Raw genomic sequence first — 57,671 nt, forward strand, 5'->3', positions numbered from 1 at the left:
TAAGGCTCGACCAACTGCCCTCAAAAAGTTGAATTGAGCAAATTCTTGTTTGGCAGTTTCTTGAAAGCCTGCTGGAAAAGGAATGCCTCCATTGACTGGGCCTAGCATAAAAGGAGTGTTTTGGCAGGCTCTGACTACCTTAAACGGATACCGCGCCATTATCGGGGTAATTGCATGAACTATGTCATAATCTCCCTTGAGAATTTTTGAGTTAAAATTTTGATATACTTGCTGATTAAATTCTTCATAAATTGGGTAGGTCAAAGCATTATACAGTGGCCAATTTATTTTACCGTTCGCGGTAATTTTTTCTACTACTTTATAATATTGCGCTGTAATTTGTTTTTCTTCAATATAAAAAACTTTTTCGTGTTCAGGGTATTTTTGAAGAGCGGATTTATTTCTAGCATGGGTGACAAGTGTTGCATCTACTAGCTTGCTAATTTGTTGAACATAATTGTACCCTTCCAAAGGTACAGAGGCCCATTCAGGATTGCACTGCTCTACAATTAGTAAAACTTTTAATTTTTGGTCGTTCATTGGTTAGATTCCTTTGTTGACGATCGATATCTTGAAGTTGAGTTTTGAATAAATTAATCGATATGAAGCGTTTTTTTTGATGCGAGAGTTTGCTGTAGAGGTTGATGGAAAAATCCGCCTCTACATCAACACCCGACTTGCAATTACAGGGGAGAACTTGCAGAAAAAACAAGCTAAGTTGATGGTAACTGACCTACTTAGTAGACTTAGCGCTCATTGTAACTTTCTCAATTGATGGGTTTGATGTCTTGTATTCGATCAAGTTGCTGCGCTGTCTGAGCAACCGGCGCTGGTGAAACATCATCTGACCCTGCAATTGAGGAAAACTCCCGAGCACGCAAGATATCGCGTAAAGCGCAGCATCCTTGGCTGGCAAATTCTGCTGCTGCATCCGGTGGTAAATGCGGTAGGCAAGTACCGGGTAACCGATGAGTAACAGCAAGCTCCAGCCGCGTGTGAACCACGCTGTGCACAATGCTAGCACGGGCAAAACAAATCCCCAAAACCAGATGCTGAGGGTGTTTTTAATCCAGTGGCGTTCGGGGGTGTTTCCGTGCAACCAGGAACCTTCGGCGTAGGCATGACCTGCTCTTTGACAGCGCTTCCACCACTGGTCAAAACGAGTCATTTGGGCGTCGTGCAAGGTCATTTCTGCATCTAATCGCTCGATTTTCCAACCATTTTGGCGCAGTCGCACGCAGAGTTCCGGTTCTTCGCCGGCGATCAGTGTGGGGTTGAAACCGCTGACTTGCTCGAAGGCTGATGCCCGCATCATGGAGTCGCCCCCGCAGGCTTTGGCTTCGCCGATCGGGCTGTCCCACTCTATGTCGCAGAGTCGGTTGTACGGTGTGGCATCGGGGTACCGCTCGCGGCGGCGCCCGCACACTACAGCTAATTCGGGTTGGGCTGCGAGTTTTTGCTGGGCAAATTCGAGCCATCCATCAACTATGGAGCAGTCGCCGTCTACGAATTGGACAAATTCGATGTCTGGAGCTGCTTGTCGCAGGCGGGCAAATCCTTCATTTCTGGCGCGTGCTGCTGTAAAGGGTGTAGATAAGTCGAGTTCTACTGTATCAGCTCCGAGCGATCGCGCTAATTCCAAGCTGCCGTCTGTTGAGCCGGAATCGACATAAACCACCCAGGCTACGAAGCCGATCGCCGACAGCAAGCACGCTCTTAGGCGATCGCCTTCATTCCGCCCAATAGCAACCAATCCAACTTGTTTCAAAGCTTACCTCTGCAATTCCACTTGCGATCTGTTATTTTAATATTTTAGTAAAAGTCAAGCTAATTTCACAATATCTTGATTCCACAACTTTGAGCGAATGGCTGTAGTAGGCGTCCCTGCCCGTTTAGCTTATTATATATTAAGTCACATCCGATCTAGCATTTTGAATTGAGAAGAGTCAACCATGCTAAATATCAGCTCTTTGTTCACCTTTTACTGTAGCGATGAAGGAATTAGCCATACATTTTTGTCACTTTGTCAGTGGAATTACCCAGACTTTAAAACCCGCATGGTTGTTCCCAGTTGCACACCGTCATGTCGCGGGAATAATATGGTCGAAAGCATACCCCGATATTTGAGAAGGGTATACTACAAGCTCGGAAATTTAGCGCAATCTTCGGCTGAAAAGCGTTTTCTGAGAGATCTGAAGGATTTTGATGCAGTTTACTTGTGGCCTCGCACTTCAATCGAAACTGTTAGAAAGGTAAAGCAGCAGGGGCAAACACTTTTTTTTGAGCGTATTAACTGCTCTACTAAAAAGGCAAAATATATTCTTGACGATGCTTACGGTCGCTTGGGCATCGCTCCCCAACATGGAATTACAGATGCGATGATTCAGCAAGAAGATGAAGAAATGAGGTTGGCTGATTTCATTTTTTCTCCTAGTCCGGAGGTAAAAAAATCTTTTCTCGAAATAGGAGTTCCCGAATACAAACTGATTTCAAGCAGTTACGGGTGGTGTCCCAAGCGGTTCCCGAATATTTCGCCCAAAAAACAGCCATCAGATACCGTTACTGTGCTCTTTGTGGGTACCATCTGCGTCAGAAAAGGAGCTCACTTGCTCTTGCAAGCCTGGGAAAAAGCCGGCATTAAAGGCAAACTGGTGCTTTGCGGAAACATGGAGCCTGCAATTGCCGAAAGTTGCAGCGATATTTTAGGACGATCGGATGTAATTTATATAGATTACACGCTCAATGTTGAGGCGGTATATGGCGAAGCTGACATTTTTGCCTTTCCGAGTCTGGAAGATGGCGGCCCGATGGTTACTTATGAAGCTATGGCTTACGGGTTGCCAGTTCTCACCTCACCTATGGGAGCGGGTGCCATTGCTCGGGACGGCAAAGATGGGATAGTCGTGGATCCCTACGATTCTGAGGCTTTGGTTGAAGGCTTGCGAAAGCTTGCTTTGTCCCCGGAGTTGAGAGCTCAGATGGGTTGTAATGCTCGCCAGCAAGCCGAGGAATTTACCTGGGAAAAAGTAGCACGCCGCCGGAAAGATTTGATGCAGGAAAAATTGAAAGTTTAGGAAATAGGAGAATTATCTGAAAGAATCCTTGCTCTGCAACTTCCTTTTTCCTGCGAATATTTCTAGGACTGCATTTTCAGGCTTAGGATTTTTTGGGGAGAATTTTTGCTGGTATTCCGACTGCGGTTGCGCCCGGTGGTACGTCGCAAATCACCACTGCATTGGCGCCTATCAAAGCATGATCGCCGATGGTTACGGAGCGAATAATTTTTGCTCCTGCACCGATATCGACGTGACCGCCAATTTGGACATCAGAAACAATTGTGACCTGTTGAAAAATCAGACAGTTCGGGCCAATAGATGCCTCTGGATGAATGACTATGCCATTAGGATGAAGCATAATTAGTCCCCCTCCTATCTGGCAGTTCAAGGGGATGTCAGTTCCAGCTACAATGCTCCAGAATATATGCTGGATTATGTTGAACCGGGATAAAAAATACCCTAAAATTCCACCTTGCTGCTTCCGTTTTTGATAGTTGCGGATAGATTTTAGAAGTTGGCGACTGGGATCCCAAAACTGGCGAGGTTGTTCGCGGCTCCAATCTGGCTCTGTGGCAGAAACTACAGGTGCAGTTATTGATTCAACCATTATTTATGCAATAGAAAAGATAAGATATACTGACAATCATGCGATCCTCGATTATCAGTATACGATCGCTGGTTGGTGATTGACAATATTTTTGGAAATTATCTGACAATCCTATTTGAGTTGTAAGGTTTTTGTATGTTGCCAGGTTTTCCTGGTAAGCACGGGGATACTCAACCTACAAATTCTTCACAATTAATACAAGATTGCTAGATGGTCAACTTATAATTATTTAGTTAACCGAGTTGATGTCTACCACCAAGCAGTTGCGATCGCACCCTGCGTGCAAGAATCACAATTGCCAGAGAACTCGACGATTTCGTACAAGCATCTATAGCTAAATGATTCAGTAGGGGTAGTGCCCCCGTGCCTACCCTTATCTATCGGGTTCTTCACGAGGGGGAAGAGCCCCTACAAGAATTATGCAAATGATTTAGGATTGCTATATCACTATAGGGACGGTAGATCTCTAGTTTATTTAATTGACACTCCCCGACTTAAAAGTACGGGGATTCTTGGTTCGCAGACATACCTTAAAACTACCTATCCTTTCGGCAATATTTAAACCAAATACCCGTTCGATAGAACCAAGCATCAAGTCTAACTTAAATAGCCCGCTTGGGGCGCATCTCCCCAAGCTTTCGGAGATTTCTCTCCTTGTTTCCGTGTGCCCCACGGTACGTTTAGTATTTAAGATTTTAGTTTTCTGGTCTGGGTTACGTTAGTTACCTTAGCTATGTTTATTCGTGGTTTTCGCCACCCACTAACCATTATTATTTTCCGACCAGTCGTTTGAGCTTGGTGTCTCCTGTGTATCGGCGGTTATGCTACCTGTAGTATTACTTTAATATAGCATAACAAGAACTGATTCCTGAAAACCTCGAAGCACAAATCTGGATAATTAAAACCGTCCTAAAAGGAGGGGGCTTTAGACCCAGTTTTCTGGTAACACAAGAGACAGGTCACTTGTTCTGGTACTAATTTAAGGATTGTTTTCCACAGGGCGGGATTTGAGAATTTTGGCAGGGATGCCAACGGCAGTTTGACCAGCAGGAATGTCTGATAAAACGACAGCATTTGCACCGATATTTACGTCGTCTCCCAGGTTGACCTTGCCGAGAATTTTTGCTCCGGCGCCGACGTTCACCCGATCGCCCAATTGAGGCGATTCTAGGGGTTTTTCCAAGTAGCGGTTCCCCAGGGTAACGCCTTGGCGGATAATGCAGTCGTCACCAAGAGTGCAGTGTCCGTGAACGATGATACAGCCTTCGTGTTCAATGATGACTCGGCGGCCGAGCTTGACTGTGTAGGGCAAATCTATGCCGTAGGTGTTGCGGACTTTTCGGTAGAGCGATCGATAGAGAATGCTCAAGGGAGCCCGCAGCAGTTTTGGTTCTACCTGCATTCTCCAGACACCGAATCTTTGGACTGCTACGGCGCGAAAACCCGGTTTTGTCCAATCGCGACCGTGAGCAATCCAGTCTTCTTTAATCTGCTGCCACAATCCCAGTGCAGGGGTTTCTACTTGATTTTCAGTTGCTATTAAATTTGACTCTGTTACCATAAGCTGTACTCAACACTCTGTCTTGTTTAAGTTGTTATTAGATGCCCCTGATATTAAGCTATTTCTCGGGTTTTTCAGGTATAATGCACCTGGTTTATTCAATCAAAAACACCAAGTGCTGCGGTGAATTACGCAAGGTTTTGTTGACCATGATTAACCGGGTTTCTCTGGCTTTGATTTATTTACAAATACCCTTTAAAAGTTTTTGGAATCTTCAATCTTACCTCCCTTAAAAAATACACTATTCTTGACAAAATCTGTGAGCATTTTTGGCGGATCTCCGTCCGGCTTACCTTGAAGTACGCGGCGCACCCTCCAGGCTGCAAAGCCCGAAGCCCAGGTGACATCGGTTAACGCTGTGTAAACCAAGCCGTAGTTTTTGAGAAAGTACCTGCGCCGGGAATCAAACCAATACTGTGGCAGTCGCTTAGGGGGCTTTTTGGTGTCAGTAACACCTGAGCTTTGACCTACTAGGTGAACCACGCGACTTTCAGGTACATACCAGCAACTCCAGCCAGCTTTGTTAGCTTGCAGACAAAAGTCCATTTCTTCGCAATACATGAAATAAGCTTCATCCATCAAGCCAATCTTTTCAAATACTTCGCGACGGACGATCATGCTGGCTCCAGCTACCCAATCAGTTTGACAGATTTCTTGGGAAATAGGAGGCGCTACATTCCAGTTTGCCAATAATTTGGATAAAAAGCGCGTCCGCCAACCAAAATCGAGTTCGGTTAAGAAATCGTGAAACCGGAAAGCTGAATGCTGCGGTGTTCCGTCGGGGTCTTCCAAGCGGCTGCCGGCGATGCCGGCGTCGGGATGAGTCTCCATGAAATCGACGAGGGCTTTTAAGGCACCTGGGCGAACTACGGTGTCGGGGTTGAGCAGCAGGAAGTAGGGGGGGGGATTGGTGGATTGCAGGACAGGACGGATCAGGGCGTTATTCCCGTAGGCAAATCCGCCGTTGCAGTCTAGGGGAACGAAGGATGCCCATTCGCTCCAGCCTTCTGCTGCGATCGCGGCTGCTATTTGTTCGCTAGAATTGTCGCCTGATGCGTTGTCGGCAACTGCAACTCGCATACCTCTGAGCGATCGCACTTCGGTAACTAGAGAGCGCAAGCAGTCAATGGTTAAACCAGGGGTTCGGTAGTTAACAATGACAACCAGCAGTGGATACGGGTGATTGGGCTCGCTGGCTTTGGACATAAGTGCAGTTGTTGGTTTAACAACTTTTTAGCTTAAGTTGTACCCCTATGGCAAGCTGGCGCGATCGCCTGCGGGGCCTGTATCGCCTAATTTTTGGATTCATCTAACATTTTTAACAAAAGCTGCCACCGCTGCCGGTGTATTTCTTGGTGAGTCAGGCTGTGAGCTTTTTTCAGAGCAGCGATTCCCATATTTTGGAGTAGGTTCAAGTTTTCTGCCGACTGTTTGAGGAAGTTTGCTAAAGCAATGGGGTCATTGCAATTAGCGATCGAGCCTGTGATACCGTTTTCGATACAGTCCCGGAGTCCGGCTGTGTTGTTTGCCAGTACAGGCAACGCTTGAGAATAGGCATCGTATACAATTCTGGGCTGTTCGTCTGAGATGCTCGGAACCACAATAGCATGATATTGTTGCAGTAAATCGAAGAATTTTGGGCCATAAGGAATTGTTCCCAAAATATTTATCTTCGCCGATTTTTGCATCTGGTTGCTAGCTGCTTTGCAGTTGCTTAAAAGTTCACCTTCTCCTAGTATATCCAACTCGACCGTCATGTTTTCGTTGTCCAATATTTTCATTGCTTCTAGGAGAATCAACACCCCTTTACTCGGATGCAACCTGCCCGCAAATAAAAATTTTATTTTTTGGGGGGATTGAGACCTTTTTTCCTGCCATATTTGTGTGGCACCGGCTTCGGAAATAATATTTTCTTTATCTATCCACGAAGCATTAATTATGTAACTTTTTTTGTGTTTTTTTGTTAATAAACTCTCCTGGTATTCTGCCTGGGTAAAGATTGTCAAGTCGGCCCTGTTGATGCACCAGCGATTTAATCTTTCGTATATTTGAGCTATAATTCTGGCTTTAATATTGGGAGTTGTTCCCGGTTGTAGCCTCCACGGTGCCGACTCAACAACGATCGCGTGTTTTTTTCGCTGTATAATGGCTATTGGCGTCACTAACCATCCCATCGGAATCGGCCAGCCTGCTACGGCGCTGTGTACGATATCCGTTCTGGCGATCGCGCCCCAAAGTTGAGCCACCGTCGCCGGCAGCATTAATATTGCTTGGGCGTAGCTATTTGGCGAGGGAAGGTCAATAAATTTAGCATCGGCAAATGATGTTTCCGAATCCACCTTGATTGTATTTTCCGGGGGGATTTCTAGCCTCTGCGGAGCTGCGAGTGTAAAGTTTTTCAAATACTTGAAGTGTTCGATCAAGTCTTTTGCCCACATTGGATCGAGATACCTGCTGCCTTGGGAGTCGCAGGAGGACTGGATGTTGATGACGAGCAAGTAGCGTTGGTCGATCGGCGTCAAAGGCAGTTCTTTGATCCCATCTTCTCTGGTATTTAACGAGTTGGAGTTGATGCTATAATTCATGGTGATTGAAAGCTATCGAGCTAAATGGGAATTTATAGTTTTTTTTATTATAAAATACTCTCAACACTAATTATATCGCGAAACAATACTTAAGCTAATCTGCAATCTCGCTGCTCTGTATCAAAGTCGATATTGCCTGTAGGCTTGACTTGCGGCTCGGTGCAGCAACGAATGCCGGTAAACTAATCCCTTTGTGTCATCGGCATAGCCGCCGCCAATCACGCAGGCAACGGGATAGCCACCAGCCAAACACGCCATCAAAACTTGCATTTCCCGGCGAAATAAGCCCGTATCAGTCAAAGCTAATTTTCCTAATTTGTCCCCCTGATGGGGGTCTACTCCGGCATCGTACAAAACTAAATCTGGCTTGACAGTTGACAGCAAATCGGGTAAAAATCGATCTAAGGTTTGTAAATATTCGTCGTCCTCCATACCGACAGGCAAGGGTACATCTAAATCGCTCTTTTGTTTTGTTCCGGGAAAATTCACCTCGCAGTGCATCGAAAAAGTAAAAACGCTGCTGTCATCTTGGAAAATTACCGCAGTTCCGTCTCCTTGGTGTACGTCTAAATCGACAATTAAAACTTTGCGAACTAAACCAATTTTTTGCAAGACGCGACAGGCGATCGCCAAATCATTAAAAATACAAAAACCAGACCCAAAAGCAGGGAAGGCGTGATGAGTTCCGCCCGCAGTATTGCAAGCCAAACCGCACTCCAAAGCGAGCTTGGCAGTTAGTACCGTCCCTGCAACCGCAGTGCAAGTGCGGTTGACAAGGGCCGGACTCCAAGGCAGACCAATTCGCCGCATCGCTTTGGCATCGAGCGTCCCGTTGCAGTAAGCTTGAACGTAGCCGTAGTCGTGGACTAATTCAATCCATTCTGGAGGGGGAAGTTCGGGAGCGTGAAATTGCGATTTATCTGCTACCCCCTCCGCCAGCAGCATCTGGTAAAGCATCCGGAACTTTGCCATCGGGAAGCGGTGATCCGGCGGCAGGGGTGCAACGTAATCTTCGTGGTAGATAATTGGTAAGTCCATGCCGATTATTGTAGAACGATTAAATCTCCCATTGAAAGCCTGCAATCTCAAATTAAAATTCGCTGGAGAACCTGTATATGCAACTAAAAACAGTCTGGCATTCCGGCAGCAACGACCCCGAAAATGCTAACAACCTCGATAATATCAGTCAGTGGTGGCGAAACCTCAACGGTAAACAAATTAGCTGGGTAGAGCGACTGATTCCGCAAATCGGCGGATTGAACGAAATTCACTGGCAAGCCCAGCGTTTTGACGAAACATTTGTGATAGTCAATCCCGAAATTCGCGAGGATACTCTCTATTGGTACAAACCCAATTCTCCTGTAGAACGCAATAACACAGTTGACAAACTAGAACTCGACAACCTGCAACAGCAATTGTACCTCTATCCTCAGTTGGAGTCGGAACTCGTAATTCGCATAGGTATTCCCGAAGTTAAATATCAAACACTTGAATTGAACAATCCTGAAATTGCCTTGGGAGAAGATAATACTCTGCTGCTTTGGGAGGCTGACCAAGAACTTGAAATTAAAATCTCCCTCAGCCATGAAAATATTGCTAAACTTAAGGAATTGCTGGCTTAGGAAAGAGGGAGAATAGAGTTGATACGGCGGGCATTAGGGTGCGGGCCAGTCAATCTATACTGTTACTTGGCTGTCTCGGTGGTGGATTTAAATCGTAGATTTCGAGAATTCATCAAAAATCGTCAAATCCGATCCGCATCGGCCCCTCAATCACCACAGACCATCTTTCTGGCGTAACAACTGATGAATATCTTAAAACTTAGGCGCGGGTGCGTCTCAACTGGTTTTTTTCAAGCGTAGAGTTCGTTGTAGCGCGGGCCAGAGTAAAAAACCTGGTTTCTTTGCGTCGGGTTGCGATCGCACCTGTATCTCTGCTAAAACCTTTTTAAGGTGGCATTAAAATCTCAAGAAGCTTGCGTCATCCTCCTAGGAGTGTTAAGCCTAAAGTCCACCGAAAAAAAAATCCCGGGCGCATCAACCGGGTTAGATGTACGAAAAGATGCGTCGCAGCCCTAGAACAGAGTTAAAAACTAAGGTTTGAAAATCTGGAGTGCCTAATCAATGATTTTGTTTGGGGAAATTTAATATTTTCCGGGAATAATTGGATTTGTTTTTACGATAAAATATGGCAATAATCCGGTTAATAGGAGTTGGCCATCTAATATCGGGATAAAAAAATAACTAGGAAAAGGCACGTCAGTCAATGGAGTTATCTAGAAAAATCTCTGTCTGCTTAGTTTGAAAACGCTTGATAAGTAATTTAATTTTCAGGATAATTAATTGCTCGCTTCATTAAATAATTGACATGCTAACAATAGACCAGGAAAAATGGCTCTAGAAAAAATGGTAATTGACAAAGAAAGTATTCATATTTTAGTTATTGACGACCAGCCTAACAACCTTCGGTTTATCTCAAATATATTGACTAAAGAAGGGTATAAAGTTCAGCGGGCGATTTCGGGAGAAATGGTTGTAAATGCTAAATTTACCGTTCTACCAGACTTGATTTTGCTAGATATTGCCATGCCTCGAATGAATGGCTACGAAGTGTGCGAAAAACTGAAGGCAAACGAAAAAACTCGGGAAATTCCGGTGATTTTTTTGAGCATTTTTAATGAAGTCTTTCACAAGGTAAAAGCTTTTGAAATTGGCGGTGTTGACTACATTTCTAAGCCTTTTCAAGTAGAAGAAGTTTTAGCGCGCATCGAAAGTCAATTGACTATCCAGCAGCTATCAAAACAATTAAAACAGCAGAATGTCCAACTGCAACAAGAGGTAGAATTTCGGAAGCGGACAGAACAAGCACTCCGGGAAAGCAAAGCGCGGTTGCAGAAATTGGCTGTCAATATACCGGGAGTTATTTATCAATTAGTTAAAAGTTTTGAGGGAAGTTCTAAATTTGAATATATCAGTTATGCTTGTCGGGATATTTACGAATTAGAGAGTGAGGAGTTATTAAAAAATGCTGATTTTGCCTGCGCTCAAAATCATCCAGATGACCGGCAATATGTGATAGACCAAATTGCAGAAAGCGCTCGAAGTTTAGAACCTTTTGCTCTGGAATGGCGGATTGTTACGCCGTCGGGCAAACTCAAATGGCTGCAATCTAATTCTCGACCCGAAATGCGCGATAATGGCGATATTGTATGGTATGGCGTACTTTTTGATGTCAGCGATCGCAAGCAAGCAGAAATAGAAACTGCCGCAGCTAAAGCTGCTTTAGAACGGCAAGTTCAGCGAGAGTTGCTGATTGCCAAAATAACTCAAGAAATTCGATCGAGCTTGCATCCAGAACAAATATTTCAAACAGCCGCAACTCAAATCGGTCAGGCATTCTGCGTCAATCGCTGTTTGATTCATACTTACATTACTACTCCCCAAGTCGATATTCCTCTGGCGGCGGAGTATCTCGAATCGGAGTGCGAATCTATTTGGAACGTACCCATTCCTATTTGGGGAAATCCTCACATCGTACAAATGATGATACAAGATCGGCCGATCGCCTCCAACAATGTTTACTCAGATTCTCTTTTGCAAGCTGTGAGACCGATATGCCGCGAAATTGGGTTGAAATCGATGCTGGCAATTCGCACTTCCTATCAAGGCAGGGCAAATGGCGCTATCTGCTTGCACCAGTGCGATCGCTACCGAGAATGGACGAAAGATGAAATCGACTTGTTAGAAGCGGTGGCGGCTCAACTAGGGATAGCGCTGGCTCAAGTTCAACTGATCGATCGAGAAAAAAACCGGCTCGGGCAGCTCGATCGGCAAAACAAACAGTTGCAAGCAGAAATTCGCACCCGCATCCTCGCCGAGCAAGCTTTGCAAGAGTCAGAAGCAGAATTGCGGACTATTTTTGCGGCCATGACTGACATAGTTTTAGTGAGAAATATAGAAGGGCGCTGCATCAAAATCGCCCCGACATCAGCGACGAATTTGGTGAAACCTGCCAGCGAAATGATTAACCGAACCGCCCATGAAGTCTTGCCGGAATCTGTGGCCGATTTGGTATTAAATGCCATCCAACAAGTTCTCAAAACGAAGCAAAGCATCAATGTTGAATATAGCTATACAGTCGGAGATCGCGAAGTTTGGCTAGATGCTAAAGTTTCTGTGCTTTCACAAGACTCAGTGATTATGGTAGCGCGAGATATTACCGATCGAAAACTTGCAGAATCTGCACTCCGAGAAAGCCAGCACTTCATTCAGGCGATCGCCGATGCCAATCCCAACCTATTGTACGTTTACGATTTAATTGAACAGCGGAATGTCTACAGCAACCGCCAAATGGCGGCGATGCTGGGCTACAGCGCCGGAGAAATACAAGATATGGGTACAGCAATGATGCCAACTCTGATGCACCCCGAGGATGTGTCGCCTTTCTTTGAACACATCCAAAAGTTCGATCGAACCCAAGGCGGCGACATCATCGAATTTCAATACCGGATGAGGCACAGAAACGGCGAATGGCGGTGGATGCACAGTTGGGATACCGTATTTCTCAGAACAAATGACGGTAAACCCAAACAACTTCTCGGCACGGCTAATGATATCACAGACCGCAAAGAGGCCGAAGAAAAACTGCTAGCGTCGCAGCAAAGAATCTCATTTTTATTGCAGCAAACGCCGATCGCAGTGATCGAGTTAAACCTGAATTTAGAAATTATCACTTGGAATCCGGCGGCGGAAGCTATTTTTGGCTACAGCGAGGCCCAAGCGAAAGGGAGAGTCGCCACCGATTTGATCGTACCTGAAAGCTGCCGCCAACAAGCATCTAAGATTTTCGATCGCGGCTTGAGTGCCAAATCTAGCGAGACTTCCGAAAATCTGACCAAAGATGGCAGAATTATCATCTGCGAGTGGTACAATACTCAGCTAATTGACGAAAACGGCAAAGCGATCGGTACCGCTTCAATGGCTGTAGATATTACCGAACGCAAGCAAGCAGAAACCGAACTGCAAGAAAGTGCTTTGCGGCAAAGAGCGATCGCCCGCATTATTGAAAGAATGCGGCAGACTTTAGATATCCGAGAGATTTTTCAGGCGACAACCCGAGAATTGCGCCAAACCATGAAATGCGATCGAGTTGCCCTTTACCGTTTCAATCCTGACTGGAGCGGCGAATTTGTAGCCGAATCTGTTGACAGCAAGTGGGTTTCTTTCATCCAAGCACAACAAATAGACCCCAACTTCACAGAAGACGCTTTAGAAAGCGAAAATTGCCTAGTCCAAAAATTCGATAGCAGCTCACAAGAAGTCCACGATACCTATTTGCAAGAAACCGAAGGCGGAGCTTACAGCCGAGGTACAACTTATCTTTGTGTCCCAGACATTTACAAGCAAGGATTCCACCCTTGTTACATCCAATTGCTAGAAAGATTTCAAGCCAAATCCTACATTACTGTGCCAATTTTCTGCGGCGAAAAGCTCTGGGGATTGCTAGCATCCTATCAAAATTCAGCTCCCCGCCAGTGGAGCGAAGCTGAAATCAACGTTGCAGTTCATGTAGGCACTCAGCTAGGAGTAGCATTGCAGCAAGCCGAATTGCTCGCCCGCACCCAAAGGCAGTCAATGGAACTGATTAAATCCAAAGAAAACGCCGAAGTTGCCAACCGTGCTAAAAGCCAATTTCTCGCTTCCATGAGTCACGAACTCCGCACACCTCTCAACGCCATTCTCGGTTTTTCTCAAGTCATGGCTCGCAATATTTCTATCACTGCCGAACAAAAAGAATACATAGAAATTATCAACCGCAGCGGCGAACATTTGCTGGAACTCATCAATGATGTTTTGTCAATGTCCAAAATAGAAGCAGGTCAAATTACCATTAATGAAAGTCGCTTCAACCTTTACAACATTCTCAACAGCCTCAGAGAAATGCTGCAACTAAAAGCCAACTCCAAAGGCTTGCAGCTAATCTTTGAAAATCTTGGCAATTTGCCAAAATACATTCAAACAGACGAAGCTAAATTGCGGCAAGTTTTAATTAACCTGCTGGGCAATGCAATCAAATTTACTCAACACGGAATTGTTACTCTGCGCGTCAGCAGCCAAGAAGAAACCAGCGTCACTGAAGAAAATCAATCCCAACTGCTGTTTGAAATTTCCGACACCGGCCCCGGCATTTCCCCCTTGGAACTTCCCACATTATTCAAGCCCTTCGTTCAAACCGAAACAGGTCGAAAATCTATGCAGGGAACTGGGCTAGGATTGCCGATCAGCCAACAGTTTGTCCGGATTATGGGAGGTGATATCTCTGTGGAAAGTCAACTCGGTCAAGGCACAACTTTCACGTTTAATATCCAGGTTAAGTTAGTCACAGAAAGCGACGAACAAGAAAAATCGGCGGCAAAACAAGTTATTGCTTTAGAAGCTGGACAGCCAATTTATCGGATATTAATAGTTGAAGATGTAGCGGAAAATCGCCAACTGCTGCTTAAGCTGCTCGCACCGCTGGGATTTGAACTCCGCGAAGCAACTAACGGTCAAGAAGGAATTGCTTTGCACTCAACTTGGAAGCCGCACCTGATCTTAATGGATATGCTGATGCCAGTAATGGACGGGTATGCAGCAACCAAACTGATCAAGCAAACTCCAGAAGGAAAAGAAACCATAATTATTGCCCTGACTGCTAGTGCTTTTGACGAGCAGCGGCACATAATTTTGTCTGCTGGTTGTGATGATTTCATTTGTAAACCGTTTCGGGAAGAGGTACTATTTGAAAAGATAGCTCATCACCTGAACCTGCGGTATATTTATGAGGAAGAAAACTCATCTACTTCTGGTTTAGCACCGAAACTGCTGAAAAGTTTGACAGCGGAGGATTTGAGTGTAATGCCCACAGACTGGGTGGTGGATTTGTACCAAGCAGCACTTTGCGTTGACGACAATCGCATTCTCGGACTGATCGAGCAAATTCCCGAAACTGAGGCAAATCTCGCTCAAGCTTTAACAGATTTAGTCGATAATTTTCGGATAGATATCATTATTGATTTAACTCAATTATATTATGATGAACGACCAGCCACTACCAGCGACTCCTAGAGACATTCTGATCGTTGACGATATGCCGGACAATTTGCGACTTTTATCCACTATGCTAGCATCCCACGGGTATCAAGTCAGGAAGGCTATTAACGGACAACTGGCTCTGCAAGCGGCACAAATGTCTCCTCCCGATCTAATTTTATTAGATATTAATATGCCGAAAATGAACGGCTATGAAGTTTGTCAGCAGTTAAAGTTAAGTGAAAATACTAAAGATATTCCGGTGATTTTTATTAGTGCGCTCGATGACGTGCTGGAAAAAGTTAAAGCTTTTCAAGTAGGAGGGGTAGATTATATTACTAAGCCGTTTCAAGTAGAAGAAGTTTTGGCCCGCGTCGAAAACCAACTTTCATTACGTTCGCTGCAATCGAAACTGCAACAGCAAGCCCGGGAATTGCACGATCGCAATTCGAGATTGCAGGAAGAAATCGCGGAACGGCAGCGGGCTGAAGAATCAATCCGGTTTTTGCTGGAAACGACGCGGGCGATCGGCGAAGCTGTAAACTTTGACTCAGCTTTAGAAGTAATTCTGCACCAAGTTGGCGAAACAATCGGATGGGATTTAGGAGAAGCTTGGATTCCCAATGCAGAAAGAACTTTCCTGGAATCTGCCAGGGGTTGGTATGCGGGCAACGCCAGCATGGACTGGTTCCGCAGGGAAAGCAAAAAACTGACATTTGCCAGGAATATTGGGCTGCCGGGACGAGTTTGGGCATCCAAGCAACCGGAGTGGGTAGAAGATATTACCCAGGGCTACCCGCCTTTTACTCGAAGTCAAATAGCACAAGCAACCGGATTCAAAGCAGCTTTTGGTGTGCCGATTGTGGTAGGCGATGAACTCTTGGTAGTGCTGGTTTTCTTTAAGATTTTGCCCGGCCGGAAAGACGCGCGATTTATAGATGTTTTTGATGCTGTAGGCAGTCAATTAGGTTCTTTGATTCAGCGCAAAAAAGCAGAAGAATTACTGCGGATTGCTGAAGAAAGATATCACAGCATTGTAGAAAATGCGATGGAAGGCATTTTTCAAAGCACGCCTTCAGGAGGCTTTCTCAGCGCTAATCCAGCTTTGGCAAAATTGTACGGTTACGACTCGCCAGCAGAACTGATGTCCTGCATTAAAAATACTTCTCAAGTGTACGTTGAGCCGGAACGCCGCCAGGAATTTGAGGCTGCCATGGATGCACAAAATGCGGTGTTGGGGTTTGAATCTATGGTGTTCCACAAAGACGGTCACCGAATTTGGGTGTCAGAAAATGCCCGAGCTGTTCGGGATGCAAAAGGTGAGCTGATGTATTATGAGGGTACTGTTTCTGACATTACAGAGCGCAAATTAGCGCAAGAACAACTAAAAGTTCAACAGGAACAAAGCGAAAAGTTGCTGTTAAATATTTTACCTAAACCAATAGCAGAACGTTTGAAAGCGGAGCAAACTACAATTGCTGATAGTTTTGGAGAAGTCAGTGTTTTATTTGCTGATATTGTGGGCTTTACTGAACTGTCTGCTAGAATGTCTCCGACGGAGTTGGTAAAAAGATTGAACGTGATTTTTTCGCACTTCGACCAGTTAGCTGAAAAGTACGGTGTGGAGAAAATTAAGACGATTGGTGATGCTTATATGGTGGTTGGGGGATTGCCGACGCCGAGAGATGACCATGCCGAGGCGATCGCCCAAATGGCCTTGGGAATGCAGGCAAAAATAGCAAAGTTGTCAGCCGAGACAGGGGAAAAACTGGCAATTCGCATCGGCATCAATTCCGGGCCGGTGGTGGCGGGAGTGATTGGTGTGAGCAAGTTTACCTATGATTTGTGGGGAGATACGGTGAATGTGGCGGCGAGGATGGAAGTTACGGGATTTTCCGGAAACATTCAAGTTACTGATGTCACTTATGAGCTTTTAAAAGATAAGTATTTGTTTGAGAGGCGAGGCATGATTCCGATAAAAGGTAAGGGGGAGATGATGACTTATTGGTTGCTAGAAAAAAGGTAAAAATAGGGAATGGGGAATGGGGAATAGGGAATGGGGAATAGGGAATGGGGGATGGGGCATTGCTCCGACGCCGCCCCTAAAGAGATGGTGGTGCTATGATGAAAGTAGTTAACGAAAATTTACATTTAGAGCCGTGACTGCACAACAGCTAGTATCTGCAACCAGCTTTGAAAAATTAATTTGGACTTGGAAAGGTCACAAAATCCAATATACCGTCCAAGGCACGGGCCGCCCTCTGATTTTGATTCATGGATTTGGGGCTTCGATCGGGCATTGGCGGCAAAATATCCCCGCACTCGCTGCCGGCGGCTACCGTGTATTTGCGCTGGACTTGTTGGGATTCGGGGCTTCTGGCAAACCCGCCCTGGATTACACCCTGGAATTGTGGGAAGAATTACTCACCGATTTCTGGGCGGATTTGGTACAGGAACCGGCGGTATTTGTCGGAAATTCGATCGGCGCTTTGCTGAGTTTGATGGTAGTCGCCAACCATCCAGAAATATCAGCCGGCGGTGTCTTAATCAACTGTGCCGGCGGGCTCAACCACCGTCCAGAAGAACTTAGTTTTCCGCTGGGATTAGTGATGGGGACTTTTGCTAAATTAGTTCGATCGCCCGTCATCGGCCCCTTTGTCTTCAACAACATCCGCCAAAAACACCGCATCCGCAACACCCTGCGCCAAGTCTACAGCAATCGGGAAGCCATCACCGACGAACTCGTAGAACTCCTCCACGCGCCCTCCTGCGAGCCCGGAGCTCAACAAGTATTTGCCTCGATTCTCACGGCCCCAGCAGGCCCTCAACCGTCGGAATTGCTGCCTCATGTCGATCGTCCGTTATTGGTACTTTGGGGCGCAGACGACCCCTGGACGCCCATTGCCGGTAGCCAGATTTACCAAGAATTGGCCGCCAACGGTAAACCCGTCAAATTTGTCTCAATTCCCAACACGGGCCACTGTCCCCACGACGAGCGGCCAAATGAGGTCAATCATCTGATTTTGGACTGGATGCTGCCATTGAAGTAAAATTTTTGTGGTGAATGCAAGGAAAGAGCGATCGCGCCCAACCCTTGCATTTCCTCGGTTATGCGTCCCTCCACTGCATCAAAATCCGGGCTGCGGCCGACTCAAAAAAAAACTTTTGTAAAAAGTATTGACACCCCCGGCAGACTCAGTTATATTGATGGACGTGTGAGGAGCGAACCAGTAAGAGCACCGAGACGAAACACGGCCAGTCGTCGGTGCTCTTTCTGTTGAAAAGCATTTTTTAAAGTTTTCAATTATCCCTTCAATTCTTCCTTCGCGTTCTTAGCGTCTTCTTGCTTTCGTTAAATAAATACTCTATGGTTCGTAGTGAGGACTTCAGTCCTCTAAATTTATGAGGACTGAAGTCCTCACTACGAACCACCGCATTCCGAAAATTATTATTGCTAGAAATATCAGCTCGCGCCCAAAACAAATTGTGCGATCGCCGCTGCCACCCCATCTTCCTCCACATCCGGCGCCACCCAATTAGCACCAGCCTTCACCGCATCAGGAGCATTCCCCATCGCCACGCCCACACCCGCGTAGGAAATCATTTCTAGATCGTTAAAATTGTCGCCGATCGCCATCACATTCGCCGCCTGCAAACCCAAAATTTCCTCCGCCAAATACTGCACCGCAGCTCCCTTATTCGCCAAAGGATGGGTAGCTTCAAAAAAAGTAGCAACGGATCGAGTCAAATAAAGCTCCGCAGGCGTGTATCGCTCCCGCATACTGATGAGCAAGCCGTCGAGTACCACCGGATTCTTGCACAAAGCCAAAACTTTCGTCGGTTCCCCCGGAATATCTCGCCGCAAATCTTTAATGACATTTGGTTCAATGCCCGATCGATCGGCATAAAGTCGGGTAGCTGCGGTAATTTCCGGCACGTAAAGTTTATCGTCAATGTAGAAATGGATCGATAGGAGCGATCGCAAATCCGGTGCTTCAAAATGCTCTAAAACTTCCAAAGCCGTTTGTTTCGACAGCGGCAAGTGTCGCAGCCGCTTTTGACTCGCGACATCTTGAATCCAGGCGCCCTGATAGCAAATCAGCGGCAGAGTTGAGCCGATGTCTGAGTGGAAACGCAAAGCTGACTGGTACATCCTGCCCGTAGCGACGGCCACTTTCACTCCCCGCGACTTGGCTGCCAAAATTGCCTGCTTCACCGGTTCTCGGATCTGATTTGATAAACCTGCGATCGTGCCGTCGATATCCACTACCAGTAGTTTAATGTCTGCGGTGCCAAATGCGCGATCGGTCGCAGTAGCTGGATTTGAGGCAGTTATATTCTGCATGGTTTTTAGATTTTACCTGTTGAGTTGCACGCACCAGTTTATTTTGACACTGCCGGGATAGCAAAGTGTCACTTCTGATTTTTTGAATACTAGAATATAGATAAGTGAGTAAACGAAAAAACATATCGAGAATCAGCCTGTAAAGGCGACTTTATCTAAGATATATAATAGCCGCCAGTGTACTGCCGTAAAAACCGCCCTCGACCTCCGCTCTGTATTTTTACTTAAAATTACCCTGTTAAAAAAAAGCAACAGTACCCAATATAGCGGTTCTCAAAAAAGTGAGGTATGCTTGCGTGCCCTAGGCCCTAGGCCCTAGGCCCTAGGCCCTAGGCCCTAGGCCCTAGGCCCTAGGCCCTATTCCCAGTCGTCCGCGAATATGAGAGCTTGAAAAGCTATATGTCAACCATTCTGTCATCATTTATTCCCACTTGTTCAATTCTTTAATCTAAAATTTAAAATCTAAAATCCTATAACCCTACTTTTAAAGCCAGCCCCCAAACAGCATGATTAACATTCCCGGATACCGCATTGACGAACAGCTTTATACAAACCCTCACACAGTTATTTATCGAGGAATCCAGCTTGACGAACAAAAACCCGTTATCCTCAAAACTCTCACGCCAATCTACCCTACACCGGCGCAAATAGCCCAAGTCCTGCACGAATATGAAATTCTTAAAAATGTGAATTGCCCAGGAATAGTCAAGCTTTACAAACTCGAAAAATACAATCACTTTCCGGTTTTAATTTTAGAAGATTTTGGCGGTATTTCCCTCAAAGAATTTCTCGGCAACAACCAGCTAGAGTTACAACAATTTCTGCAAATAGGCATAAAACTAGCAGAAACTCTCGGCCAACTCCACGAACACCACATCATCCACAAAGATATTAAACCCAGCAATATTATTGTCAATAGTTCGACGGGGGATGTCAAGATTGCTGATTTTGCGATCGCCTCCCTGCTACCGGGCGAAAACCCCGCCCTGGCCCACCCCAATTTACTCGAAGGCACCCTCGCCTATATGTCTCCCGAACAAACGGGGCGCATGAATCGGGCGATCGACTACCGCACCGATTTTTATTCTTTAGGCGTCACTTTTTATGAAATGCTCTGCGGCGAATTGCCTTTTAGTGCCACAGATCCGATGGAATTAGTACACTGCCATATTGCTAAAACCCCTGTTTCTCCTGGCGAAAATAGAAAGCAGAAAGTCAAAGGCAGCATCAATCAAACAGAAAGCGACGACATTCCCCAAGCCCTTGACGATATCGTAATGAAGCTATTAGCAAAAACTGCAGAAGACAGGTATCAAAGTGCTTTCGGAATTTTGTACGACTTAGAACAATGTCTCGGTCAACTGCAAACAACAGGCGAAATTTCTCACATCACCCTCGGCGAACAAGATCGATCGAGTCACCTGCAAATTTCCCAAAAAATTTACGGGCGAGAAGCCGAAGTTAATCTGCTTCTCAATACCTTGGATCGCATGAAGCGGGGCAATACAGAAATCCTGCTCATTTCCGGTTCTGCCGGTCTGGGAAAATCGTGGCTCGTCTATGAAATTAACCAACCCATCGTGCGGAAAAACGGGTATTTTATAGACAGCAAATTTGAGCAATTCAAGCGCGATATTCCCTACGCTTTTTTGCTCCAAGCTTTTCAAGACTTGTTGCGGCAAATCCTCACAGAAACAGCCGCCAAAGTCCAAGTTTGGAAAGAACAAATTTTAAATTCTCTCGGTAGCAACTGCCAAGTCATTATTGAAGTTATTCCCGAAGTAGAACTGATTGTCGGGTCGCAGCCTTCTGTGCCAGATTTAGGATCAAATGAATCTCAAAATCGCTTTAATTTAGTATTTCAAAAATTCATCCGCATCTTTACTCAAAAAGCACACCCGCTGGTAATTTTCCTCGACGACTTGCAGTGGATTGATTCAGCCTCGCTCAAGTTAATCCAACTGCTAGCAACTGACATCGCCAGCCAATACTTATTAATAATCGGAGCCTATAGAGAATCAGAAGTAGAGGCAAATCATCCTGTAATGCTGGCGGCAGAAACAATTAGGAAAGCAGGCGGGAATGTAAGTACGCTCGCCCTTTCGCCTTTAGATATTAACAGCGTCAATCAATTCGTCGCGGATACTCTGAACTGCCCGCCCGAAAAATCGCTACCTTTGGCACAATTGCTGTTTCACAAAACCGGAGGAAATCCCTTTTTTTTAACTCAATTGCTGAAGTCTCTTTACTCCCAAAAATTGCTACAATTTAAATTTGTATCCTCTAAAAATCCGGGCGATCGAGCCGAACCTCACTTGTCTGACTTTGCCGAACAAATCCCAGAACACCCTGTAAAAAAATGCAAAATCACAGGCGAGTGGCAGTGGGACATTGAGCAAATACAAGAAATAGGAATAACTGACAATGTTGTGGAATTAATGATAGACAACATTCAGAAACTTTCAGGTAATACGCAGGAACTGCTAAAATTAGCCGCTTGTATAGGCAACAAATTTGATTTAGCAATTCTCTCCCAAATCAGCGAACAACCTCTGACTTCCGCAGCAACAGACCTCTGGGATGCACTTGAGTCCGGTCTGATTTTGCCCCTGAATAACGCTTACAAAATTCCGATCGCACTAGCAGCAAGCACAGGCTTAACAGACCAAATATCTAGAGACGTTACAGATGAGTTGTCCCTGCCAGTTGCTGATGCTGGTAGCGCGACTTATAAATTTTTGCACGAGCGAGTTCAGCAAGCAGCTTACGCTTTAATATCCGAATCTCAGAAACAAGAAACCCATCTCAAAATCGGCAGATTCCTGCTGCAAAACGCGCCTCCAGAACAATTAGAAAACCATATTTTCGATCTAGTCAACCAACTAAATGCGGCCCAACCAATCATCAGCAGTGAATTAGAAAAAAATCATTTATGTAAATTAAATTTAATGGCGGGCCGCAAAGCAAAAGCCAGTGCAGCTTACGAACTCGCTGTCAAATATTTAGCCGCAGGTATTGCATTGCTTCCCTCGGAAAGTTGGCAAGCCGACTACGACTTGACTCTTGCACTCTACGAGTCAGCAGCAGAAGCAGCTTACCTGAATACAGATTTTGAACAAATGGAAAAGTGGGCAGAAATTGTCCTGGAACACGCCAAAAATGAATTAGACAAAATCAAAGTTTTTGAAATCAGAATCACAGCTTGTGCGATGCAAACCCAACTGCAACAAGCGGTAACAATTGGTAGGGAAGCACTCACAATGTTAGGAATAAACTTTCCAAAATCGCCAACTCCCCTCCACATTCAGCAAGCACTTACCAAAACCTCAGCTTATTTAACAGGAAAAAAGATAGAAGATTTAATTGACTTGCCAGTGATGACCAATCCGCGCAAATTAGCAACTATGCGCGTGCTTTCCAGTATGTTGTCACCTACCTCGATCGTTGAACCCGTACTGTTGCCCCTGATTGTCTGCGAGCAAGTTAATTTATCTATCAACTACGGAAATTCTGCTTTTTCTGCCTTCGGTTATGCTAATTACGGAGCAATTTTAAAAGGAATAGTTAGAGATATTGAATCGGGCGAGCGATTTGGTCAATTAGCGTTAAATTTGATCGATCGGCTAAATGCTTTAGAATTCAAAAGCAAGACTCTTAATTTAGTTGCCTTCATTTTGATGCACGGCAAACATCACGTTAAAGATACTTTACCTCTGTTAGAAGAAGCCTATCAAAGCGCGCTCGAAAATGGTGATTTAGAATCGGTTGGATATTCTGCCGTAAATATTTGTCAGTCCTTGTATTTTATTGGTCAAGAATTGCCGCAACTGGAACGAAAAATGGTAAATTACAACCATTTGCTATTTCAACTAAAGCAAGAAACGGTATTGACTTGGAATCAAATATATTGGCAAACAGTTTTGCAATTGATGGGGAAAATGGAAAGCCCCGACATTTTATTACGTGAAGCTTACAGCGAAAAAACATTATTGCCGCTGCTGTTGAAAGTTAACGATCGAGTGGGACTTCAAACTTTTTACTTACAGAAATTAATATTAGCCTATTTATTTGGCAATGTCGAGCTGGCGCTAGAAAATGCAGCGCAAGCCGAATTTTATTTAGACGGAGTTGTGGGGTTTATTAATGTTCCTGAATACCATTTTTATGATTCTCTAGCCCGACTCGCAGCATATCCATCGGCAACAAAAGAGGTACAAGGAGAGCATCTTTTTTACGCAAACACCAACCTAAAAAAAATGCAAAAAAAAGCACTTTCTGCGCCGATGAACCTCCAGCACAAATGTGACTTGATTGCCGCTGAAAAAGCTCGAATATTGGGAGATATTGTGAGAGCAATGGAATATTACGACTCCGCCATTGCTGGAGCGCAAACAAACGGATACATACAGGTACAAGCACTAGCAGCAGAATTGGCAGGAGCATTTTATTTATCGATTGGACGAGAAAGAATTGCGAAAACTTACTTGACAGAAGCGCGTTATTGCTATCAGCGCTGGGGAGCTAAAGCAAAAGTAGCGCATTTAGAATCAAAATACTCGCAGTTGCTGACTTCACCCTCGATTTCAACTAATATCGAAACTCACAAATCTACGAGTAGCGCTTGCACTACGAGCGACAGTGCAGGCGTGCTAGACTTGACAACAGCAGTAAAAGCATCGCAAACCTTAGCGGGCGAAATAGTTCTAGACAAACTGCTGGCAAAACTGATGAAAATTGTTATTGAAAATGCCGGGGGACAAAAAGGCTTTTTAATACTAGAAAAATCTGGTCAATGGGTGATTGAAGCATCAGGTTCTGTAGATGTGGATCGCGTTGCTGTCATGCAATCAATTCCCATAGATTTTGTTGAAAAGGATCGAGAAGTAACTTTGCTGGCAGTTTCTGTTGTCAACTACGTCGCCCGTACCCAGGAAAGTATAGTTTTAAATGATGCCACCCGCGAAGGACAATTTACTCGCGCACCTTATATAATTGCGGTTCAACCTAAATCAATTCTTTGCACTCCCTTAATCCATCAAGGCAAACTCAGTGGCATTTTATATTTAGAAAACAATCTGACTACAGGCGCTTTTACGCCAGACAGGTTGGAAATATTAAAACTGCTGTCTTCTCAAATTTCTATCTCGATCGAAAACGCCCAGCTTTACACGAATTTGCAGCAATTCAATCAGAATCTTGAAAACTTAGTACAGCAGCGTACCTCCGAATTGTCCCAAACTCTAGAAGACCTAAAATCGGCTCAAAATAAACTGGTAGAAGCGGAAAAAATGGCAGCCCTCGGAGGGTTGGTTGCAGGTGTTGCTCACGAAATCAATACTCCCATCGGCATCGGTATCACCGCCGCCTCGCTACTGGCGGAAAAAGTCACAAAATTTTTGGATCTTTACAGCAAGGGTCTAATTAAACGATCTGAGCTAGAAAAATTCCTGGATACGGCGCTGCAAAGCAGTAATATGATCTTATCCAACCTCACGCGGGCGGCAGATTTGATTCACAGTTTTAAAGAAGTGGCTGTAGATCAGTCGAGCGAATTAAAACGCACGTTTAACGTAAAAAATTATCTAGAGGAGATTTTGACATCCTTAAGCGCCAAACTCAGAAGAACTAAGCACAAAGTAGAGATTAAGTGCGATGAAAATATTGTACTGGACAGTTACCCCGGTGTGTTCTCTCAAATTGTGACAAATCTGGTGTTGAATTCCGTAATTCACGCTTACGATGGAGAAGATGGGGGCATTCTGGCGTTTGATTTGAAACTTGAGGGCGATCGGCTAATATTTGAATATGCCGATAACGGCAAAGGAATTACCCCAGAAAATCTCAGTAAAATTTTTGAACCGTTTTTTACCACGAAAAGAGGTCAGGGCGGCACCGGATTGGGACTGCACATTATTTACAACCTCGTCACCCAAAAACTCAAAGGCACAATTCGCTGCGAAAGTCAAGTAGACAAAGGCACCAGATTTATGATGGAATTTCCCGCTAAAGGAAGGATTTAGTTATTATACTGTCAGTTTTAATATCATTCTATTTGGGAGAACGATAAATGTCAGAAGCTAGTAAAAATGTGTTGGCTGCGGGCGATGACGAATTAATAGTGGCGGGCGACGATGAATTAATCTTTGCCGACGAAGACGAGGCGGAAGACGAGCCGATTGCAGGCAGTTGGAAAATATTGATTGTAGACGATGAAATAGAAATTCATAATATTACAAAACTCGCTTTAAATGAATTTATATTTGAAAACAAACTGATCGCCTTTATCAGCGCTTACTCAGGCAAAGAAGCCAAAGAAATAATCGAATCCAATCCAGACATAGCCTTGATTTTACTCGATGTAGTCATGGAAACAGAAGAGGCAGGCTTGGAAGTAGTAAAATACATCCGCGATATTTTAGACAATCAAGTAGTACGGATTATTTTGCGAACCGGACAGCCGGGACAAGTGCCAGAAGATGTAGTAATTGTCAGCTACGATATTAATGATTACAAAACTAAAACTGAACTAACAAACAAAAAGTTATTTACCACGGTAGTGACAGCACTCAGAGCATTTCGCGCCCTGACTCAAATCGAAGCCAGCAAAAGTGAACTAGAAAAAATAGCAGCAGCGTCAGCGCGCTTTGTACCCAGAGAATTTTTGAAATTTCTCCAAAGAGAAAGCATAGTTGATGCCAGATTGGGAGACTCTGTACAGGCAGAAATGACGATTATGTTTGCTGATATTCGTTCATTTACAAGTTTGTCAGAGAGTATGTCTCCCCGAGAAAATTTTGAATTTCTCAACTCTTACTTAAGCCGAGTAGGCCCAGTTATCCGCCAGTATAGCGGTTTTATAGATAAATATATTGGTGACGGGATTATGGCTTTATTTCCTAACTGTGCTGAAGATGCTGTGCAAGCAGCAATAGAGATGCAGCAGCAAGTTAAAATTTATAACAAACACAGGCAAAATTGTGGATACAAACCTATTTCGATAGGGATTGGCTTGCATACTGGAACTTTAATGTTGGGTACTATTGGCGAAGCGGAACGGATGGAAAGTACGGTCATTTCTGATGCTGTAAATTTAGCCTCTAGGGTGGAAGGATTGACAAAGCTTTACGGAGTTGGTATTGTTGCTAGCGTTCAGACTTTGTGCAGGATTGACGACCCCCAGCATTATAAGTGCCGATTTCTCGATCGCGTTCAAGTAAAAGGAAAACAAGCGCCGGTGGCTGTGTTTGAGATTTATGACGGCGACTCGGATATAATGATCGAGCTAAAAGGAAAAACCCAAACTGATTTTGAACAGGGCATTTTTTTTCACTACCAGCAGCAATTCGCGCAAGCGAGGCAAATGTTTCTGCGTGTCTTGCAAGTGAATAAGTATGATAAGGCTGCATTGTTTTATGCAGAACGCTGCGATATGTTGATGAAGAATGCTCTAATTATGACTCTGGAAGGGATAGAGATATAGGGGATGGGGAATGGGGAATGGGGCATGGGGCATGGGGCATTGGGCATTGGCGATTGGTGATAATAACTAATGACTAATGACTAATGACTAATGACTAATGACTAATGACTAATGACTAATGACTAATGACTTACTTATGCGCTTAAAATCTCTTGATGTTTTTCGCGGAATTGCGATCGCCTCAATGATTCTAGTGAACAACCCCGGCAGTTGGAAACAGGTGTATCCGCCGCTAGATCACGCAGAATGGCACGGGTGCACCCCGACAGACTTGGTATTTCCCTTTTTTCTGTTCATCGTTGGCTGTGCGATGTCCTTCTCGCTGTCAAAATATACTGAAACTACTACAAAAATAGAAACAAATATTTATTGGCGAATTGCGCGGCGGGCGGCGATTTTATTTGTATTAGGATTGCTGTTAAATACGTCTTCGATCGCCCTTGACGTACTTTTGAACGGCGCCCCGATCGCAAATTTCGGTAAAATCAGGATTATGGGAGTCTTGCAGCGGATCGGTTTAGCGTATTTGATTAGTGCGATCGCGATTCTCAACCTTTCCCCCCGCCATCAAAAACTGCTCGCTGTGGCGGTGCTTTTGGGCTATTGGGGCGCATTGCTCGTATTTGCTGTAGGGGGGTACAGCGCCTACGAACTAACGCCGGAGGGATATTTGGGTGGATATGTCGATCGGCTAATTCTCGGCAGCCAACACCTGTACAAAGGTGGCCCCTTCGATCCAGAAGGATTGTTGAGTACCTTACCAGCCAGCGTAACAGTTTTGCTCGGGTACTTTACAGGAGAGTGGCTGCGCGTGCAGCCCATCAAAACCCGCACGAGTTTAAATTTAGTAATTAGTGGATTGTGTTGCTTAGTAATTGGTCATTTGTGGGGATTTTCATTTCCGATTAACAAACAACTGTGGACGAGTTCCTATGTAGTTTTTACTGCTGGTTGGGCGTTGCTATTGCTAGCAGCTTGCTACGAAACAATAGAAGTGCGAAAGTGGAAATGGGGCTGGCCGTTTGAAATCATGGGATTGAATGCAATTTTCTTGTTTGTCGCCTCCGGTATTGTCGCCAGACTTTTGTTGAAAACCCATATCGGCACTGGTAAAACTGCTCCAACAACCTACAGTTGGATTTATGAAAATTGGTTTGTGCCTTGGGCTGGGCCGTTGAATGGTTCTCTGGCTTTTGCGGTGACGGCGGTGTTGTGTTGGTGGTTAATTTTGTATGGAATGTACCGACGTGGTTGGATGATTAAAATTTGAATTGTGGATTCTTTAACAAGTAGGTTTGTTGGCAAGTGATGAACGCGACTTGACAGTCAAAAGCTGTTTGTAGTATAATATTTGTATATTAGTTTACGGTTTTTAACGTGGACATTCTAATTGAGTCAACAAGGAAATTTGAGAAAGATATTGCGCTGCTAAATGAAGATGAGAAAGCCGCTATAATTCAAAAAATTAATTATTGTGCCAGCATTTTTCCTACTCAAAAATCAAATGTATATCGCAAGCTGCGTCGTCTCCCGCTATCGTCAGACCTGAATGGTTACGAATCTTCGCTTTATACGCTACGAATTTCTCAAAAACTCAGAGTGGTTTTGGCGGTTGACGAAGACCCAATTTTTGGGCAAGCTATTTTTACTCTTTTTCGAGCAGTTCTACACGACGAACTCGATCGAGCATATAACGATGTAGCAGAGTCTCTGTATCAAGACCTACTTCAGCGCGATCGAGAAACTGCCTAGATATCATCAGTCATGTCTAAATTAATGTTTTTACATAAGACAGCTAAGGAGAAGAAACAATGATACAGCCAGTGATTTTAGAAAAATTAGAAGAACTCCCAGAGTCGTTTCATACAGAGGTGCTTCATTACATCGAGTTTTTGATTGAGAAGTACGCTCAAAAATCTCCTCAAGAAAAACAGAAAAAAAAGCGTCGTGTTGCAGGAACGATGCAAGGAATGTTTGTTCTGCCACTGTCTGATGACTTTGATGATCCGCTTGAGGATATGAAGGAATATAGGTCAGCCCCGATCGAGCGATCGCACTTCTCGCCACGATCCGATCGCCACATCACAACCTTGACTGATGTCCGCTTCCTCAAGATCGATCGCCCGCACGATCGGAAATCCGATCGCCCGCCCGACACATTTTCCACAAATTAACAGCCCAACCCCGCCGAACTCAAGGATTTTAGCGATTTGTCGATCGCCCGCCACCGCACCCTAACTATAAATGAACCCAAATCGCTAAAATAAAAAAAAGATACGTAAGAGGCAGGCCCGTTCAATGATCCCAACAGTTATAGAACAATCCGGTCGCGGTGAACGCGCCTTTGACATTTACTCGCGACTCCTGCGCGATCGCATCGTCTTCTTGGGCCAACAGGTTGACTCCGACTTAGCCAACCTGATCGTAGCCCAATTGCTATTTTTAGACGCCGAAGACCCGGAGAAAGATATTTACCTCTATATCAACTCCCCCGGCGGATCGGTAACAGCAGGTATGGGCATTTTTGACACGATGAACCACATCCGCCCCGACATTTGCACTATTTGTCTCGGTTTGGCCGCCAGCATGGGCGCTTTCCTGCTGAGTGCGGGCGCTAAAGGCAAGCGGATGAGTTTGCCTCACTCCCGGATTATGATCCACCAACCCCTCGGCGGAGCTCAAGGACAAGCTACCGATATTGAAATTCAGGCGAAAGAGATTTTGTACCACAAACAGCGCCTGAATCAATTTTTGGCAGATCATACCGGTCAGCCGCTTTCCCGCATTGAAGAAGATACCGAACGCGATTTCTTCATGTCGGCTGAAGAAGCAAAGGACTATGGTTTAGTCGATCAAGTGATCGATCGCCGTCCTTCTGCTAGCCGCCCGATCGCCGCTGTGGCGTAAATAGTCCTAGACGCACGGGTAGTCAGAAACCGGGTTTTTTGCGAAAATCCTTCGTTGTAGTCCACAGATTAAGTAAAAAACCCGGTTTCTTTGGCCTCAATGCGTCCAGGACTGGTAAATTAAAAATTAAAAATGGAGAATATTTCCCTATTTTTAATTTTTAATTTTTATTAACCGCTCAATTACTGTTAGTAAAACCAGTTTATAGTGATTCACTAAAGTCCCCAAGAAAGAAGGACTGAAGTCCTCACTACAAACCTGTTTTCATGACTAAAGTCCGCAAGAAAGAAGGACTGAAGTCCTCACTACGAACCTATTTTCAGGACTACATTCCCTAAGCAAGAAGGACTGAAGTCCTCACTACGAACCTATTTTCAGGACTAAAGTCCGTAAGAAAGAAGGACTGAAGTCCTCACTACAAACCTGTTTTCATGACTAAAGTCCGCAAGAAAGAAGGACTGAAGTCCTCACTACAAACCTGAAGGACTAAAGTCCTCACTACAAACCTATTTTCCTGATTTTCAGGGTAAAGATTCGAGATATTGCAGGAAGTCGAACAATTCTTCTCTATTTAAGAAATGTCGCGCTTCTTTGCCGTAACCTTGTTTGAGATAATCTTTTCCTTGGTTGGCTGTCCATCCCAACCTCTTGATTTCTTCGGTGGTTCTGCTGTAAATTTCCAGATATTCTAGGAAATCTGCCAACTGTTCGCTAGCAAGTTCTCTCTGCGATGACTTGCCATAATTTTGTTCGAGACAGTCGGTTTCCTGTTTTTTTGTCCATCGCAGCCGTTTGAGGATGGCGTCTATTTGGGCGATCGTATCAGAATCATCTTCGATCGCATCGCTGGGAATTCCTACCGCGATCGGTTGCGATTCCCGGACTTCGGCCGCACCCTGGGACAGTTCGCGATCGCTTTGAGGCGGCACTTCCAATTCTGGAAGCGGTTCCCCGTAGCTGGAAGACAGCCAAGCGTCCGAGTCTAACTGCTTCGGTACAAATCCCACAGCCGGAGGTAAATCGACTTTTGGCGGCAAAGGTTCCGCTACAGGTGCGATCGGCTCTTGATTTAATTTCGCTTCTGTATTGACAAAATTGCTTTGATGTGGTAATTCAACTTTGTCTGGAACAGGCATTTCTAAAACCGGAAGCGGAGCAAGGGCTGGCCCAACGGGAACGGGAACAGCGGGAGCCGGAGGGGGCGCTATGGGAACGGGAACAGCAGCAGCAGCAACCGGAGCCGGAGCCGGAGCCGGAGCCGGAACGGGAACAGCAGCAGCAACCGGAGCCGGAGCAGCATCAAATGCGAGGACAGCCATCGCTCGCGATCGGGCGCGGTCTTCAGCCTCTTCAACAGACTCAGCAGCAGACATACCAGTAGCGAGAGTTTTGCCGTCAACCTGAACCAGACAGCGAACCACAAACTTACCGTGATGAATAGTCAGCAACTCACAGATTAACTGTCCAGCGGGATAAAGGGCGCGAAATTCAGCAAACATAATTTTTTTACCCCGAAACCAGAAGGGGCTGATGACTTAAGTTTAGTACAACCCACAGAAAACAATTTTCTGAAAGCACATATTCAACATACAATAAATGAAAGGTGAATAATGCGCGCAACCTTTCACGCCATTAAACCCTATCCCACATCCGGCAGTTTAAGCTAACAAGCACCGGGCGTCATTTCTACCTATAGGAGATGACACAGCAACTAGGCAAAAGTAGTAAAAGTCTCCGGTTTTGTGTACCTTGCACTTTCTACAGCACAGATTGCTCCCTACCCTGAATTGCACTTCCGTCCGCAAGGGCAGAGTGCTTGCAAAAACAGGGGCATTTCTTGCGGCGAGCTACTAGCAATTTTGCCTAATCGTTGGTAAAATCTTTGGCTTTAGCAAAAGGCAAGAGGCACTTCAAAAAGAAGAAGAAAGCAGGAAAAAGGCAGAAGGAAAAAGGCAGGAGGCTCAAATGCAAATTTTCTCCCTCTGCATCTCTCCATCTCCCGATCCAAGACTCAACCAGTCGCTTTCAGCATTTCCGTCATCTTTTAAGAACCGACAGGGGCTTTCTACTTCGCCAAGAGCTCGGTGCTGCAAGCCAAAAGCAAAGGAACCAATGCTAAAAAATTGTCTTGGGGAATAGGGTATGGGGCATTTGTCTGCACCATTATCTGTCATTTGCAGGCAGACAGCAGACAATTAGCGACTGCCGGTGTGGGGGAAAAATCTGAAAAAATCCCCGCGCAGGGGTAGCACAGACTGTGTTTGCGTTTCCACCTACTAACCCGCGCATTTGTTGGGAAGCAGGCACAGCGAGGGCAAGAAAGGGTGCGGCTGATTTCGCCAAAGTTAGACTAATTGCTGGAAACAAGAGGATCGATCGCTACATGGAATTTTCTATCGCTGCACTGCTGGCAAATTTTACAGAAGACAAATTAGTGGCTCCCAAAGCACTAGAAAAAAAACTCGACTGCAATGATGAAACCAGTCAACTCAAACTTCAAATCGCATTAGAAGCTCTAGAGAAAATTGGCATATTAGTCAAAGACAAAGGCCGCTACCGTCGAGTAGCTGAAGATGACGTAGTAGAAGCAAAACTCCGCTGTTCGAGCAAAGGATTTTGCTTTGCAATTCAAGATGCGGAAGGCTCAGAAGACGTTTACGTGCGGGAAAGTCACCTCTCGACAGCTTGGAATGGCGATCGAGTTTTAGTCAAAATCATCAAAGAAGGCAGCCGCCGCCGATCGCCCGAAGGCGAAGTCATGCTCATCCTCGAACGCGCCAACCCCTCGGTACTCGCGCGAGTCAAGCAAACCGCCACCCCCACCGGCCGCGTCAGCTACAGAGCAATTCCCCTGGACGATCGCCTGTTGTTTGAACTAGACTTGCTCGCCAATGGTACAAATCTCCAAGATGCGATCGACCATTTAGTACACGTCGAAGTCAAACGCTATCCCCTCGGCACCCACCGCCCAGTCGGCAAAGTAGTACAGGTACTCGGTTCCGACGCCGAAGCCGCCGACGACCTCGACATCGTATGCTGCAAGCACGACTTGCCGCGCTCCTTCCCCGCAGCCGTCATCAAAGCAGCCGAAAATTTGCCCAGCAAAGTCAAAAAAACCGACATCAAAAAACGGCTAGATTTGCGGAACATCTTGACTGTTACCTTCAGCAGAAATGAACCGATAGAAACCAACGGCGAAAATGATGCCCCGAAAACTCAGCAGGAAAGTTTCTCAGACGACGCAACCGAAAACGAGTTTGACCCCACCTCATTCCTCTCAGATCCGCCAATAGAACACGCATTGTCGATCGAAAGCCTAAAGTCCGGCGGCTGGCAAGTTGGAATCCACGTCACCGACGCCGCCGAGTACGTACAGCCCGAAACCCCCCTAGACCGCGAAGCCCGCAAACGAGGCACAGCAGCCCATTTGGGAGAAAAAATCATCGCCGTACTGCCAGAACTCCTCAACGAGCGCTGCTCCCTGGTGCCAGACACCGAACGGCTGGCATTCAGCATCATGCTCACCCTAGACCCATCAGGAGAACTCCTAGAATACGAAATTCAAACCAGCGTCATTCAAGTTGACTACCAGCTCAGCTACCTTGAAGCTCAAGCAATTCTAGAAGCAGGCCCCGATGCCGAAGTTCATCCTTTGTCCAGCGCCCTCCGTCCTTTCCTCGATCGCATATCCGATGCCTCAAAGGCTGCCAGACAGGCGAGGTTCAAGCGGGGAGCTTTTGAACTAAATTTGCCCGACGCTAACTCTCACTTCGACGACGAAGGCGAATTAGGAGCTTTTGCAACTGCTCCCGCCGCCCAGTCGGCCGTCTCGGAGTTGGTCGTACTTGCCAACGAAGCTGTCGCCACCCACCTGCAAGCCTTGGGAGTCCCAGCAATCTACCGCGTCCAACCGATGCCAGATCCGGCAGACATTCAAGAGTTCATCAAACTCTCCAACAACCTCGGAGGCGAACTGTATCTCGAAAACGAAGAAGAAGTTCTGCCCTTCGACTTCCAGCGATTTACCCAGCAGTTTGCCGGCCTCAAGTCCGAAAGAGTTCTCACCTACCTGCTGGAAGACACGATGAAGCCCGCTGTTTACAGCACAACTCCCAAGCCGCACTTCGGTTTGGCGCTGCCAGACGGCTACACGCGCTGCACTTCGCCGCTTGGACGCTACGCCGATTTACTGGTGCTGCGGGTGTTGCACGCTGTGTTAGAGCAAGGCCGCAGCAGCCGCACAACTCGGGCTAAGGAAAAAGTCAACCTGCACCATTCCTCCTGTCACGGTCAAATTACTTGGAATGTCCTGCCGCCAGACTTGCACCACGAATTTGAGACGGAGTTTGCTGCGGCGGTGGTACACCTGACGGAACGCGAAAGGGTTGCTGAGGATGCCGAAAGCGATTTGCAGGGATTGAAGAAAACTGGATTGATGAAAGAGCGCACCGGTCAAACTTTCCAAGGTTTGATTACAGGGGTGCAGTCTTACGGTTTCTTTGTGGAAATTGAGGTGCGGCCGCCCGAGAGCGAACTTCTGCGAGTTGAAGGATTGGTGCACGTTTCTTCGCTGAAGGATGATTGGTATGAATATCGATCGCGCCAGCAAACTCTAGTTGGTCGCAAAAACCGCAATCAGTACCGTTTGGGCGATCGGGTAGAAGTTCAAGTCAAAAGCGTTGACTACTACCGCCAGCAAATTGACTTAGTTGCTGTTGGCGGCGGCAGTCAAGCTTTTGATGATGAGGAATAGTCATTAGTCATTAGTCATTAGTCATTAGTCATTAGTCATTAGTCATTAGTCATTAGTCATTAGTCATTAGTCATTAGTCATTAGTCATTAGTCACTAATAATATTATTTCCACTCGAATGGCAATAATAAAATTGGTTTGATCGTTCGGACTTTAGTCCTTCTTTTCCTGAGGACTAAAGTCCTCAATACAAACCTTAATGCCGTGTTCCCAAAAAAACGAAACCCGTTGGGAAATAAATTGAAACCATTCCCAAAAGATATCGAATCCGTACCGAAAGACATCGATCACAATTGATATTATTTGTGCTTGCTTCTTCTCAATTCCTACTTGCTTCTTGCCTCATACTTATTCGTGAAAAATAATGACAAATAACTACCCGCTGATTGTAGGAGTGACTGGAGCATCGGGACTGATTTACGCCGTGCGAACATTAAAATATTTGTTGGAGGACGATCGCCCCGTCGAACTGGTAGCATCAAAATCTACCTACATCGTTTGGCAAAGCGAACAGAACATCCGAATGCCCGCAGAACCGACTCTGCAAGAAGAATTCTGGCGAGAACAAGCAGGAGTACCCAATTCTGGCAAACTCCGGTGCCATCCCTGGCAGGATGTTGGTGCTAATATTGCTAGCGGCTCCTTCCGCACCCAAGGGATGATGATTATTCCCTGTAGCATGAGTACACTAGGCAAGTTGGCGGCTGGCTTGAGCTCGGATTTGCTCGAAAGAGCGGCCGACGTTCAGCTCAAGGAAGGGAGAAAATTGGTAATTGTACCTAGAGAAACCCCTTTTAGTTTGATTCACCTGCGGAATTTGACTACCTTAGCAGAAGCTGGAGCTAGAATTGTGCCTGCGATTCCCGCTTGGTATCACAATCCTCAAACTATTGAAGATTTGGTAGACTTTGTGGTGGCTCGCGCTTTAGATCAGTTGGGGATTGATTGCGTTCCTCTCAAACGCTGGAAGGAAGACGAAGGGAGTCATTAGTCATTAGTCAAGAGTCATTAGTCATCAGTCATTGGTTAGTTGTTATTGGTTAGTTGTTATTGGTTAGTTGGCAGATTAATTAGCAATGCCCTGCGCGGGCCTTCTTCCCAATGCCCTCTCTGCCCAATGCTTTCTCTGCCCCATGCCCGATGCCCTGTTTGGCCGATTACCAATTCCCGATGCCCTGTTTGGCCGATGCCCTGTTTGGCCGATGCCCAATTCCCCATTCTCCATTCCCAATATTATTGATATGCGTCCTGTATTATTGCTAGTGATTGTGGTAGGGCTAACTATTTTTGCCTTACAAAATGTGGAGCCGGCTTTATCGCTGGTATTTTTGGGAATTCGATCGCCCGCTTTACCCTTATCTATCTGGATTTTGCTCAGCATGGGGACGGGAGTTGTCACATCTTTATTGATTTCTGCTTTGCTCTCCTTCTCAAATTACCTATCTCAAACACGAGATCGCAGCGGCCGCGACATTCGCAGCCGTGAGGCTGTCTCACCAGACAAGAGAACAGCTTACGCGCCTCCTCCCCCTCCCAGAAAACAGGAGATTGACCCCGATTTTGAGACGGTAAATAGCCAAACTTCCTATCGAACTGAGTACGGGACACCGGCAGGTTACACTCCGCAGACTTTCCAACAAGAAACTCCAAACCCTCCTGTTGCCAAGAATTACAATCAACCGACAATTATTCAAGCCGCAGATGATGAAGATGATTGGGTTTCTGATGGCTCAAAATCAGGCTCTGGCGGCAGCGATGACGATTGGGGGGACGATCGCGATTTTCCGGCCGGGCCTCCGTTAAATGACGTTCCAGCGGCAAATCCGAGGGCTTACGAAACTAAACAGGAACCGAAAAGCAAATCTTGGGCGGGCTCGGTATACTCTTACGGCTATCGAGATCCCAGCCAGTCGGGAGTGGGACAAACTGAGTCTGTCTACGATGCAGAGTATCGAGTGCTGGTTCCCCCGCAAGAGCCCATACCTCCAGGGGGTGGCGTCCAAGTCCCCCAAAATCCTAGTGCAGACACAGAGGATGATTGGGGATTGGATGAGGATGATGTATTTGATGAGGACGATCGCCCCAGCGGCGGCCCGATTAACCTGAAAAAATAGCAAAATATTGGAGGATTTGGCGGTGGATTTGTTGAGGGGAGTTAATATCTATCTCGTCGGGATGATGGGTGCGGGAAAAACTACGGTGGGGCGGATTTTGGCAAGGGAATTCAAATACCGTTTTTTTGATACGGATGAATTAATTGTGCGAGTTGCTCATCAGTCAATTGCTGAGATTTTCGATCGCGAAGGGGAAGAGGCTTTTCGGGAATTAGAAACGAAAGTCCTGGGCGAATTGGCTGCTTATCAAAATTCGATCGTGGCTACGGGCGGCGGTATTGTTGCCCGATCGACAAATTGGGGTAACATGCATTACGGTATCGTGGTGTGGCTGGATGTGCCTGTAGACCAATTGTACGATCGGCTGCGATCGGACAGCACTCGGCCCCTACTGCGGGAGGGAGACCTCAAATCTAAGCTGCAAAGCCTTTTGAGCGAACGAGAGCGTTTCTACGCTCAAGCAGATGTCCGAGTTGGCATTTCAGGAGGCGAAAGGCCTGAAGAAGTGGCGCGTCGGGCGATCGAGGAAATCAAAAAAGTTCTAGAGGAAGGAAGAAGGAAGAAGGAAGAAGGAAGAAGGAAGAAGGAAGAGGAAAGTCGGAACAAGGAAGAAGAAAGCAACGGTTTCGACAATTAAAAACGTCCTAACCGTCTGGCTCGGTTGCTCGATCGGATCTAAAACAGAGTCTGATATCAATTGAGACAGTCATAAAGCAGATTTCTGGGAAAATAGCCGATTTTTGATGACTTGTGAATACCGTAAAAATACTTATTTCTGGGTGAGTGTGTCGGTTTTACCACCGAATATTTGCGAATCAACCGGGTTTGAATGAATGTGGCGCGTAAGTTTTATCAGAAAATTGGGTTGAAAACCCCCGTCCTTTTAGGACGGCTTTAATTTCTTAGCTCCATTCCTAAAAACTGGGATTTTGCTTGTATTTGCTTGTATTTGTAGTATACTTTGGTAGTCAAGGTTAAACTCCTTTGCCCGAAGTGAAATGGTTGAGACACACTTTTCGGCATAAACTGTTGGACGCAGAGCAGCGAAAACTCTTAAAACAGCTAGAGAATCAACGTATTCTTTTTACCAGAAAACAAATAATTCAGTTCGTTTGTTAGGTAGGGTAGGGCATACCCAAACTCTAGGTTAGTATCCTAGTACGCTTTTGGAGATAGACCCTCTGGGGTTGCTGTGAGTTAAGCTCGTCAATTGGTACTTTTGTACGGTTGAAAGGTTTAAGAATTGCCATCAGGACATAGCGCTTAAAGGTCAGTCGATGAATTAAGAATCCCCATGCCTTTAGGCTGGGGAGTGTCAATAAGTGTGAGGATTAAGCGATGGAGCTTTTGTGCAAAAACTCATGGCAGACTCGTCTGATGCGTTAAAGTCGCTATTGAGTTCTCTCTAAAAATAAAATGGCCCCACCGCGGTCGGGCTGTAGGGCGCAAGGACAGTTAAACGCTAACCTCATTGTCGGAAAATTTAGCTTCGATGCTATCCTCCTATGTGACGATTTCCCGATCGTCCATTGACTCATCAATTCTCTCGTATCAAAAAATGTAACCCAAGATCGATCGAATTCAACCTGTCCTATTCTAAAAACAATACCTCATGCATTCTGACGAGCAGCTCCCTAAAGCTGCTTTTTTATTGGGATTTAGTTTTTGGCTGCCGGATTTACTCGATTTTGGGAATAAGATTTTGAACAACTGTCGCTACACATCGATAGTGCCATAGCGGTTTTTAGTTGCACTCCAGGTTCCTCCGTAATGGGGAATTGGGAATTGGTAATAGGTAATTGGTAATAGGTAATTGGTAATCGGTCATTGGGAAGCTGTACCTCAGGTTGAAAACTGCTAGTAAGGCGCGAAAGCCTTAGTCGGGGGGCGGTGGGGTATTGAAAAAACCGATAGGTATTTATTGATGAGCGATCGGAGAGTTGGCGGCTAAATATCCGTTGCGAGCGGTAGAATTTTGTTGGGTGAATTGCCCGTTCCCCATTAAGGCAATACTAGCCTGCCTGTTCTTGACAAAAACTCGATCGTTCCGCCCAACCCCACACCGGTTAAAGAAATAGTAGCTAATATCGCAAAAGTCCGCCATCTTTGATGACCAAATAGTTGAATATCCAGTCTTGCCAAAGCTCCGGCTGAAGTCAAAACTAAAACCGTCACAAAAAGGTGCATCCAGGTAACAACTATAACTGCCAAAAAAGCTCCTACAATAATCGAAATAAAAGCCCCAGCATCACTCGAAATCCAGCGCATCAGCCATTTTCTTGTGTCCTTCAGCGGGAACGACAAGGCAATGGCTAACACTAAAATGGCAGCTACGGCGAAAAACCAAGTCAGGTGCGGGGGAATATCAAATTCAGATAATTTCCAGCCAAAAATGAAATAAGTAACAAAAAGTAGAGTCAAGGAAAACCAAGAGTTTCTTTTCATCAGAAAATTGGGTAGAAACCCCGTCCTTCTAAGACGGCTTTACATTGTTGTGGACTTGAGATTAAAATTAAGGCAGCCACCTTGACCTTAAAAGTTGGGTGAAACACCCTGTTGGCGGGACAGCTTAGTTAAAAGACGACGGCTCGAAACGATCCGTTTGGTGCGTAGCACTCTAGCCCCAGCCCCCACAAATAATGACTTTGAGTGAGTGCAGCAAAAATATTTACAAGTAGCCTGAATGGTGACAACGCCGGACAGAGTAGTGGCAATTGGCACGCCTATCGCCAGACACGCTCTTATCGAGTAACTACGGTCTTGGGAGTTTGGGTACGAGCAATGTCCAACGGTGGATAACTCCTTTTAAAGAATCCTCAAGCTGCAAGGCAGAGGAGTAGTCAACCGACATACAAATTAGGGGAACCAAGCAACATAAAGATGACCCCGCCCAAAAACCGTTACTTGCTTGCCGACACTCATCTGGGTCGATTCCAAAATTTTAGACTTTTGTTTAATCTCCCAGATTCATTTGTGGAGTAAATCTAAAATCTAAAATCTAAAATCTAAAATCGGCTGACCCCGATAAATTTGTGTGCGGGCTTAGAGGTTAGTAGAAATAGCTTGCACCGGACAAGTAGGGATGCACTGCTCGCAGACGATACAGCGCGATCGAGCAAACGTTAGTTTAAAGCTTTCCGGGTCAAGGGTCAAGGCTTCTGTCGGGCAAACCCCCGTGCACAAGCCGCAGTGAACGCAGGTATCTTCATCGATGAGAATTTCCCTGCTGGCTAGGGAAACGCCGATGTTTTGCGATCGCATCCAGTCGATCGCAGCTTCTAGTTGGTCAATGTCCCCTGATAACTCTAGCACCAGCTTGCCCACTTGATTCGGAGCCACCTGAGCGCGGATAATGTTGGCTGCAACATTAAAATCCTTGGCCAGTCGGTAAGTGACAGGCATTTGGATCGATCGTTGGGGAAACGTCAGCGTTACCCGTTTTTTCACTTTTACCTCAGTAATTTACAAACACAATCTTTCTTATCTTATTGTTTTAGCGCACTTGCTCTAATTACTGGCATCAGCCAAATTTTTGATGAGATTGGTCTGATTATCTCAAAATGTGGTATAATCTGTATCTGTTATTAAAAATAAAAACATAGAAATTAGATCCCAATTTATTTTATGAGTCTTAATTCGCCCAACTCAACTCCTGCCGCCGCCCCCAAAGATTCGGAAATAAACGCCGCCGCGCGCGTCAGAAACTTATTGATCGTATTAGCAGCGATCGCCCTTTCAGTATCTATCTTTTTGGGAGTGCGAACTCAAACGCCATCAAGCAGTCTCACCGAAATGGCAAAAGCCTCCGCACCGATAGAAACAGCCTTAACAAACGGCAAGCCAACACTCATGGAATTTTACGCTGATTGGTGCGGTAGCTGTCAAGCAATGGCCAAGGACTTAAGCGCCATCAAACAGAAATATGCCGAACCAATGAATTTTGTTATGCTGAATGTAGACAACGACAAATGGCTGCCAGAAATCACTAAATATCGAGTAGATGGGATTCCGCACTTTGTCTACTTGAACGATAAAGGCAACAGCGTTGCAGAAACGATCGGCGAAACACCGCGCAGTATTATGGAAGCTAACTTAGAGGCTTTAATTGCCGGAAAACCCTTACCTCACTCGCAATCTTCCGGTCAAGTTTCTGATTTTACTCCCCCCACAGGGCCTGTGAAAACAAGTAGTTCAGACCCGCGCGCCCACGGCTCTCAAGTACAGTAAATGAAGTTCGGCAACGGATTGTGTAACGGATGTAACGGATGTAACGGATGTAACGGATACAAGTCAAGCGTGAAGTCGGAAGAAGGAAGAAGGAAGAAGGAACAGGGAACAGGCAAGATGCCTGTTCCACAATAAATAAACAGTCTTGTGGAACAGGCATCTTGCCTGTTCCTATTTGTGATAATGCAACATACATATTTCACAACAAATAAACCTTATTGTGGAACAGGCATCTTGCCTGTTTCAGATAGTGATACCTTACAGAGATTCAACAGCACATCGCAACTTAATAGCGGTTCTCAAGCGTGGTGATGTATGCTTGCATGCCCTATGCCCTATGCCCTATGCCCTATGCCCTATGCCCTATCTCCTATGCCCACCCAGGCCAGTCGTACCTCATATGAGAGCTCGAAAGGCTATATGCCAATTTCGGTTGAGGGGGACTACCTCTAAAGGAATATTCAAGAAAACTTTATTTACATTTTATTAAAATTTATTATAATTGCAAAAAGCGGAGTGTAAATATTCGATCGCCCCCGACAAACAATAAAATGCGATGAAAAGAAGTTGGTCGCAATCCCCCGATTCATGCCTTCACAGGCCCAATGACCGGATAAACTTTTCAATCTCAAATCGAATAACCCCCAATCGTCTAATCTAAAAATCTAAAAATCTAAAATCTAAAATCTAAAATCGCATGACTTCCGACAAACCCGGATTCAGCATTAGCAGCCTCTCAATCCGCCGCCACATCGGCATCCTCATGCTGACACTAGCAATTATCATCCTAGGCTTTTTCTACATCACCCAACTGCCCGTTGACTTGCTACCCTCAATCACCTATCCCCGCATCAGCGTCCGCCTCGACGCCCCCGGAATCTCGCCAGAAGTCGCCATAGACGAAGTTACCCGCCCCCTCGAACAAGGACTTTCCGCCACCGAAGGCGTCATCCAAGTTTTCTCCCGTACCCGCGAAGGACAAGTCAGCGTCGATTTATTCTTCAAACCCGGGGGAAACATCGACCAAGCCCTCAACGACGCCACCGCCGCCGTCAACCGCATCCGCAACCGACTTCCCGACACAGTTGAATCCCCCACCCTCTTCAAAGCTGACCCTTCCCAACAACCGGTTTACGAATTTGCCCTCACTTCCAACTCCCTGCGAGGAGTTGATTTGCGCGTATTTGCCGACGAAGAATTGGCCCGCGAACTAAACGTAATTCCAGGAGTAGCAGCAGTTGACGTTGCCGGCGGCGTGCAAGAAGAAATTCAAGTAAATATTGACTTAAATCGCTTGCAATCTTTAGGGGTCAGTATTTCCGATGTTTTAAACGCCCTCGAAGCCCGCAACCTCGACACTTCCGGCGGGCGGCTGCGGCAAGAAGCGGCGGAACCTTTAACCCGCACCGTCGGGCGGTTTCGCAGCGCCAAAGAAATTCAACAAATTTCTTTTCAAGCATCGGGTTCCAATCCGCCAAAACGAGTTTTTTTGCGCGATTTTGCGAAAGTCATTGACGGGACAGAAGAAGAGCGAGTTAAAGTATTTCTCAATCAGAAACCAGCCGTAAAAATTACTGTTCAAAAACAGCCGGATGCGAATACCATCTCAGTTGTAGACGGCATCAAACAGCGCCTCGAAGAATTAAAAGCATCCGGCACAATTCCCGAAGGCACGACTATTATCAATACCTTCGACGAGTCTAAGTTTATCCGCGATTCGATTAGCAACGTTCTATTTTCCGGTTTAACCGGGGCGGTTTTAGCTGGCGCAGCAGTTTTGCTGTTCCTCGCTTCCCTGCGCCAGACTTTTATTATTGTCTTGGCAATTCCCCTCGCGAGTTTAATGGCGATTATCCTGATGGGAGTTTTTCGCCTATCTCTCAACGTTTTTAGTTTGGGCGGTTTGGCCCTGGGCGTGGGAATTGTGGTCGATAACTCGATCGTTATGCTGGAGAATATTGTCGAAGGAACCAGCAATAAAAACAGTACCAACGGCAAGCGCTTAAGCAACAAGCAGTTAATGCAGCAAGCCGAAAAAAGCAGTCAAGAATTAGAATCAGCTTTATTTGCCTCCACCATCACTAACTTAGTGGCTGTACTGCCATTTTTGCTGATCGGCGGCTTAGTTTCCTTGCTTTTCAACGAATTAATTCTCACCATCAGTTTTGCTGTCGCCGCTTCTCTGATTGTCGGGTTGACGGTTGTACCGATGATGGCTTCTCGACTGCTAGCCCTCCCGGTATCCAGCGGTTTGAGCAACTTTTGGCCGCTGCGGGCGTTCGATCGCGCTTTTACCAATGCTACCGCAGGCTACAGCAAATTTTTATCAGGGATAGTGCGCTGGCGGTTGATAATCGTCGCAGTAGCGATTATTGTATTGGGAGGCGGCAGTTGGGTGATGGCAGGTCAAATTCCCCAGGAAATCTTGCCCAGAATTAATACAGGCCAAGCCCGCTTGTTTGCGTTGTTTCCCGCCGGCACGAATTTGGAAACTAACCAAAGAGTGATGGCAGAAGCTGAGAAAATTATCCTCAGCCAACCAGAAACTCGATACACTTTGACGACGGTGGGCGGGCTGTTGTTCGGCAATAATACGATCGAGAATTTGCTCAGAGGCGGCTGCAACATTACCCTAAAACCCGGCAGCAATACCTTAGCTTATGTAGAGCGAGTGACGCAACAATTGAATAAAATTGATTTGCCTAAAAGGACTCGTTTGCGCCTGATTCCTGAAAATGTGCGCGGTTTGGTGTTGACTAATTCTCCGGTGCGCGGCGCGGAAATTGATATCCTGCTTCAGGGCGACAACGAACAATTATTGCAGCAAGCAGGCCGCGACATTTTGGCAACTTTGGATGAGAAGGTAAAATTAGCTCGTTTTCGCCCGGATGCCGATCCGCAGCAGCCGGAAGTGCAGATTCGCCCGAATTGGGAACAAGCGGAAATCTACGGGTTGAGTGCGAGGCAAATTGGCGAGTCAATTAAGACAGCAATTCAAGGTGCTGTGCCGACGCAGTTGCAGCGGGGCAACCGTTTAGTTGATGTGCGGGTACAGTTCGATCGCGCTTCTGTCAAGTCAATTTCGGAACTAAAGTTTATCCCTTTAACTGCTAGGAATAACAGCATCATCCGCTTGAGCGATGTGGCAAATATTGAAGTGGGAAAAGCGCCGGGAGAAATTCAAAGGCTCAACCAGCGCCAAGTTTTCTTGATTGCTGGGAATATTAATAGGGGCGCGAGTTTGGGTGATGCTTTGAAACAAGTAAATGCTGTTTTGGATCAGTTAAAATTGCCCCCTGGCGTGCGAATTATACCGAGTGCGGCGGCGGAAACTAACCGAGAATTGCAAAGTTCGCTGAAGATTTTGGGTTCTTTGGCGGCGTTTTTGGTGTTTGTGGTGATGGCGGTGCAGTACAATTCCCTTGTGGATCCGCTGGTGATTATGTTGACGGTGCCGCTGGCTTTGGCTGGGGGGATTTTGGGGCTGTATGCGACTAAAACTGCGATCGGCGCGACGGTGATTGTGGGCGCGATTTTGCTGGTGGGGATTGTGGTGAATAATGCGATTATTATGGTAGAATTGGCCAACCAAATTCTGGAAGATGAAAAGGTCGATCGGGCGACAGCAATTCTCAAGGCTGCACCTCAGCGCTTGCGTCCGATTTTGATGACAACTATCACCACAGTTTTGGGTTTGTTTCCCCTAGCTTTGGGAATTGGAGACGGTTCGGAATTTCTGCAACCTTTGGGGGTTGTGGTGTTTTCGGGTTTGTCCCTGGCGACGCTGCTGACGCTGTTTATTATTCCGTGTTTTTACATTTTGCTGCACGATTTCTTTGGGATGTTTGGGGCGAAGAAGCCGCAAAGGGTTGTTGCTGTTCCCGCGCCGAAGGCGGGGGGGAAGAATGCGAATTAAAAGTGTCAGCTTTTTACGCACTTCGACGCAATCCGGCAGGGGTTTAAACCCCCGCCGAGAGAGCAAAAGTCGGTTGAAACCGACTGCTGATTGTGAGGGAAAAATATTCGCGATTTTAGTCCTCTTTTAGAGGACTTTCGCTATGAGTCCGGCAGGGGTTTAAACCCCTGCCTCATAGCAAAAGTCGGTTGAAACCGACTGCGGATTGTGAGGAAAAATATTCGCGATTTTAGTTTTCTTTGAGAGGACTTTCGCTATGAGTCCGGCAGGGGTTTAAACCCCCGCCGAGAGAGCAAAAGTCGGTTAAAAACCGACTGCTGATTGTGACGGAAAGTGCGATCGACTTTAGTCCTCTTCCAGAGGACTTTCGCTATGAGACAGGGGTTTTCAACCCCTGTCGGACTGCGGCACGCGCAGACAATACCGATCGGGCATTATAATTAGTTACAAAATGATGTCAAGACCAACTAAAAACTAAATATCCTGATGCTTATTTTACCAAAATCAGAACAACAAATTGACGGTGGTTTACACCTAGCTCGCTCCAGTAATTGCGAATGGATTTTCTCCCTTCATGAAGACCAAAAAGTCACTTTACTCGATCGCAACTTCTCCCCAAAATACGAATACCAGCTTCCCGACAAAATTAGCTGTTTAGCGATCGGTCCCAAAGGCGATCGACTAGCAGCAATCATGGCAAATGGCAATCATTTAGCAATTTTGACAGCCGAAAACCAGCTAGTGTACGAACACCAGCTACCTAACCCTCCTGTTAAGTATTGGCTGGATAACAATAATGGATTTCAGGATTGCTGGTTTGATGCAGACGGCGTGCGTTTTTGGTGCATGAAATTAATTGAAGGCGAGGAAGTCGAGATTCAAATTCGCGATACCAATTCGTGGCAAATTCAGCGACAACTTTTGCTCCAAGACCCTTTTGGCTGGAGTTCCTTCTCGTTTCACCCGCACCCAGAAAATCAAATTTTAGCCCTTTGGGCTGCCGCAGGTCAAGACGGACAGCAAGTCTACTGGCTTTATGATGATGGTATCAAAATTCATGCTGTAGAGGTTGCGTGTCTGGCTGACACGAGTCCTCCAGAATTTCACCCTGCAGGTAGCGAATTCTTGGTACTCGATGATACTGAGAGAGAACTAAGTCGGTTCAGTTTTCCTGATTGCAATCTCATAGGCAAATGCCAATGGCCTTGGCCAGATTTAGACGATGGTTTTGATTACTCTATGTGCTACCTATCAGACGATCGCATTCTGATTAGCTCTAATCAAGGCAGGATGTACCTCATCGATCTCGATAGAATGCTGATATCACAGGAAGTGATTTTAATTGGTCACGAACCGCGCCCATGTCTAGAATTTTACCCTAATTTGCAAGGTTTAGAAAAAGAGATTTGTGGCGACCTGCACTATTTCTATCGTTTTGATTCAGATAGCATTCTGTCCGTTCATTCACAAGTGTTGAGTCAAGAACCTCGCTCTAAACAAAAGACATTAGTTATCTTCGGTGAAAAAGAGCTGTTTGGTTCGCTGTCGCAGGTACAATAATCCGCACCTTACAGTAAATTATTCATTCAATCTTTGGGCATTTCTTAAGGATTTCCCATTTATTAAGCTTCCGGCGCGGTGTTAGATTTCCGCGCGCTTTCCCAAAGTCCGGCGTTCGTTTCAAACCCCCGCCGAGAGAGCAAAAGTAGGTTAAAAACCGACTGCTGATTGTGACGGAAAGTGCGATCGATTTTAGTCCTCTTCCAGAGGACTTTCGCTATGAGACAGGGGTTTTCAACCCCTGTCGGACTGCGGAACTCACAAACAATACCAATACAGCATTTCATGTGAAGCGCGATCGCCCTTCACAAGATTTATCGATCGCCCCCTATCATATATCAAGCCTCTAAGGGACACCCCAGCCGACGCCCCACCACCCCACGGACTGATATTTTCTGGTCTCAGTCTCATAAAGTTACATTCCGTTACAATAGATAAGTAAAGAACTTGCAGGCGAGCTTAAGAATCAATGCGCTTAATATTAATGACCGGAAAAGGCGGCGTCGGGAAAACCTCCGTAGCCGCTGCTACAGGGCTGCGATGCGCCGAATTGGGATACAAAACCCTAGTGCTGAGCACAGATCCCGCCCACTCCTTAGCCGACAGCTTCGACATGGAGCTCGGACACGACGCCCGACTCGTAAAACCCAATTTGTGGGGAGCAGAATTGGACGCCCTCAGAGAATTAGAAGGCAACTGGGGAGCAGTCAAACGCTACATTAGTGAAGTTTTGAAAGCCCAGGGACTTGAGGGCGTACAAGCTGAAGAACTAGCCATTTTACCGGGAATGGACGAAATCTTCGGCTTGGTGCGGATGAAACGGCATTACGACGAGGGAATATATGATGTTTTAATTATCGATTCTGCTCCCACCGGCACAGCATTGCGACTGCTAAGTTTGCCAGAAGTTGGCGGCTGGTACATGAGAAAATTTTACAAGCCATTCCAAGGCATATCAGTTGCCCTCAGACCTTTAGTTGAACCAATTTTTAGACCAATTGCCGGCTTTTCTTTGCCGAACAAAGAGGTGATGGATGCACCTTACGAATTTTACGAACAAATCGAAGCTTTGGAAAAGATTTTAACTGACAATACTGTAACTTCGGTAAGGTTAATCACTAATCCCGAAAAAATGGTAATTAAAGAGTCTTTGCGCGCTCACGCTTATTTGAGTTTGTACAATGTTGCCACAGATTTAATCGTAGCCAACCGGATTATTCCCGAAGAAGTAACAGATCCATTTTTCAAGCGCTGGAAAGAAAACCAGCAGGAGTACAAGCAGGAAATTCACGATGATTTCCGGCCGCTTCCCGTGAAAGAAGTGCCGCTTTATTCTGAGGAACTGTGCGGTTTGCCAGCCTTGGAACGTTTGAAAGAAACGCTTTACAAAGATGAAGATCCCAGCCAGGTTTATTACAAAGAAAATACGATTAGGATTGTGCAGGACAACAATCAATATGTTCTAGAACTGTATTTGCCGGGAATTGCTAAGGATCAGATTCAGTTGAGCAAAACTGGTGATGAGTTGAATGTTCGGATTGGGAATCACCGCCGCAATATGGTTTTGCCGCAAGCTTTAGCGGCGCTGCAACCTTCGGGGGCGAAGATGGATGATGATTATTTGAAGATTAGGTTTGCTTAAGCTACAAGTATAGGACACGGTTTGTAGTGAGGACTTCAGTCCTTTCTTGATGAATGAAGAAGGACTAAAGTCCTCACTACGAACCTGTTTATGCCCTTTGTAGTGAGGACTTTAGTCCTCTCTGGATGGAGGAAGAAGGACTAAAGTCCTCACTCTCACTACGAACCTGAAGAAGGACTAAAGTCCTCACTACGAACCTTAGTCGGAACCTTTTTCCTCTCCGTATTCTTTCTCTTTCTCTGTGCCCTCTGCGCCCTCTGCGGTTACTTCCATCTTTCCTGCATTAACCTCAATTTTTTTCTGCTGGCGTTCCGATGCAGCTTTTTGCAGCATTTTCACCCGTTCCGGATCGGCATCCGATCGCCAAAACAACTTATGACCTTTAATCTTAACGCAATTTTCCTCCAAACACTTCACCCATTCCCGATACTTCTTAACGACGCCACCATCGAGAATCCCCAACTTTTCCTCTTGGCGGGTGAGTTTCGCAAACTTTTCGTAATGGGGATAACTAGCCGTAACAAAAGCTTCTTTTCTCACTAAAATTGGCGGGTTGTACGCCTCGGAATAGTCTTGATAGCTGACAGAAAGGTCGCGCAAATGTATGTGCATAGCCGTGTGGAGGGCTGGATGCGGGTTAGTGTCAAAATCGGGATAAAATAAATAGGAAATCTGAGGTTTGCGAGCGTGAAATTTGACGATTGTAGCGCCGTCAAGCCTGCCAATTGTGCGGTTGGCGCAGCCTTCGTAGAGGCGCAGCAAAGGGTCTAGTTCTTCTAAAAATGAGACGTGGACTGAAAGGGAACCGTGCTGTTTGTAGCCGATCGCACTATCCTCGCAACAATCCGCCACAATATCCGGTTTGCTCAGACTGTATATCATTAAATCTGCCAAAGTGCAAGCTTTTTGATAACTGTCAAACAAACCCTTGATGTCGTTGCGGATTTGAGCGGGAAGCCGGCGCATCGCAGGTCGATCGCCCAAACCGTTGAGAGCGAGATATACTAACAAATCCTGGCGGCGCTTGTCGGCGATTGTCTCCCAATCATCCGCATCCGTTGCTTGCAAAATCACCCTCCAAGCCCGGTTAAAACTGTGAAATTCCTCCTTAATCGGCGCTTCTTCGGCTAATTCGCCTTTCACCGGAAGCCGCCCCCGATCGCTCACAAAACCCATCAGAGGAGCCAGCATTTCCTCATAATCCTCAAATCGCTTGACTTGCGATCGCACTCTCGGAGTCGCTAAGTGCGATCGAAACCGAGAAGCCCGAAAACCCTCACCCTCCGCCGCATCCCGAAACACAAAATAGATTCCCAAAGCCACAGGAATCGCATCAACACTCAACACTCGATCGATATAAACCTTCAACTCTTCCTGCTCGTAATACTTCTGAAAAGTATTCCGAGAAGTAATCACCCCATCCCCGTAAGCAATTTGACCGCGATCCGGATCGTCAATCAAAACCTGAGCCGCCACCACCAATAAATTCTTAGTTAATTCCCAAGCATTCAGCAAAGCTTCCCTGCGCTGGGCCAAAGATTCAATCACATTAATTACATAACCAATATTCACAATATCCGCAGAAATTCGCGGAGTATCCGGCTGATAGTACGGATCCCAACCCGCAGCAGCATAACCTTCTTCTGCAATACATTTAACATCACCGCCGTAGCCGCAACCGTAATCAAAAAAAGTCATCCCATCAACAAACAAATCCGATTCCAAAACCAGACGCACAGGTTTAGAAATAGAGTTTCGCACCATCGCAGCTTTGTGCCGCTCAATCTTGGGAATTGATAACTCGCTATTCTCCTGTTTCAAACGCTCGACAACAGCATGATCGTGGATTTCAACACCGCAATATCCCAAATATTTGATCCAACCGTCGCGAGTGCCGATCGCGCTAGTATTGTCAAGCAGTCCCCATCCTTCTTCGCAGCGAGTCAGCCGAGCAAACTTTTCGTAATTGGGATAATCCGCAGTTACAAAAGTTTCTTTGCGGTGCAAAACCGGGGGATTTTCGCTGTTGCTGTAATCGAAATATTTAACTTCGCCTGTTGCGAGATTAATTTGAATGCTTGTTTGCAAAGCAGGGTGAGCGTCTGTATCGAAATCGGGATAAAAAAGATAAGATATTTTAGGTTGATTGAGGGAAAATTTAACTAAAGTTGCTTCCTCAATATTTTCGAGATGGCGTCGGGCACAATTTTCGTAGATTACCAGAACAGGATTGAGTCCGGACAAGGCGGAAACGTGTATGTAAAAAGCGGTAGGTAATTTTTTTCCCACCTTGCTTTCTCGACAGCAACGAGCCACTTTTTCCACAATACAATCCACCGCAACTCTCTCGTTACCAGGAAGAGCCTGGTAACGCACATCCAGAGGCTCTGCCTCTTCTTCATCTAATAACACTTCTTGAGTAAAAGCCATCAAAGGCGTTAGCAGTTCTCGATCGTTTTCTAATGGTTCGCTATCTAAAATAGTGTTTGTATTGGTATCGTAGGTCATAGCTAAATTAATTATTTTTTTTAATTAACCGCAGAGAACGCAGAGAACACAGAGTGAAGAAAGAAAGAATTTCTTAGTCCGCTTGGAGTGGACGAAAGTTTGTGTAGGCGCGATTTCACTTGCCGACTGCGATCCACTACAATCGACTAACACATTAACCAAACATTCGAGTTTCCACAAATTCTTGAACTCTGGCTAAATGACTGGACAAACTCGCTAATATGTTTTCAACCACCTCAATCGTTGACAATCCCGAAGCCGCTGATTGAGATTGAAAGCCTCGGGCTTGATGCTCCAATTGGGCGGCTAAATCCGACATGAGAGCAACTCCCACATTGGCAGAAGTTCCCTTGAGACGGTGAGCTTGATATTCCACAGTTTGCCAATCTTTAGCTTCTGCGGCAATTTTGGCAGCAGCTACATCAGCTTGCGCGTTTCCCACAAATGCTTGCAAGAGTCGCTCGGGCAATTTAATATTAACTCGTCCGAGTTGCTCCAATCTGCTTTTGTCGAACAGTCCGTCGCAGTCTGCGTGTTCCCAAGCTTGAAGTGCGATCGCCCTTGGTGCGGGCACAGCCACAGGCTTTGCTGCTTCCAAAACTTCTGGATAATTTGTTTCTAATTGAGGATTTTCTGCCAAATTAATACTTTTAACTCCATACTTATTTTTAAACTCAACATTTTGGGATTCATATTTTTTCAGCGCCACCGCCAAAGCATCTAAATCCACAGGTTTGCTGAGATAATCATCCATCCCTGCGGCCAGACACTTTTCTCGTTCTCCCGGCATAGCGTGAGCCGTTAAAGCAATCACAAAAGTATGCCGATCGCCCTTTTCTCGTTCCCTCAGCTTTTGCGCCGTTGCGTAACCGTCTAGTACCGGCATTTGACAGTCCATCAACACTAGATCGTAGCCTTTTTCTGCCAGCAAGTCCAGCGCTTCTTGACCGTTGGCGGCACAGTCAGCATCATACCCTAAAGCTGCCAACTGTTCGACAATTACTTGTTGATTGATCGGGTGGTCTTCCGCCAGCAAAATTCTCAGCGATGACGGCGAATTGGGAGCAACATATTGAGAATTAACTCCGGGCAATTTGCAAGTATTAGCAGCCTCCAAGCTTTCAAACTCTCCCCTTCTCTTAACCCCAGCCCGCAAAGCCTCAAGCAAGCCCGAAGGCCGCACCGGCTCGATCAAATAGCCGCTAAAACCCACACTGCAAAGCGCTTCAGCTTTCGGCTGTTCCCGCAGCGCCGTCATGGCGATTAACAAGTTAACTGACTGTATCGATCGCACTTTCTGGCCAAATTCCTCAGCATCCAAATCCGGCATTTGCAAATCCACAAGCACCGCATCGCAGCATTTTTCCCCCAACTCGGAATGCCCGGGAATGCTGCTATTGGCATTTTGCAACCAAGTCAAAGCAGCAGCAGCGGTTTCTGCTTCGTAGCAGCGGGCGCCCCAACTTTGAGCGAGCGATCGTACCGCCGCCCTCCTCAAAGCGCTTGCAGAGACTACTAACAGCTTCTTAAGAGCAAGTTCGGCAGTCTGGGGCTCAACTTGCAACTGTTTTTCCAAAGGTACAGCAAACCAAAAAGTCGAACCGCCATCGAGAAGACTGCGAACCCCAATGGCACCTCCCATCATTTCGACTAACTGCTTGCAAATAGCCAAACCCAAACCCGTGCCGCCGTAAGCCCTAGTCGGAGAAGCGTCTACCTGAGAAAAAGATTGGAACAGTTTTGTCTGCCCTTCCGGCGAAATTCCAATGCCTGTATCGCGCACCGAAAATAGCAAATTTTCCTGTTGTCTGCCGTCTGCCAATCGATCGCCCCGCTTGACACTCACGTGAACTAATACTTGACCGCGATCGGTGAATTTGATCGCATTTCCCGTCAAATTAAGCAATATTTGCTTCAGCCTGCCCGAGTCGCCCACCAACTTTTTAGGCACCGCACTGTCAATTAAAAAATCCAATTCAAGATTTTTTTCCTCTGCCAAAGGCGCCACCATTTCTATCACCGATTCCAGGCAGCTATCCAAATCAAAATCTGCCTTTTCCAGCCGCATTTCTCCGGCTTCTATCTTAGAAAAATCGAGGATATCATTAATCACGCTCAGCAAATGTTCGGCACTGCGGTAAATAGTCTGAGCCGACTCCCGCTGTTTTGGTTCCAGAGGAGCGCGCAGCAGCAATTGAGCCATGCCCAAAACCCCATTCATCGGAGTGCGAATTTCGTGACTCATGTTCGCCAAGAATTGCGACTTAACCTGGCTTGCTTTCAGGGCTGTTTCCCGGGCTTCCACCAACTCATTAATTTTGTCTGCCACCATCACAATTCCCCCCACTTTGCCGTCGGGATCGTACCAAGGGTGAGCTGCCCAGCGCAGGTACATCACAGAGCCGTCTGCTCGTTCCCAAGCATCTTCGCTCACTGAAACTACTTCACCCTTTAACACTTCTTGATACATCATTTTCCAGCGATTCGGCGTATCTGGAAACAATTCGTAATGACTGAGGTTGGTCAGGGACTGCCACTCAAAATTAAATTGAGTCAGCCATTTGTGAGAGTTAGCTAAATAGCGCATTTGGGTATCGAACATCGCCATTGCTACGGGCACGCAGGTAATAATTTGTTTCAGTTGCTGCCGTTCTCTTTCTAGGGCATCTTCGGCAAGTTTTCGATCGGTAATATCGCTAATCATGCCGGCCATCCGCAGCGCTTTTCCTTGGGAATTCCGCTGAGCTTTGCCCTGAGAAGTGCAGTGGCGGTAAGCACCAGAGGAGTGCAGCAGCCGGAATTCTACATTGTAGTCGATCGCTTGTTCTAGATGAGCTGCGATCGCCCGGACGATACCGTCCTTGTCCTCGGGGTGCAGGCGGCTGTAGAGAGCATCCATAGTGCTGCCAAATTGATCTCGCACCAAACCGATAATTTCCAAAAGGCGATCGTTCCAATAAACCTCATTTTTAGTTAAATCCCAATCCCAAATTCCGTCGTTCACTCCCTCTAAAACTAATCTGTACCGTTCCTCGCTTTCCTTAAGTTTTTGACTTGCATAAAACGCCTGAGATTCGGCGCGGTAAACGCGAAGGGCATTGTGCAAACTGCGCGACAAACTCTCGGGAGACATCTTGCCTTTAGCGATATAATCAGAAGCTCCCGCCTTCATCAATTCCACAGCAATTTGTTCGTCGCCTTGCCCGGTAAGTACAATTAAGGGAACTTTCAGCCCAGCTTCCCGTACATTTTTTACCAAAGTCAGTCCGTCTCCGTCTGGCAAGCGGTAGTCTAGGAATACGCAGTCAAATTTGCAATCAAATATCTGATTTAATGGCAGCGCTTTTTCGGGCGTCTCAACCTCGCTTAACTGTTGAGATTTATCGGGAGGCGAGAGTTTCGCGGCTGTGCTATAATTTTGGTCGATCGAGAGTTTTGCTAGGGTATCGGCGCAGTCTTCGGCTTCAGTAATTTCTACCAAAACCCCAGCAGACTTGAGGGAGCGTTTGACTGCCATGCGATCGACTTCATCGTCATCAACTATCAGAATCTTGATAAGTTTTTCCATAAAAACCAAATTGTGAATTAATCCGAAAAAGCTGTGACATAGAAAAAGTAATAAAAACAAATGCACCGCTTAATAATTACAAAAGCCACTTCGATATTTTTTTGTCAAAACTTCCATAATTTAGGGAATTTCGCTTAGCATCCAGTATCTGTTGAGGGTAGCCATAACTTCTACAAAGTTAGAAAAAGTGACTGGCTTAAGAATATAACCAGCTACATTCAAATTATAAGCTTCTACCTTGTCTCTATCTTCATTAGAAGTTGTGAGGACGATTACGGGAATCGACCTCAAACTTTCATCCAGCCGCAATTCTCGCAAAAACTCGATCCCGTTCATTCTCGGCATATTCAAGTCGAGCAAAATCAACCGGCGCGCTTGAGGCATTGCAGGCTCTGTTTTACTTTTTCCGCGCAATATATCCAGAGCTTCTAACCCGTTGGCAGCCATGTAGAGGGGGTTGACGATATTATTTTTTTTGAACGCTCGCCGGACGTTCATCACATCCACCTCATCATCTTCTACCAAGAGGATATGAATTTTTTTTTCTTCCATAAATCAGCCATTTTACAGATGTTTTTTAACCGCCGGTCTGTCGGGTGAGCCTCATTCAGCACATCGCGAACCCAGCAGGTCTAATCTCTATTGTGCTGTGTCAAGAATCATTTATGCCTCAGCCGGTGGCGGTATATATCTGGAGGCGTAATCACCAGCAGGCATCTAACGGCGCAGTCAGTCGATCGGCAAAAACTCGCCAATAGTGCCCTCAGAGAGCTACTGTAAAATCTAAAACTGATCTACATTATTAATTGCCATGTCAGCCGATCGCAAACTCTACGAAGGCAAAGCCAAAATCCTGTACTCCACCGAAGACAGCGAAATCTTGCTGACCCACTTCAAAGACGACGCCACAGCCTTTAACGCCCAAAAACGGGGCAGCATCGCCGGCAAAGGCGAAATTAACTGTGCCATATCCACCCACCTGTTTCGGATGCTAGAAGCCAAAGGCATTCCCACCCACTTCATCGACACGCCCGCCCCCAACCAAATGCGAGTCTGCCGCGTTCGCATCTTGCCCTTAGAAGTCGTCGTCAGAAACATTGCCGCCGGTAGTCTTTGCAAACAAACGGGAATCGCCCTCGGTACAATTATCAATCCGCCGCTGGTGGAGTTTTATTACAAAAACGACGATTTGGGAGACCCGCTGCTAACCCGCGGCAGATTGCAGTTTATGCAGCTAGCCACCCCGGAACAAGTAAAGCAATTGTCGATCGCCGCCCGCGAAATTAACGAAATACTCAAAGAATTTTTTACCCAGTGCGGCATCACCCTGGTAGACTTCAAACTAGAATTTGGGATCGACCAACATCAAAACCTGCTCCTCGCCGACGAAATCAGTCCCGACACTTGTCGCCTCTGGGACAACGCAGAAACTGACCCCGACGCCCGCGTGATGGACAAAGACAGATTCCGCCGCGACTTGGGATCGGTAGAAAGCGCTTACCAGCAAGTTCTCCAGCGGGTTCTAGCTCAGAAAGTATAGAGGCTTGAAATGCGCTAGAATTGCACAGTTTGTCACCGTTCTACCTTCGATGTCAGCAATCAGCGGTCAACAGTCATCAATTAGCGGTCAGCGCGAAATTCAACCGACTTAATCACTAATGACTAATGGCTAATGACTAATGACTAATGACTAATAATGTGGTGTGTGTCGATTGCCCAAAAGAGTGAACAAAAATGCGCTTATCTGCTGTATTGGTGGCAGTTTTTACTGTCTCTGCAACCTTCGGACTATCAAATTCGGCAAGCGGTCAAACATCCTACTCTGAATCAACAGAGGAAGCTTTGGCCGCCGTTCCCCCCGCCCCGTCGATCGAATTACCCGATCGCCCCGTCCCAGAATTAACCCAAAATTCTCCTCAAAACCGCACAGCAGCTAACAGCAGCCCAGCGGCAGCCCTAAAAATAGCGGCGGCGGCCCCCGGTAGAGGAGAAGACGATCGCGAACCCCCAAACCGAGTCACAGACCCGGCAACCCCGGTGTCGCCCGCCCAGGTGCAACTCAAACCCGAGATTGCATCCAATCCCGTCGCCTCTAGCAGCCAAAACGCCCTGCCAGACGCGCAACAGGCCAGCGAACTCCCCCCCTCGGAGAGCGCAGTTTCGCCCGCCTGGGTTGCCGTAGAGCCTCGGAAACAGGATGAATCAGGGGCGATCGTCCAAGACCTACAAGTTTCTCCCTCTCCAGCCCAGGACGAATCAGGGGCGATCGTCCAAAACGCCCAAATTCCCCGCAGACCGGCCCCGGCTAGACAGGCCCCCACCAGACCGCCGGCCCCCACCGTTCCCCCATTGCCCTCGGGCCCAGGAACACCGCAGCCCAGACAAACCCCCGCACCAGCCGGGGCTGCAGAACCGCAAGTGTTAGTTGCCGAAGTTACCGTCACCGGGGCAACCGGAGACCTAGCAAGCGAGATTTACCGAGTCATCAGCACCCAACCGGGGCGCACGACCAACCGCAGCCAACTGCAACAAGACATCAACGCCATTTTTGCCACGGGCTTTTTCAGAAACGTGCGCGCAGTACCGGAAGACACCCCCTTAGGCGTGCGGGTGACTTTTATCGTGCAGGCAAATCCGGTGCTGCGGGGAGTGAGAATCACCGGTCAGCAAGTGCTGCCCCAAAGCGTCATTGACGACAGCTTCCGCGATCAGTACGGCAAAATTCTCAACCTCCGCCGCTTTGAGGAGGGAGTCAAAAAAATTAATGCGTGGTATCAAGAAAACGGCTATGTTTTGGGCCAAATCACTGATGCGCCGCAAGTAGCAGACGACGGCACAGTCACCCTGCAAGTGGCAGAAGGCCAGATCGAATCCGTTGATGTCCGCTTCCTGAACAAGGAGGGAGAACCCACGGATGCGACCGGTCAGCCGATCGGAGGCAACACCCGCCGCTATGTCATCACCCGCGAAGTTCAACTCAAGCCCGGAGACATCTTTAACCGCACCAAGGCGGAAAGAGATTTGAGGCGAGTGTTTGGTTTGGGGATTTTTGAAGACGTGCGGCTTGCTTTGGAACCGGGAACGACTGACCCCCGCAAGGCAAGGGTAATTGTCAACGTCATTGAGAAAAATACAGGTTCTCTGGCTGCGGGTGCGGGTTTGAGTTCCGCGACGGGTTTGTTCGGTACGGTGAGTTACCAGCAGCAAAACTTGAACGGTAGGAACCAAAAATTGGGGGCTGAAGTACAAATTGGGGAACGCCAAACCCTGTTTGACTTGAGTTTTACCGATCCCTGGATTGCGGGCGATCCTTACCGGACTTCTTTCACGGCTAATATTTTTAGAAGGCGATCGATCAGCGTGATTTTTGACGGCGGCGAGAGGGAAGTTAGATTGCCAAATGACGATCGACCCCGCATCGTCCGCACCGGCGGCGGCATCAACTTTACCCGTCCCCTGTCGCGCGATCCTTTTGCAGATTCTGAGTGGACAGCTTCACTCGGTTTGCAGTACCAGCGAGTCTCAATTACCGATCGCAAAGGCAGACGCGAAGCCGAGGACGAACTCGGCAACCAGCTAAGTTTTAGCAATTCCGGCTCCGACGACTTGACAACAATCCAAGCCGGTGCTGTGCGCGATCGGCGCAACGACCCACTCCGCCCTACCAGCGGTTCCCTGCTCAGATTTGGCATGGAACAATCGATTCCTGTAGGTTCCGGCAGCATCTTGCTCAACCGCCTGCGCGCCAGCTACAGCTTTTACCTACCAGTGAA

Annotated in this window: 38 protein-coding genes and 1 pseudogene (1 of these 39 running past the window's edge); 22 read left to right on the forward strand and 17 right to left on the reverse strand. The window is 46.4% G+C overall.

Features of this window, described 5'->3' with window-relative positions:
* Positions 1 to 540, reverse strand: a pseudogene (locus JGK39_RS18515) (glycosyltransferase family 1 protein); the annotation flags it as partial.
* 193 nt (positions 541 to 733) lie between these two features.
* Positions 734 to 1,768, reverse strand: a complete 1,035-nt coding sequence (locus JGK39_RS18520) for a glycosyltransferase family 2 protein (protein WP_293255310.1) — start codon at positions 1,766 to 1,768, stop codon at positions 734 to 736.
* A gap of 184 nt (positions 1,769 to 1,952) precedes the next feature.
* Here JGK39_RS18520 and JGK39_RS18525 point away from each other — a divergent pair, with 184 nt between their 5' ends.
* Positions 1,953 to 3,074 carry a glycosyltransferase family 4 protein gene (locus JGK39_RS18525; protein WP_293255313.1) on the forward strand — a complete coding sequence of 374 codons (1,122 nt, stop codon included), beginning with the start codon at positions 1,953 to 1,955 and terminating at the stop codon, positions 3,072 to 3,074.
* 82 nt (positions 3,075 to 3,156) lie between these two features.
* Here JGK39_RS18525 and JGK39_RS18530 read toward each other — a convergent pair whose 3' ends face one another.
* The 5 genes from JGK39_RS18530 to JGK39_RS18550 all read right to left on the reverse strand — a co-directional run bounded on the left by JGK39_RS18530 (position 3,157) and on the right by JGK39_RS18550 (position 8,847).
* Complete coding sequence (locus JGK39_RS18530) at positions 3,157 to 3,663, reverse strand: serine acetyltransferase (protein ID WP_293255316.1); 507 nt, start codon at positions 3,661 to 3,663, stop codon at positions 3,157 to 3,159.
* A 979-nt stretch (positions 3,664 to 4,642) separates the two neighbouring features.
* The gene (locus JGK39_RS18535) at positions 4,643 to 5,224 is read right to left on the reverse strand and encodes a serine acetyltransferase (protein ID WP_293255319.1); all 582 of its coding nucleotides are present in this window, start codon (positions 5,222 to 5,224) and stop codon (positions 4,643 to 4,645) included.
* A gap of 195 nt (positions 5,225 to 5,419) precedes the next feature.
* Positions 5,420 to 6,430, reverse strand: a complete 1,011-nt coding sequence (locus tag JGK39_RS18540; RefSeq protein ID WP_293255322.1) for a glycosyltransferase family 2 protein — start codon at positions 6,428 to 6,430, stop codon at positions 5,420 to 5,422.
* Positions 6,431 to 6,516: 86 nt separating this feature from the next.
* Positions 6,517 to 7,809, reverse strand: coding sequence for a glycosyltransferase (locus tag JGK39_RS18545; RefSeq protein ID WP_293255325.1), 1,293 nt, complete (start codon positions 7,807 to 7,809; stop codon positions 6,517 to 6,519).
* Between the two features lie 120 nt (positions 7,810 to 7,929).
* A complete protein-coding gene (locus JGK39_RS18550; RefSeq protein WP_293255328.1) occupies positions 7,930 to 8,847 on the reverse strand; it encodes a histone deacetylase in 918 nt (305 codons plus the stop codon).
* 77 nt (positions 8,848 to 8,924) lie between these two features.
* Here JGK39_RS18550 and JGK39_RS18555 point away from each other — a divergent pair, with 77 nt between their 5' ends.
* The 4 genes from JGK39_RS18555 to JGK39_RS18570 all read left to right on the forward strand — a co-directional run bounded on the left by JGK39_RS18555 (position 8,925) and on the right by JGK39_RS18570 (position 17,929).
* The gene (locus JGK39_RS18555; protein WP_293255331.1) at positions 8,925 to 9,431 is read left to right on the forward strand and encodes a hypothetical protein; all 507 of its coding nucleotides are present in this window, start codon (positions 8,925 to 8,927) and stop codon (positions 9,429 to 9,431) included.
* Between the two features lie 768 nt (positions 9,432 to 10,199).
* A complete protein-coding gene (locus tag JGK39_RS18560) occupies positions 10,200 to 14,915 on the forward strand; it encodes a response regulator (RefSeq protein WP_293255334.1) in 4,716 nt (1,571 codons plus the stop codon).
* Positions 14,881 to 16,905, forward strand: a complete 2,025-nt coding sequence (locus tag JGK39_RS18565; protein WP_293255337.1) for an adenylate/guanylate cyclase domain-containing protein — start codon at positions 14,881 to 14,883, stop codon at positions 16,903 to 16,905. The genes JGK39_RS18560 and JGK39_RS18565 overlap by 35 nt, the downstream gene beginning before the upstream one ends.
* A 133-nt stretch (positions 16,906 to 17,038) precedes the next feature.
* Positions 17,039 to 17,929 carry an alpha/beta fold hydrolase gene (locus tag JGK39_RS18570; protein WP_293255340.1) on the forward strand — a complete coding sequence of 297 codons (891 nt, stop codon included), beginning with the start codon at positions 17,039 to 17,041 and terminating at the stop codon, positions 17,927 to 17,929.
* Between the two features lie 413 nt (positions 17,930 to 18,342).
* Here JGK39_RS18570 and JGK39_RS18575 read toward each other — a convergent pair whose 3' ends face one another.
* Positions 18,343 to 19,224: a Cof-type HAD-IIB family hydrolase gene (locus JGK39_RS18575; protein WP_293255343.1), complete on the reverse strand. Its 882-nt coding sequence runs from the start codon at positions 19,222 to 19,224 to the stop codon at positions 18,343 to 18,345.
* A 506-nt stretch (positions 19,225 to 19,730) separates the two neighbouring features.
* Here JGK39_RS18575 and JGK39_RS18580 point away from each other — a divergent pair.
* From JGK39_RS18580 to clpP, 6 genes are all read left to right on the forward strand, one after another.
* Positions 19,731 to 25,244: an ATP-binding sensor histidine kinase gene (locus JGK39_RS18580; RefSeq protein WP_293297025.1), complete on the forward strand. Its 5,514-nt coding sequence runs from the start codon at positions 19,731 to 19,733 to the stop codon at positions 25,242 to 25,244.
* A 47-nt stretch (positions 25,245 to 25,291) separates the two neighbouring features.
* Entirely contained in the window at positions 25,292 to 26,704 is a 1,413-nt protein-coding gene (locus tag JGK39_RS18585; RefSeq protein WP_293255349.1) for an adenylate/guanylate cyclase domain-containing protein, read from the forward strand.
* A 136-nt stretch (positions 26,705 to 26,840) separates the two neighbouring features.
* The gene (locus tag JGK39_RS18590; RefSeq protein ID WP_293255435.1) at positions 26,841 to 27,974 is read left to right on the forward strand and encodes a DUF5009 domain-containing protein; all 1,134 of its coding nucleotides are present in this window, start codon (positions 26,841 to 26,843) and stop codon (positions 27,972 to 27,974) included.
* 107 nt (positions 27,975 to 28,081) lie between these two features.
* Positions 28,082 to 28,456, forward strand: coding sequence for a hypothetical protein (locus tag JGK39_RS18595; RefSeq protein ID WP_293255352.1), 375 nt, complete (start codon positions 28,082 to 28,084; stop codon positions 28,454 to 28,456).
* A 59-nt stretch (positions 28,457 to 28,515) separates the two neighbouring features.
* Positions 28,516 to 28,878, forward strand: coding sequence for a DUF2281 domain-containing protein (locus tag JGK39_RS18600; RefSeq protein WP_293255355.1), 363 nt, complete (start codon positions 28,516 to 28,518; stop codon positions 28,876 to 28,878).
* A gap of 100 nt (positions 28,879 to 28,978) precedes the next feature.
* Positions 28,979 to 29,611 carry an ATP-dependent Clp endopeptidase proteolytic subunit ClpP gene (gene clpP, locus JGK39_RS18605; RefSeq protein WP_293255438.1) on the forward strand — a complete coding sequence of 211 codons (633 nt, stop codon included), beginning with the start codon at positions 28,979 to 28,981 and terminating at the stop codon, positions 29,609 to 29,611.
* 521 nt (positions 29,612 to 30,132) lie between these two features.
* Here the strand turns inward: clpP and JGK39_RS18610 are convergent.
* A complete protein-coding gene (locus JGK39_RS18610) occupies positions 30,133 to 31,110 on the reverse strand; it encodes a hypothetical protein (RefSeq protein WP_293255358.1) in 978 nt (325 codons plus the stop codon).
* Positions 31,111 to 31,572: 462 nt separating this feature from the next.
* The gene (locus tag JGK39_RS18615) at positions 31,573 to 31,806 is read right to left on the reverse strand and encodes a hypothetical protein (RefSeq protein WP_293255361.1); all 234 of its coding nucleotides are present in this window, start codon (positions 31,804 to 31,806) and stop codon (positions 31,573 to 31,575) included.
* A 188-nt stretch (positions 31,807 to 31,994) separates the two neighbouring features.
* On the opposite strand from JGK39_RS18615, the gene JGK39_RS18620 reads away from it, so the two are divergent.
* Together JGK39_RS18620 and JGK39_RS18625 are read left to right on the forward strand one after the other, a co-directional pair.
* Entirely contained in the window at positions 31,995 to 34,364 is a 2,370-nt protein-coding gene (locus JGK39_RS18620; protein ID WP_293255441.1) for a ribonuclease R family protein, read from the forward strand.
* 363 nt (positions 34,365 to 34,727) lie between these two features.
* Positions 34,728 to 35,354, forward strand: a complete 627-nt coding sequence (locus JGK39_RS18625) for a flavin prenyltransferase UbiX (RefSeq protein WP_293255364.1) — start codon at positions 34,728 to 34,730, stop codon at positions 35,352 to 35,354.
* A 56-nt stretch (positions 35,355 to 35,410) separates the two neighbouring features.
* On the opposite strand, the gene JGK39_RS18630 is transcribed toward JGK39_RS18625, so the two are convergent.
* Positions 35,411 to 35,581 carry a hypothetical protein gene (locus JGK39_RS18630; RefSeq protein ID WP_293255367.1) on the reverse strand — a complete coding sequence of 57 codons (171 nt, stop codon included), beginning with the start codon at positions 35,579 to 35,581 and terminating at the stop codon, positions 35,411 to 35,413.
* Between the two features lie 23 nt (positions 35,582 to 35,604).
* Here JGK39_RS18630 and JGK39_RS18635 point away from each other — a divergent pair, with 23 nt between their 5' ends.
* Entirely contained in the window at positions 35,605 to 36,477 is an 873-nt protein-coding gene (locus JGK39_RS18635) for a LapA family protein (protein ID WP_293255370.1), read from the forward strand.
* A 22-nt stretch (positions 36,478 to 36,499) separates the two neighbouring features.
* Positions 36,500 to 37,114 carry a shikimate kinase gene (locus JGK39_RS18640; protein WP_293255373.1) on the forward strand — a complete coding sequence of 205 codons (615 nt, stop codon included), beginning with the start codon at positions 36,500 to 36,502 and terminating at the stop codon, positions 37,112 to 37,114.
* A gap of 1,364 nt (positions 37,115 to 38,478) precedes the next feature.
* On the opposite strand, the gene JGK39_RS18645 is transcribed toward JGK39_RS18640, so the two are convergent.
* Together JGK39_RS18645 and JGK39_RS18650 are read right to left on the reverse strand one after the other, a co-directional pair.
* Positions 38,479 to 38,922, reverse strand: a complete 444-nt coding sequence (locus JGK39_RS18645; RefSeq protein ID WP_293255376.1) for a hypothetical protein — start codon at positions 38,920 to 38,922, stop codon at positions 38,479 to 38,481.
* Between the two features lie 597 nt (positions 38,923 to 39,519).
* A complete protein-coding gene (locus JGK39_RS18650) occupies positions 39,520 to 39,924 on the reverse strand; it encodes an NIL domain-containing protein (RefSeq protein ID WP_293149705.1) in 405 nt (134 codons plus the stop codon).
* A gap of 177 nt (positions 39,925 to 40,101) precedes the next feature.
* Here JGK39_RS18650 and JGK39_RS18655 point away from each other — a divergent pair, with 177 nt between their 5' ends.
* From JGK39_RS18655 to JGK39_RS18665, 3 genes are all read left to right on the forward strand, one after another.
* Positions 40,102 to 40,704, forward strand: a complete 603-nt coding sequence (locus JGK39_RS18655; protein ID WP_293255379.1) for a thioredoxin family protein — start codon at positions 40,102 to 40,104, stop codon at positions 40,702 to 40,704.
* Between the two features lie 697 nt (positions 40,705 to 41,401).
* Positions 41,402 to 44,620, forward strand: a complete 3,219-nt coding sequence (locus JGK39_RS18660; RefSeq protein ID WP_293255389.1) for an efflux RND transporter permease subunit — start codon at positions 41,402 to 41,404, stop codon at positions 44,618 to 44,620.
* A 486-nt stretch (positions 44,621 to 45,106) separates the two neighbouring features.
* Complete coding sequence (locus JGK39_RS18665; RefSeq protein WP_293255393.1) at positions 45,107 to 46,180, forward strand: hypothetical protein; 1,074 nt, start codon at positions 45,107 to 45,109, stop codon at positions 46,178 to 46,180.
* A 258-nt stretch (positions 46,181 to 46,438) separates the two neighbouring features.
* Here the strand turns inward: JGK39_RS18665 and JGK39_RS18670 are convergent, their stop codons facing one another.
* Positions 46,439 to 46,591, reverse strand: coding sequence for a hypothetical protein (locus JGK39_RS18670; protein ID WP_293255396.1), 153 nt, complete (start codon positions 46,589 to 46,591; stop codon positions 46,439 to 46,441).
* A gap of 58 nt (positions 46,592 to 46,649) precedes the next feature.
* On the opposite strand from JGK39_RS18670, the gene JGK39_RS18675 reads away from it, so the two are divergent.
* The gene (locus JGK39_RS18675) at positions 46,650 to 47,822 is read left to right on the forward strand and encodes a TRC40/GET3/ArsA family transport-energizing ATPase (RefSeq protein ID WP_293255399.1); all 1,173 of its coding nucleotides are present in this window, start codon (positions 46,650 to 46,652) and stop codon (positions 47,820 to 47,822) included.
* 198 nt (positions 47,823 to 48,020) lie between these two features.
* On the opposite strand, the gene JGK39_RS18680 is transcribed toward JGK39_RS18675, so the two are convergent.
* From JGK39_RS18680 to JGK39_RS18690, 3 genes are all read right to left on the reverse strand, one after another.
* Positions 48,021 to 50,330 carry a DNA phosphorothioation-associated putative methyltransferase gene (locus tag JGK39_RS18680; protein ID WP_293255402.1) on the reverse strand — a complete coding sequence of 770 codons (2,310 nt, stop codon included), beginning with the start codon at positions 50,328 to 50,330 and terminating at the stop codon, positions 48,021 to 48,023.
* A gap of 154 nt (positions 50,331 to 50,484) precedes the next feature.
* On the reverse strand, positions 50,485 to 53,898 hold the full coding sequence (locus JGK39_RS18685; RefSeq protein ID WP_293255405.1) for a response regulator: 3,414 nt from the start codon (positions 53,896 to 53,898) through the stop codon (positions 50,485 to 50,487).
* Positions 53,899 to 54,018: 120 nt separating this feature from the next.
* Positions 54,019 to 54,450: a response regulator gene (locus tag JGK39_RS18690; protein WP_293255408.1), complete on the reverse strand. Its 432-nt coding sequence runs from the start codon at positions 54,448 to 54,450 to the stop codon at positions 54,019 to 54,021.
* A 44-nt stretch (positions 54,451 to 54,494) separates the two neighbouring features.
* On the opposite strand from JGK39_RS18690, the gene JGK39_RS18695 reads away from it, so the two are divergent.
* The 3 genes from JGK39_RS18695 to JGK39_RS18705 all read left to right on the forward strand — a co-directional run.
* A complete protein-coding gene (locus JGK39_RS18695) occupies positions 54,495 to 54,656 on the forward strand; it encodes a hypothetical protein (protein WP_293255411.1) in 162 nt (53 codons plus the stop codon).
* A 53-nt stretch (positions 54,657 to 54,709) separates the two neighbouring features.
* Positions 54,710 to 55,438, forward strand: a complete 729-nt coding sequence (purC, locus tag JGK39_RS18700; protein WP_293255414.1) for a phosphoribosylaminoimidazolesuccinocarboxamide synthase — start codon at positions 54,710 to 54,712, stop codon at positions 55,436 to 55,438.
* Positions 55,439 to 55,632: 194 nt separating this feature from the next.
* On the forward strand, positions 55,633 to 57,671 hold the 5' portion of the coding sequence (locus tag JGK39_RS18705) for a BamA/TamA family outer membrane protein (protein WP_293255417.1). 415 nt of this gene lie beyond the right edge of the window; 2,039 of the gene's 2,454 nt are visible here — the first part of the coding sequence; it begins with the start codon at positions 55,633 to 55,635; the stop codon falls past the right edge of the window.

This window comes from Microcoleus sp. PH2017_12_PCY_D_A, from assembly GCF_020738565.1.
Classification (GTDB): domain Bacteria; phylum Cyanobacteriota; class Cyanobacteriia; order Cyanobacteriales; family Microcoleaceae; genus Microcoleus.

Bases quoted from the DNA above. Each gene is read 5' to 3' on its own strand.
- JGK39_RS18525 (WP_293255313.1), top strand. From the start codon at position 1,953: ATGCTAAATATCAGCTCTTTGTTCACCTTTTACTGTAGCGATGAAGGA.
- JGK39_RS18530 (WP_293255316.1), bottom strand. From the start codon at position 3,663: ATGGTTGAATCAATAACTGCACCTGTAGTTTCTGCCACAGAGCCAGAT.
- JGK39_RS18535 (WP_293255319.1), bottom strand. From the start codon at position 5,224: ATGGTAACAGAGTCAAATTTAATAGCAACTGAAAATCAAGTAGAAACC.
- JGK39_RS18540 (WP_293255322.1), bottom strand. From the start codon at position 6,430: ATGTCCAAAGCCAGCGAGCCCAATCACCCGTATCCACTGCTGGTTGTC.
- JGK39_RS18545 (WP_293255325.1), bottom strand. From the start codon at position 7,809: ATGAATTATAGCATCAACTCCAACTCGTTAAATACCAGAGAAGATGGG.
- JGK39_RS18550 (WP_293255328.1), bottom strand. From the start codon at position 8,847: ATGGACTTACCAATTATCTACCACGAAGATTACGTTGCACCCCTGCCG.
- JGK39_RS18555 (WP_293255331.1), top strand. From the start codon at position 8,925: ATGCAACTAAAAACAGTCTGGCATTCCGGCAGCAACGACCCCGAAAAT.
- JGK39_RS18560 (WP_293255334.1), top strand. From the start codon at position 10,200: ATGGCTCTAGAAAAAATGGTAATTGACAAAGAAAGTATTCATATTTTA.
- JGK39_RS18565 (WP_293255337.1), top strand. From the start codon at position 14,881: ATGATGAACGACCAGCCACTACCAGCGACTCCTAGAGACATTCTGATC.
- JGK39_RS18575 (WP_293255343.1), bottom strand. From the start codon at position 19,224: ATGCAGAATATAACTGCCTCAAATCCAGCTACTGCGACCGATCGCGCA.
- JGK39_RS18580 (WP_293297025.1), top strand. From the start codon at position 19,731: ATGATTAACATTCCCGGATACCGCATTGACGAACAGCTTTATACAAAC.
- JGK39_RS18585 (WP_293255349.1), top strand. From the start codon at position 25,292: ATGTCAGAAGCTAGTAAAAATGTGTTGGCTGCGGGCGATGACGAATTA.
- JGK39_RS18590 (WP_293255435.1), top strand. From the start codon at position 26,841: ATGCGCTTAAAATCTCTTGATGTTTTTCGCGGAATTGCGATCGCCTCA.
- JGK39_RS18600 (WP_293255355.1), top strand. From the start codon at position 28,516: ATGATACAGCCAGTGATTTTAGAAAAATTAGAAGAACTCCCAGAGTCG.
- JGK39_RS18610 (WP_293255358.1), bottom strand. From the start codon at position 31,110: ATGTTTGCTGAATTTCGCGCCCTTTATCCCGCTGGACAGTTAATCTGT.
- JGK39_RS18620 (WP_293255441.1), top strand. From the start codon at position 31,995: ATGGAATTTTCTATCGCTGCACTGCTGGCAAATTTTACAGAAGACAAA.
- JGK39_RS18625 (WP_293255364.1), top strand. From the start codon at position 34,728: ATGACAAATAACTACCCGCTGATTGTAGGAGTGACTGGAGCATCGGGA.
- JGK39_RS18630 (WP_293255367.1), bottom strand. From the start codon at position 35,581: ATGGGGAATTGGGCATCGGCCAAACAGGGCATCGGCCAAACAGGGCAT.
- JGK39_RS18635 (WP_293255370.1), top strand. From the start codon at position 35,605: ATGCGTCCTGTATTATTGCTAGTGATTGTGGTAGGGCTAACTATTTTT.
- JGK39_RS18645 (WP_293255376.1), bottom strand. From the start codon at position 38,922: ATGAAAAGAAACTCTTGGTTTTCCTTGACTCTACTTTTTGTTACTTAT.
- JGK39_RS18655 (WP_293255379.1), top strand. From the start codon at position 40,102: ATGAGTCTTAATTCGCCCAACTCAACTCCTGCCGCCGCCCCCAAAGAT.
- JGK39_RS18660 (WP_293255389.1), top strand. From the start codon at position 41,402: ATGACTTCCGACAAACCCGGATTCAGCATTAGCAGCCTCTCAATCCGC.
- JGK39_RS18665 (WP_293255393.1), top strand. From the start codon at position 45,107: ATGCTTATTTTACCAAAATCAGAACAACAAATTGACGGTGGTTTACAC.
- JGK39_RS18670 (WP_293255396.1), bottom strand. From the start codon at position 46,591: ATGAGACTGAGACCAGAAAATATCAGTCCGTGGGGTGGTGGGGCGTCG.
- JGK39_RS18675 (WP_293255399.1), top strand. From the start codon at position 46,650: ATGCGCTTAATATTAATGACCGGAAAAGGCGGCGTCGGGAAAACCTCC.
- JGK39_RS18680 (WP_293255402.1), bottom strand. From the start codon at position 50,330: ATGACCTACGATACCAATACAAACACTATTTTAGATAGCGAACCATTA.
- JGK39_RS18685 (WP_293255405.1), bottom strand. From the start codon at position 53,898: ATGGAAAAACTTATCAAGATTCTGATAGTTGATGACGATGAAGTCGAT.
- JGK39_RS18690 (WP_293255408.1), bottom strand. From the start codon at position 54,450: ATGGAAGAAAAAAAAATTCATATCCTCTTGGTAGAAGATGATGAGGTG.
- purC (WP_293255414.1), top strand. From the start codon at position 54,710: ATGTCAGCCGATCGCAAACTCTACGAAGGCAAAGCCAAAATCCTGTAC.